The organism is Bradyrhizobium sp. Leo78, from assembly GCF_059512425.1.
This window is the reverse complement of record NZ_JCAMOT010000009.1, coordinates 110969-167412: the sequence shown is the minus strand read 5'-3', so window position 1 is coordinate 167412 and position 56444 is coordinate 110969. Positions and strand designations below refer to the sequence as shown.

The 56444-nt window shown below is 63.9% G+C and carries 55 protein-coding genes, 1 tRNA gene and 1 pseudogene (2 of these 57 running past the window's edge); 38 read left to right on the top strand and 19 right to left on the bottom strand.

All coding sequences use genetic code 11. The annotated features are described in order from the left end of the window. Positions 1–1126, bottom strand: the 5' portion of a protein-coding gene (locus AC5ZG1_RS14555) for an ATP-binding protein (RefSeq protein ID WP_496133261.1). Its footprint begins 611 nt before the window's first position; only the first 1126 of its 1737 coding nucleotides appear in the window; the start codon lies at positions 1124–1126; its stop codon lies off the left edge, out of view. Between the two features lie 290 nt (positions 1127–1416). On the opposite strand from AC5ZG1_RS14555, the gene AC5ZG1_RS14550 reads away from it, so the two are divergent. The 4 genes from AC5ZG1_RS14550 to AC5ZG1_RS14535 all read left to right on the top strand — a co-directional run bounded on the left by AC5ZG1_RS14550 (position 1417) and on the right by AC5ZG1_RS14535 (position 6108). Next, positions 1417–2625 carry a cytochrome P450 gene (locus AC5ZG1_RS14550; protein WP_456641831.1) on the top strand — a complete coding sequence of 403 codons (1209 nt, stop codon included), beginning with the start codon at positions 1417–1419 and terminating at the stop codon, positions 2623–2625. 73 nt (positions 2626–2698) lie between these two features. Then, the gene (locus AC5ZG1_RS14545) at positions 2699–4186 is read left to right on the top strand and encodes an amino acid permease (protein WP_496133260.1); all 1488 of its coding nucleotides are present in this window, start codon (positions 2699–2701) and stop codon (positions 4184–4186) included. Positions 4187–4316: 130 nt separating this feature from the next. Continuing rightward, the gene (gene soxC / locus AC5ZG1_RS14540; protein WP_496133259.1) at positions 4317–5582 is read left to right on the top strand and encodes a sulfite dehydrogenase; all 1266 of its coding nucleotides are present in this window, start codon (positions 4317–4319) and stop codon (positions 5580–5582) included. After that, positions 5569–6108 carry a c-type cytochrome gene (locus AC5ZG1_RS14535; protein ID WP_496133258.1) on the top strand — a complete coding sequence of 180 codons (540 nt, stop codon included), beginning with the start codon at positions 5569–5571 and terminating at the stop codon, positions 6106–6108. Before soxC ends, AC5ZG1_RS14535 begins: the two co-directional genes overlap by 14 nt. 2 nt (positions 6109–6110) lie before the next feature. Here the strand turns inward: AC5ZG1_RS14535 and AC5ZG1_RS14530 are convergent, their stop codons facing one another. Together AC5ZG1_RS14530 and AC5ZG1_RS14525 are read right to left on the bottom strand one after the other, a co-directional pair. Next, positions 6111–7361, bottom strand: a complete 1251-nt coding sequence (locus AC5ZG1_RS14530; protein ID WP_496133257.1) for an acyltransferase family protein — start codon at positions 7359–7361, stop codon at positions 6111–6113. Between the two features lie 360 nt (positions 7362–7721). Continuing rightward, complete coding sequence (locus tag AC5ZG1_RS14525; protein WP_496133256.1) at positions 7722–8678, bottom strand: LysR family transcriptional regulator; 957 nt, start codon at positions 8676–8678, stop codon at positions 7722–7724. A 103-nt stretch (positions 8679–8781) separates the two neighbouring features. Here AC5ZG1_RS14525 and AC5ZG1_RS14520 point away from each other — a divergent pair, with 103 nt between their 5' ends. Continuing rightward, complete coding sequence (locus AC5ZG1_RS14520; protein ID WP_496133255.1) at positions 8782–9963, top strand: MFS transporter; 1182 nt, start codon at positions 8782–8784, stop codon at positions 9961–9963. A gap of 134 nt (positions 9964–10097) precedes the next feature. Here the strand turns inward: AC5ZG1_RS14520 and AC5ZG1_RS14515 are convergent. Both AC5ZG1_RS14515 and AC5ZG1_RS14510 read right to left on the bottom strand, forming a co-directional pair. Continuing rightward, a pseudogene (locus AC5ZG1_RS14515) lies at positions 10098–10234 on the bottom strand (IS5/IS1182 family transposase); the annotation flags it as partial. Between the two features lie 228 nt (positions 10235–10462). Further along, on the bottom strand, positions 10463–11377 hold the full coding sequence (locus AC5ZG1_RS14510; protein ID WP_496133254.1) for a LysR family transcriptional regulator: 915 nt from the start codon (positions 11375–11377) through the stop codon (positions 10463–10465). A gap of 199 nt (positions 11378–11576) precedes the next feature. On the opposite strand from AC5ZG1_RS14510, the gene AC5ZG1_RS14505 reads away from it, so the two are divergent. From AC5ZG1_RS14505 to AC5ZG1_RS14495, 3 genes are all read left to right on the top strand, one after another. Then, the gene (locus tag AC5ZG1_RS14505) at positions 11577–12560 is read left to right on the top strand and encodes a polysaccharide deacetylase family protein (protein ID WP_456641823.1); all 984 of its coding nucleotides are present in this window, start codon (positions 11577–11579) and stop codon (positions 12558–12560) included. Between the two features lie 76 nt (positions 12561–12636). Next, the gene (locus tag AC5ZG1_RS14500; RefSeq protein ID WP_496133333.1) at positions 12637–13416 is read left to right on the top strand and encodes an MBL fold metallo-hydrolase; all 780 of its coding nucleotides are present in this window, start codon (positions 12637–12639) and stop codon (positions 13414–13416) included. A gap of 213 nt (positions 13417–13629) precedes the next feature. Beyond that, positions 13630–13848 carry a hypothetical protein gene (locus AC5ZG1_RS14495; protein WP_130226320.1) on the top strand — a complete coding sequence of 73 codons (219 nt, stop codon included), beginning with the start codon at positions 13630–13632 and terminating at the stop codon, positions 13846–13848. 154 nt (positions 13849–14002) lie between these two features. Here the strand turns inward: AC5ZG1_RS14495 and AC5ZG1_RS14490 are convergent, their stop codons facing one another. The 4 genes from AC5ZG1_RS14490 to AC5ZG1_RS14475 form a co-directional block, all read right to left on the bottom strand. After that, on the bottom strand, positions 14003–14287 hold the full coding sequence (locus AC5ZG1_RS14490) for a DUF2158 domain-containing protein (protein WP_496133253.1): 285 nt from the start codon (positions 14285–14287) through the stop codon (positions 14003–14005). A 112-nt stretch (positions 14288–14399) separates the two neighbouring features. Beyond that, on the bottom strand, positions 14400–15314 hold the full coding sequence (locus tag AC5ZG1_RS14485) for an RNA polymerase factor sigma-32 (protein WP_496133252.1): 915 nt from the start codon (positions 15312–15314) through the stop codon (positions 14400–14402). Between the two features lie 561 nt (positions 15315–15875). After that, the gene (locus AC5ZG1_RS14480; RefSeq protein ID WP_496133251.1) at positions 15876–17240 is read right to left on the bottom strand and encodes a PQQ-dependent sugar dehydrogenase; all 1365 of its coding nucleotides are present in this window, start codon (positions 17238–17240) and stop codon (positions 15876–15878) included. Further along, positions 17237–17707: a DUF2231 domain-containing protein gene (locus AC5ZG1_RS14475; RefSeq protein WP_496133250.1), complete on the bottom strand. Its 471-nt coding sequence runs from the start codon at positions 17705–17707 to the stop codon at positions 17237–17239. Before AC5ZG1_RS14475 ends, AC5ZG1_RS14480 begins: the two co-directional genes overlap by 4 nt. A gap of 498 nt (positions 17708–18205) precedes the next feature. Between AC5ZG1_RS14475 and AC5ZG1_RS14470 the strand changes: the two genes are divergently transcribed. Together AC5ZG1_RS14470 and AC5ZG1_RS14465 are read left to right on the top strand one after the other, a co-directional pair. Next, positions 18206–18919 (top strand): STN domain-containing protein, encoded by a 714-nt coding sequence (locus tag AC5ZG1_RS14470; protein ID WP_208827457.1) that lies wholly within the window; start codon positions 18206–18208, stop codon positions 18917–18919. A 273-nt stretch (positions 18920–19192) separates the two neighbouring features. Then, on the top strand, positions 19193–19747 hold the full coding sequence (locus AC5ZG1_RS14465; protein WP_456641817.1) for an RNA polymerase sigma factor: 555 nt from the start codon (positions 19193–19195) through the stop codon (positions 19745–19747). Between the two features lie 41 nt (positions 19748–19788). Here the strand turns inward: AC5ZG1_RS14465 and AC5ZG1_RS14460 are convergent, their stop codons facing one another. Then, complete coding sequence (locus AC5ZG1_RS14460) at positions 19789–19968, bottom strand: hypothetical protein (protein WP_464346192.1); 180 nt, start codon at positions 19966–19968, stop codon at positions 19789–19791. 172 nt (positions 19969–20140) lie between these two features. Between AC5ZG1_RS14460 and AC5ZG1_RS14455 the strand changes: the two genes are divergently transcribed. From AC5ZG1_RS14455 to AC5ZG1_RS14385, 15 genes are all read left to right on the top strand, one after another. Further along, positions 20141–21139, top strand: coding sequence for a FecR family protein (locus AC5ZG1_RS14455; RefSeq protein WP_496133249.1), 999 nt, complete (start codon positions 20141–20143; stop codon positions 21137–21139). A gap of 80 nt (positions 21140–21219) precedes the next feature. Beyond that, positions 21220–22023, top strand: coding sequence for a S1 family peptidase (locus AC5ZG1_RS14450; protein ID WP_496133248.1), 804 nt, complete (start codon positions 21220–21222; stop codon positions 22021–22023). Between the two features lie 19 nt (positions 22024–22042). Further along, complete coding sequence (locus tag AC5ZG1_RS14445; RefSeq protein ID WP_496133247.1) at positions 22043–22480, top strand: hypothetical protein; 438 nt, start codon at positions 22043–22045, stop codon at positions 22478–22480. 312 nt (positions 22481–22792) lie between these two features. After that, positions 22793–24451, top strand: a complete 1659-nt coding sequence (locus AC5ZG1_RS14440) for a ShlB/FhaC/HecB family hemolysin secretion/activation protein (protein ID WP_496133332.1) — start codon at positions 22793–22795, stop codon at positions 24449–24451. A 2-nt stretch (positions 24452–24453) separates the two neighbouring features. Continuing rightward, positions 24454–26472 carry a DUF2341 domain-containing protein gene (locus tag AC5ZG1_RS14435; RefSeq protein ID WP_496133331.1) on the top strand — a complete coding sequence of 673 codons (2019 nt, stop codon included), beginning with the start codon at positions 24454–24456 and terminating at the stop codon, positions 26470–26472. A gap of 6 nt (positions 26473–26478) precedes the next feature. After that, complete coding sequence (locus tag AC5ZG1_RS14430) at positions 26479–26883, top strand: ExbD/TolR family protein (protein ID WP_027584694.1); 405 nt, start codon at positions 26479–26481, stop codon at positions 26881–26883. Positions 26884–27050: 167 nt separating this feature from the next. Then, complete coding sequence (locus AC5ZG1_RS14425; RefSeq protein ID WP_245475176.1) at positions 27051–27383, top strand: hypothetical protein; 333 nt, start codon at positions 27051–27053, stop codon at positions 27381–27383. Then, the gene (locus AC5ZG1_RS14420; protein ID WP_496133246.1) at positions 27380–28117 is read left to right on the top strand and encodes a TonB C-terminal domain-containing protein; all 738 of its coding nucleotides are present in this window, start codon (positions 27380–27382) and stop codon (positions 28115–28117) included. Before AC5ZG1_RS14425 ends, AC5ZG1_RS14420 begins: the two co-directional genes overlap by 4 nt. A 47-nt stretch (positions 28118–28164) precedes the next feature. Next, a complete protein-coding gene (locus tag AC5ZG1_RS14415; protein ID WP_496133245.1) occupies positions 28165–30042 on the top strand; it encodes a putative porin in 1878 nt (625 codons plus the stop codon). 2 nt (positions 30043–30044) lie between these two features. Then, positions 30045–30644, top strand: a complete 600-nt coding sequence (locus AC5ZG1_RS14410) for a hypothetical protein (RefSeq protein WP_496133244.1) — start codon at positions 30045–30047, stop codon at positions 30642–30644. Beyond that, positions 30641–31696, top strand: coding sequence for a peptidylprolyl isomerase (locus tag AC5ZG1_RS14405; protein WP_496133243.1), 1056 nt, complete (start codon positions 30641–30643; stop codon positions 31694–31696). The genes AC5ZG1_RS14410 and AC5ZG1_RS14405 overlap by 4 nt, the downstream gene beginning before the upstream one ends. A gap of 8 nt (positions 31697–31704) precedes the next feature. Next, on the top strand, positions 31705–32457 hold the full coding sequence (locus AC5ZG1_RS14400) for a hypothetical protein (RefSeq protein ID WP_496133242.1): 753 nt from the start codon (positions 31705–31707) through the stop codon (positions 32455–32457). A gap of 113 nt (positions 32458–32570) precedes the next feature. Next, complete coding sequence (locus AC5ZG1_RS14395) at positions 32571–33107, top strand: YbjN domain-containing protein (protein WP_496133241.1); 537 nt, start codon at positions 32571–32573, stop codon at positions 33105–33107. A gap of 51 nt (positions 33108–33158) precedes the next feature. Then, the gene (locus tag AC5ZG1_RS14390) at positions 33159–33605 is read left to right on the top strand and encodes a hypothetical protein (protein WP_456641803.1); all 447 of its coding nucleotides are present in this window, start codon (positions 33159–33161) and stop codon (positions 33603–33605) included. 35 nt (positions 33606–33640) lie between these two features. Beyond that, entirely contained in the window at positions 33641–34396 is a 756-nt protein-coding gene (locus AC5ZG1_RS14385) for a lytic transglycosylase domain-containing protein (protein ID WP_456641855.1), read from the top strand. 105 nt (positions 34397–34501) lie between these two features. Here AC5ZG1_RS14385 and AC5ZG1_RS14380 read toward each other — a convergent pair. Further along, a tRNA-Gln gene (locus AC5ZG1_RS14380) sits at positions 34502–34575 on the bottom strand. A 544-nt stretch (positions 34576–35119) separates the two neighbouring features. Here AC5ZG1_RS14380 and AC5ZG1_RS14375 point away from each other — a divergent pair. From AC5ZG1_RS14375 to AC5ZG1_RS14355, 5 genes are all read left to right on the top strand, one after another. Next, on the top strand, positions 35120–36373 hold the full coding sequence (locus AC5ZG1_RS14375) for an ABC transporter substrate-binding protein (protein WP_496133240.1): 1254 nt from the start codon (positions 35120–35122) through the stop codon (positions 36371–36373). Between the two features lie 182 nt (positions 36374–36555). After that, positions 36556–37419: a branched-chain amino acid ABC transporter permease gene (locus tag AC5ZG1_RS14370; protein WP_496133239.1), complete on the top strand. Its 864-nt coding sequence runs from the start codon at positions 36556–36558 to the stop codon at positions 37417–37419. Next, positions 37419–38411 (top strand): branched-chain amino acid ABC transporter permease, encoded by a 993-nt coding sequence (locus AC5ZG1_RS14365; RefSeq protein WP_130227786.1) that lies wholly within the window; start codon positions 37419–37421, stop codon positions 38409–38411. Before AC5ZG1_RS14370 ends, AC5ZG1_RS14365 begins: the two co-directional genes overlap by 1 nt. After that, entirely contained in the window at positions 38401–39168 is a 768-nt protein-coding gene (locus AC5ZG1_RS14360; protein WP_496133238.1) for an ABC transporter ATP-binding protein, read from the top strand. The genes AC5ZG1_RS14365 and AC5ZG1_RS14360 overlap by 11 nt, the downstream gene beginning before the upstream one ends. Next, on the top strand, positions 39165–39881 hold the full coding sequence (locus tag AC5ZG1_RS14355) for an ABC transporter ATP-binding protein (RefSeq protein WP_496133237.1): 717 nt from the start codon (positions 39165–39167) through the stop codon (positions 39879–39881). The genes AC5ZG1_RS14360 and AC5ZG1_RS14355 overlap by 4 nt, the downstream gene beginning before the upstream one ends. 107 nt (positions 39882–39988) lie before the next feature. On the opposite strand, the gene AC5ZG1_RS14350 is transcribed toward AC5ZG1_RS14355, so the two are convergent. Beyond that, positions 39989–43141: an efflux RND transporter permease subunit gene (locus AC5ZG1_RS14350; RefSeq protein ID WP_496133236.1), complete on the bottom strand. Its 3153-nt coding sequence runs from the start codon at positions 43139–43141 to the stop codon at positions 39989–39991. Continuing rightward, positions 43138–44307, bottom strand: coding sequence for an efflux RND transporter periplasmic adaptor subunit (locus tag AC5ZG1_RS14345; protein ID WP_496133235.1), 1170 nt, complete (start codon positions 44305–44307; stop codon positions 43138–43140). Before AC5ZG1_RS14345 ends, AC5ZG1_RS14350 begins: the two co-directional genes overlap by 4 nt. A gap of 168 nt (positions 44308–44475) precedes the next feature. On the opposite strand from AC5ZG1_RS14345, the gene AC5ZG1_RS14340 reads away from it, so the two are divergent. The 7 genes from AC5ZG1_RS14340 to AC5ZG1_RS14310 all read left to right on the top strand — a co-directional run bounded on the left by AC5ZG1_RS14340 (position 44476) and on the right by AC5ZG1_RS14310 (position 51019). Next, positions 44476–44934, top strand: a complete 459-nt coding sequence (locus AC5ZG1_RS14340) for a MarR family winged helix-turn-helix transcriptional regulator (RefSeq protein ID WP_496133234.1) — start codon at positions 44476–44478, stop codon at positions 44932–44934. Between the two features lie 104 nt (positions 44935–45038). Next, positions 45039–45275, top strand: coding sequence for a hypothetical protein (locus tag AC5ZG1_RS14335; RefSeq protein ID WP_130227792.1), 237 nt, complete (start codon positions 45039–45041; stop codon positions 45273–45275). Between the two features lie 229 nt (positions 45276–45504). Continuing rightward, the gene (locus tag AC5ZG1_RS14330; RefSeq protein WP_496133233.1) at positions 45505–48057 is read left to right on the top strand and encodes a TonB-dependent receptor; all 2553 of its coding nucleotides are present in this window, start codon (positions 45505–45507) and stop codon (positions 48055–48057) included. Between the two features lie 11 nt (positions 48058–48068). Then, positions 48069–48758, top strand: coding sequence for a Fe2+-dependent dioxygenase (locus AC5ZG1_RS14325; RefSeq protein ID WP_496133232.1), 690 nt, complete (start codon positions 48069–48071; stop codon positions 48756–48758). Beyond that, a complete protein-coding gene (gene exbB, locus AC5ZG1_RS14320) occupies positions 48755–49744 on the top strand; it encodes a tonB-system energizer ExbB (protein WP_130227795.1) in 990 nt (329 codons plus the stop codon). Before AC5ZG1_RS14325 ends, exbB begins: the two co-directional genes overlap by 4 nt. 3 nt (positions 49745–49747) lie before the next feature. Continuing rightward, positions 49748–50218, top strand: coding sequence for a TonB system transport protein ExbD (gene exbD / locus AC5ZG1_RS14315; RefSeq protein WP_028164594.1), 471 nt, complete (start codon positions 49748–49750; stop codon positions 50216–50218). Between the two features lie 12 nt (positions 50219–50230). After that, positions 50231–51019, top strand: a complete 789-nt coding sequence (locus AC5ZG1_RS14310) for a cell envelope integrity TolA family protein (RefSeq protein WP_496133231.1) — start codon at positions 50231–50233, stop codon at positions 51017–51019. A gap of 130 nt (positions 51020–51149) precedes the next feature. Here the strand turns inward: AC5ZG1_RS14310 and AC5ZG1_RS14305 are convergent, their stop codons facing one another. From AC5ZG1_RS14305 to AC5ZG1_RS14295, 3 genes are all read right to left on the bottom strand, one after another. After that, positions 51150–51557 carry a hypothetical protein gene (locus AC5ZG1_RS14305; protein WP_496133330.1) on the bottom strand — a complete coding sequence of 136 codons (408 nt, stop codon included), beginning with the start codon at positions 51555–51557 and terminating at the stop codon, positions 51150–51152. A 42-nt stretch (positions 51558–51599) separates the two neighbouring features. Then, positions 51600–52280, bottom strand: a complete 681-nt coding sequence (locus tag AC5ZG1_RS14300) for a site-2 protease family protein (protein WP_028164597.1) — start codon at positions 52278–52280, stop codon at positions 51600–51602. Positions 52281–52391: 111 nt separating this feature from the next. Further along, a complete protein-coding gene (locus tag AC5ZG1_RS14295) occupies positions 52392–53309 on the bottom strand; it encodes a DMT family transporter (RefSeq protein ID WP_496133329.1) in 918 nt (305 codons plus the stop codon). 102 nt (positions 53310–53411) lie between these two features. On the opposite strand from AC5ZG1_RS14295, the gene AC5ZG1_RS14290 reads away from it, so the two are divergent. Beyond that, positions 53412–54254 carry a LysR substrate-binding domain-containing protein gene (locus AC5ZG1_RS14290; protein ID WP_456641794.1) on the top strand — a complete coding sequence of 281 codons (843 nt, stop codon included), beginning with the start codon at positions 53412–53414 and terminating at the stop codon, positions 54252–54254. On the opposite strand, the gene AC5ZG1_RS14285 is transcribed toward AC5ZG1_RS14290, so the two are convergent. From AC5ZG1_RS14285 to AC5ZG1_RS14275, 3 genes are all read right to left on the bottom strand, one after another. Then, complete coding sequence (locus AC5ZG1_RS14285; protein ID WP_130227799.1) at positions 54255–55001, bottom strand: SDR family NAD(P)-dependent oxidoreductase; 747 nt, start codon at positions 54999–55001, stop codon at positions 54255–54257. It abuts the gene before it with no gap. 17 nt (positions 55002–55018) lie between these two features. Continuing rightward, a complete protein-coding gene (locus AC5ZG1_RS14280) occupies positions 55019–55753 on the bottom strand; it encodes an SDR family oxidoreductase (protein WP_496133230.1) in 735 nt (244 codons plus the stop codon). Positions 55754–55906: 153 nt separating this feature from the next. Further along, positions 55907–56444, bottom strand: partial view of an IlvD/Edd family dehydratase gene (locus AC5ZG1_RS14275; RefSeq protein ID WP_496133229.1) — the end only. Its footprint extends 1271 nt past the window's final position; 538 of the gene's 1809 nt are visible here — the last part of the coding sequence; its start codon lies off the right edge, out of view; the stop codon is at positions 55907–55909.

The following is a 56444-nucleotide window of genomic DNA, read 5'->3' as shown; positions in this document are numbered from 1 at the left end:
AGACGCCGTCGCTCCACAGCCCGAAATCGAATGCCATCCGGCAGAGCACGCTCACGACGGAATCGATGACCTCGGCCGGGAAGCCGGCGAGCTGCATCACTGTCATCGGCTTGCCGTTGGCGGGCAGGCGGAACAGGTGGCTGATGACCTCCGCCATGGTGTCGCCGCCGACATTGGCGTTGTCGAACATGAAGGCGTAGCGCGGATCGTTGCGGACGGTTTCGATGCGCGAGATCAGCTTGTGATAGATGATGCGCGAGGAGCGGTTCTCGAGCTTGCCCATGCGCTCGTCGATCAGCGCGATCAGGTCGACAAGACGATACGGCACCGGCGTGTCGACGGTGTAGCCGATCTGCTTGGGATCGATGCGCTTCAGTCCGATACGGTCGGCATTCTGGTATTGGGTGTAGATGCCCTTCGCCATCGGGATGACTTCGGCAAGGATGTCGAGTTCTTCCGGCACGCCGGGGCGGCCGCCGAACAGCACGTCGACGATCTCTTCGAAGTTGAACAGCCAGAACGGCAGCTTCAGGTTGCGCGGGTTGAGCACCTGGGCGCGGTCGCCGAAGCAGCGCCCGTATTCGTTGTGCACGTCAAGGAGGAAGATGCGCAGGGTCGGCCGCGACTTCAGGATCTCGTTGAGGAGCAGCGACACGCCGGTGGACTTGCCGACGCCGGTCGAACCGAGCACGGCGAAGTGCTTGGACAGCATTTCCTCGATATCGACATAGGCGGTGACTGAACGGTCCTGCTGCAGAGTGCCGACATTGATCTGGTCGGAGCCGCTCGGCGCATAGATCGTACGCAGTTCCTCTGCGCTGATCAGGTCTACGGTGTCGCCGATGGTCGGGTAGTTGGTGACGCCGCGCTGGAATTTGGGACGGTCGCCGCCGAGGATTTCGCCGAGCAGGTCGACGGAGGCGGTTGCGATATAATTGTCTGATGTCGGCAGGTCTTCGCAGCTCACCTCCGTGATCATGGCCACGATCACGGAAGACGCACTCCGGATGCTGACGAAGCGGCCGACGGTCGCGCGCACTTCCGAAAACGGCATCTGGCTGGTTGCCAGGAGTCCGACGCGGGCTTGCGAGCCGCGCACCGAAATCACACGTCCAAAAGATGTCACAGTTCCGGACCCGGATGTTGGGAGATTGAGCTGGATTCCCACTATGGGAAGCGGGGCTGCACAAAGGGTTAAACCGACGCCGTTCCGAATTTGCTAAATCCACATCATCCGAGTGAGGATTTATCTCTGGGCGATAGCGAGGGAGCCAAGTTGTACGGAAAATCAGGGTTTTCTCGTTGGAACTCGGTTTGTGGCTCCGGTTAACGATCGATTTACCACTTCAGCAGAGCGCGATACCGTCAACCATGCGCGCCGCACCACTTTGATCGGGGCAGGGTGGAGGGGGGCCGATGGCACCGCGTATCGACTTTACCAGCGAAGAATTTTTCCGCGATCCGGCGACCGCCGTTGCGGCGCTGCGAGCCCGAGCGCCTGTGGTCGCCACGCGATTTCCGATCGTGGGCAAGGTCTGGGTCACCACGACCTATGAGACCACCGCACAGATGCTGAAGGATTCCTCCACCTTCACGCTGCGCAAGGAGGACGGGGCGCTCGCAGGACTGCAGTGGTGGATGCCGAAATCCATCGCGACGATCGCCAACAGCATGTTGACGAAGGACGAGCCGGATCACAGCCGGTTGCGCGGCATCGTCGATGAGGCGTTCCGCCGTCGCGCCGTGCTCGGGATGGAGCCGCACATCCGGGCGATCGCGGACGGCCTTGCGGACCAACTGTTCGCATGGGGCAGCCCCGCCGATCTGGTGCAGCGCTATGCGCGCATCCTGCCGCTCTCCGTCATCTGCGAGCTGCTCGGCCTACCGGCGGCCGATCGGCCGAAATTCATCGGCTGGGCGAATGCGATAGGGCAGATTACCAGCACCTTCGGCTTCCTGCGCATGCTGTTCACCTTGGGGAAGATCCGACGCTACCTGGAGGAGCGGCTGCAGGCTGCGCGCAAGGAGGGCGGTGAGGGGCTCATTGCTGAACTGGTGCAGGTCGAAAGGGAAGGCGGCCGCATCACGCCGGACGAAATGGTGTCGATGGTGATGCTGCTGCTCGGCGCGGGTTCCGAAACCACCACGCATCTGATCAGCGGATCCGTCTTCGAACTGTTGAAGAACCCCGAGACGCGTGACTGGCTGGAGGCCGACTGGAACCGCGCCGCCCTCGCGATCGAGGAATTCCTGCGCTTCGTCTCGCCGGTGCAATTCTCGAAGCCGCGCTATGTGCGACACGATGTCGAGCTCGGCGGTGTCGCCCTGAAGAAGAACGATCGCGTGATGGCCATGATCGTGGCGGCCAATTTCGATCCCGCATCGCACGTGCAACCCGAGCAAATGGATCTCGAGCGGCGTCCGAACCGCCACATCTCCTTCGGCACGGGCATCCATTTCTGCCTCGGTCACCAGCTCGCGCGGATCGAGGCGATCTGCGCACTCAAGGCGCTGTTCACCCGCTGGCCAAAGCTTCAGCTTGCGGTTCAGCCGTCGGAGATCCATTGGCGACGCCGTCCCGGGATACGGATGATCGAGAAGTTGCCCGTGGTGCCGAATGCGTGAGCGGCGTAGCCTATCGAGACCATGCTAGCCTGTACGACCGGCCGCCGGGGTCGAAGTTGCGAGGAGGCGGTTCTTGGCAGACATCTGGGCCAGGAAATCGACAGCCGACCTGCTGCAGGAGGCGGCAGGCGTAGAAGGAGACGCGCGGGCCTCGCCGCTGCGGCGCACGCTGTCGGCGCTCAATCTCGTCGCGCTCGGGATCGGCGCCGTCATCGGCGCGGGCATCTTCGTCCTGACCGGACACGCCGCGGCGGCAAATGCAGGACCTGCGGTGACGCTTTCCTTCGCGTTCGGCGCGGTCGCCTGCGCTTTCGCGGGCCTCTGCTATGCGGAGATGTCATCGACCGTCCCGGTCTGCGGCAGCGCCTACACCTTTGCCTATGCGACGCTCGGCGAATTTGTGGCCTGGATCATCGGCTGGGACCTGATTCTGGAATATGCCGTCGGTGCTATCGCGGTCTCGATCGGGTGGTCCGGCTATGCCGTCAGCTTCGCCAGGGATTTTGGCCTTACGATCCCGCCGGAGCTCGCGTCTGCGCCGCTGAGCTATGACGCGACCACGCACGCATGGTCGTCGACGGGCGCGATCTTCAACGTGCCGGCGATGGTCGTCATCGTCTTCATCACGGCGCTGCTGGTTGCAGGGATCAGGGAGTCGGCGCGGTTCAACAATTTCATCGTCGCGGTGAAGCTGATCGTCATTCTGCTCTTCATCGCCTGCACGATCTCCTCGTTCTCAACCGCCAATTGGGTCACCGCGAGCAATCCCGAAGGGGCCTTCATTCCGCCGAATGCGGGCGTCGGCATCTTCGGCTGGTCCGGCGTGTTCCGCGGCGCGGCCGTGGTGTTTTTTGCCTATATCGGTTTCGACGCGGTCTCGACCGCAGCGCAGGAGGCGAAGTCGCCGGAGCGCGACATGCCGATCGGCATTCTCGGCTCGCTCGTGATCTGCGCGGCGCTCTATGTCGCCGTCGGCTTCGTGCTGACCGGGATCGTCCCCTTTGACCGGCTGAACGTTCCCGACCCGATCGCGGTCGGGATCGATGCGGCCGGCGTCGGCTGGCTGTCGCCGGTCATCAAGCTCGGCATCCTGTTCGGCCTGACGTCGGTGATACTGGTGATGCTGCTGGCGCAGCCCCGGATCTTCCGCGCCATGGCCTATGATGGATTGCTGCCGCCGGCGATCGCAAACATCCATCCGCGTTTCAGGACGCCTCATGTCGCCACCATCGGTTCCGGCATCGTCGTTGCCCTTCTCGGCGGGTTGCTGCCGATCGGGCTAGTCGGCGAACTCGTCAGCATCGGCACGCTGTTCGCGTTTGCCGTGGTCTCGATCGGCACCATGGTGCTGCGCGTCGTCGATCCCGACCTGCCGCGTCCGTTCCGGGCGCCGGCGATCTGGCTGGTGGGCCCGGCCGCGGCCGCAACCTCGATCTTCCTGATGCTCAGCCTGCCGATGGACACCTGGATCCGGCTCGCGGTGTGGCTCGTGATCGGCCTTGTGATCTATGCCGCCTATGGCCGGACGCATAGTCGTCTGCAGGCGAACGATCGGCACTGACACGGCGGAACGATTCGGCCCGAAGCAAATTCCCCCATGACGCTCACGCGATTTTGCAGATGTGAAGGCGTGTTCCTGGCGTTCGGTGATAGCCTGAGATCGATCAACGAGAGCGGCAAGGGAGCGCGTCATGAGCGAGCAAACAATCGCCAACAGCGAACGACGACCATCCCGCCGGCATTTTCTGCAAACAGGTGCGGCGGTCGCGGGCGGGGCCGCCCTCGGCGCGACACCGGGCACCGCGGACACCAGCAACCTTCCGCCCAACATTCCCGAATGGATGAAGGCGCCGGGCGCACCGATGGGCGATCAGCCGTATGGCACGCCGTCGGTCTATGAGAAGGGCGTCGTCAAGAACATCTCCAAGACGCTGCCGCAATATATCTCGGCCTCCGGCCGTACGCCGCTGCAGGAGCTCGACGGCATCATCACGCCGAACGGGCTGTTCTACGAACGTCATCACGGCGGCGTGCCGACAATCGATCCGGCGCAGCACAGGCTGATGCTGCATGGCCTGGTCGACCGTCCGTTGATCTTCACGATGGACGACATCCGTCGTTTCCCGTCGCAGTCGCGAATCCATTTCATCGAGTGTTCCGGCAATCCCGTCTACACCAAGCCCTATGGCAAGACCGCGTCTGACCTCGTCGGCCTCGTGAGCTGCGCCGAGTGGACCGGCGTGATGCTGAAGGACGTCCTTGACGAAGCCGGCCTGCAGAAGGAAGCGAAGTGGATCGTGGCCGAGGGCGCGGATGCGGCGGCGATGACGCGCTCGATCCCGATCGAGAAATGCGTCGACGACGCCATGCTGGTCTACAGCCAGAACGGCGAGCGGCTGCGCCCTCAGCAGGGCTATCCGTTGCGCCTCTTGCTGCCGGGCTTCGAGGGAAACATGAACATCAAATGGCTGCGGCGGCTGAAGGCCGTCGCGGAGCCTGTCTATTCGCGCGAGGAGACCTCCAAATATACCGACCTGATGCCCGACGGAACGGCACGCGAGTTCACCTTCACCATGGAGGCGAAATCGATCATCCTGCGTCCCTCGGGTGGACAGAAACTGAACGACACCGGCTTCCATGAGATATCCGGCATCGCCTGGAGCGGGCACGGCAAGATCAAGCGCGTCGAGGTTTCGGTCGATGACGGCAAGAGCTGGCAGGTCGCCAGACTTCAGGAACCGGTCCTGACCCGCGCGCTCACCCGCTTCCGCCTGCCATGGCAGTGGGACGGCAATCCCGCCGTAATCCAGAGCCGCGCGATCGACGAGACTGATTATGTGCAGCCGACACTTGCCGAACTGCTCGCGGTTCGCGGCGTCAATCATTACTACCACAACAACGCGATCTGGCCGTGGCGCATCAGCGCGAATGGGGAGGTGAGCAATGCGCTGGCTTAGATCGCATGTCGCCCTGCTGGCCGCCGTGATCGCCGGGCTCGCTGCTGCCGCGCAGGCCGAGGAGTCTTTCCATATCGGACGCGCGGCGACGCCGGCGGAAATCAAGGGCTGGGACATCGACATCGGCCATGATGGATCGAACCTGCCGCCCGGCAGCGGCAACGTCGAGCGCGGCCGCGTGGTCTTCAGCGAACAATGCGCCGCCTGCCACGGCGCCGACGGGCAGGGCGGTGTCGGCGATCGCCTGGTCGGCGGGCAGGGCACGCTCGCGAGCGCAAAACCGGTGCGCACCATCGGCAGCTACTGGCCCTATGCGCCGACGCTGTTCGACTATATCCGCCGCGCCATGCCGCAGAACGCGCCGCAGTCGCTGAGCGATGAGGATGTCTACGCGGTCTCCGCCTACATCCTCAATCTCAACGGCCTCGTTCCGGCGGACGCTGTGCTCGACGCGAAGACGCTCGCCGCTATCAAGATGCCCAATCGCGACAACTTCGTTTCCGATCCGCGGCCAGACGTGCGCTAGCTCTACGGCAGCCGCAGCCGAACGGCGCGGAAGCCGGCCGCCGCGCGGATCACGCCGGCACTGAACAGCCGCCATATTGCCGCGCCGAAGCCGAGCGGCGGTTCCGCGCGCGCCGTCCCGGAGAGCGCGTGTCGGGCCATGTCCATCGCGGGCTTCTCGATCCAGCGATAGGTGAGCGCAGCGACGGGGACGACGAGGACCACGGAAAGAACCAGCGCGGCCACCAGCGCCTGCGCTGGCGTTCCCAGGACCACCAGCTTGTCGTCATTGTGCCAAGCCACCAGTTCGAGGTGGAGCTTGTGGCCGAGGAAGGAGGCGGCGCTGCGCATGATCTGGAAGATGAAGGTGTGGATCATGTAGATCGAATAGGACCACAGCCCGAGCTTCTGCAGCGCAGGCGAGCGCAGCACCGCCGAGATCTTGCCCTGGTCGAACGAGAACACGCAGATCACGACCGCGGCGAGCAGTGGAAACAGATATTGCGGTCCGCCGGATGGAGTAACCAACACGAATACGGCAACCAGCACCGCGCACGAGATCTCCAATACGTTCGGCATGTCGAGCCGGCCGTTGCAATAGAGGCGCAGGTCGTAGACCAGGCATCCCGCGAAGAAGGAGAACATCGCGCGCAGCATGCCCCAATCGCTGGAAACGAACAGCGTGCCTGGCGAACGTTCGTAGAGATGCATTCCGGCCGCAAGACAGAGGCCGAGGAAGATCTCGCGCCGCCGGCGCGGGAACAGCACGACGATGACCGCGAACAGCATCGAGACGTAGAACTCGACCGCCGCGCTCCAGGCGGGGCCGTTCCAGGTCAGGCCGCCATGCAGGTTGAAGGACTGCAGGAACAGGATATTGGTGACGGCTTCATAGAGCGTGTGCCCGGCGCCGAACGGTACCGAATCCAGCGAGAACGAACCGTCGGTGCGCATGAAGATGATCTTGCTCACTTCGATCATTACGAACAGCGCCAGCATCACCATATGCAGCGGCCAGAGCCGCGCGAACCGCATCGCCATGAAGCGGACGCCATCGCCGGCATGCTGAAGGCGCTGGCCATAGGCGTGACAGAGCACGAAGCCGGACAGGGCAAAGAACATGTCGACGCAGAATTGCAGGTTCACGAACGGCTGGGTGCCCTTCAGCCCATGGTAAATAGGGATGTGGAAGAGCACCACGAGCAGCGCGCAGATACCGCGCATTGCATCAAGTGCCTCAAACCGGCCCACCCCCGAAGATGTCTGTCCCGCCATGATACGCCTCTTTCGCCGGCAATGCGTTTGGCATGTCCTTGAGCAAGGCGGGGGCCAGCGCTGATGGCGGAGCGGCGGGGTGGTCGGGGTTCTCTGAGGTTGGTAAATCAGCGGATGATTCGCTTACGCTTGCAATGACGGAGCCGTCATTCCGGGGCATCGCGAAGCGATGAGCCCGGAAAATCCAATTCGCCGCTCGCGCCTGTGGCCAGATGGATTCTCTGATGTGCAATTGCACATCATAGCTCGCGCTGCGCGCGCCCCGGAATAACCACGGCGTATTCGTACGAGCGAACGGCAGGACTACGCTTCTCCCGCGCTCGTTGATTATCGCGCAGCGTGGGACGCTAACCCGCCCCCTTACGATTTCCTCACCAGCTTCCACTTGCCGTCGGCCGTTCGCTTGAGCGCGGGGTCGCTGAGCCGGATGTGGCGCGACAGGAAATCGATGAAGGCGCGCACGCGGGCGGGAAGGGGGCCGGCATGGCCCACATAGACCGCGTGAATATCTTCGCGGTCGTCAGGATTGAGAGTTTGAAGCACCGGCACCAATCGGCCGGCCTCGATGTCCGGACCGATGTGGAACAAAGCAAGGCGCGCCAGCCCGGCGCCGCCCAAAACGAGCCGGCGCACGGCTTCGCCGTCGCTGGCACGGACCATCGGCGGCGGCAGCACCTCTTCGATCCGCTCTCCCTTGCGGAATGGCCAGCCGCGGATCGTGCGCGGAAAGGTCCAGCCGATGCCGCGGTGGTTGGCGAGCTCAGTCGGCGTCTTGGGCGTGCCATGTTTGGCGAGGTAGTCCGGCGAGGCCACGACGACCATGCGGCTGGTCGCGAGCTTGCGCGCGATCAGCCGCGATACCTGCAGCGGGCCGGCCCGGATCGCGATATCAGCGCGCTCCTGCATCAGGTCGATCACGGTATCGGTAAGGACGATATCGAGCGTGATCCCGGGATGCTCGGCAAGGAAGCGCGGTACCAGCGGAAGGATATGCAATGAGCCGAACGGGATGTTGCTGTTGACGGTGAGATGGCCTCGCGGCGTCGCGCCGGCGGCGGCTTCATGTTCGGCTTCCTGGATCTCGGCGAGGATCCGCACCGCGCGTTGATAGAAGGCTTCGCCCTCCGGCGTGAGTTGCAGCTTGCGCGTGGAGCGGTTGATCAGTCTGGCGCCGAGGCGTGCCTCCATCCGCGACACCAGCTTGCTGACGCCCGAGGGCGTGAGCCGCAGGCTCTGCGCTGCGGCGGTAAAGCCGGCGCGATCGACGACGCGGACGAACACTTCCATTTCGCCGGAGCGGTTGGTGTCTGATCGCATGTTGAACTGGTGTCACAAATGATTGGACTTGTCGCCCTCTAATTCTCGCAACGTTACAACGCTATTTCCGGGCTTGCCGTCCTTCCAGTCCGGAGCCACGTCCTTGCCCATCGCTGTCCTTGCGCTCACTGCCGGTGCCTTTGGCATCGGTACCACTGAATTCGTCATCATGGGTCTTCTGCTGCAGGTCGCTGCCGACATGCAGGTGTCGGTATCGGCCGCGGGCCTGCTCATTTCGGGTTATGCGCTGGGCGTGTTCGTCGGCGCGCCGATCCTGACGCTGGCGACGCGGCGGATGCCGCGCAAGGCCGTGCTGCTGGCGCTGATGGCCATTTTCACACTCGGCAATGCCGCCTGTGCGCTGGCGCCGAGCTATGGATTGCTGATGGCCGCGCGGGTGCTGACCTCATTGGCACACGGCACGTTTTTCGGCGTCGGCTCGGTGGTCGCGACAAGCCTCGTCGCCGAGGACAAGCGCGCTTCCGCGATCGCGACGATGTTCGTCGGCCTCACGGTGGCGACCATTCTCGGCGTGCCGTTCGGCGCCTGGATCGGGCTATCGCTCGGATGGCGCGCGGCGTTCTGGGCGGTCACCGCGATCGGCGTCGGGGCCTTTGCCGTCGTGGCGTTGTTCGTGCCGGGCGGTGTGGGCGAGGACGGCAATGCGGTGAAGGTCCGAGATGAACTGGCGGTGATGCTTCGTCCGCAGGTCCAGCTCTGCCTCGCCATGACGGTGCTCGGCTATGCCGGGGTGTTCACGGTCTTCACCTACATCCAGCCGATCCTCACACGCGTCACCGGATTTTCCGATGCTGCCGTGTCGCCGATCCTCTTGGTGTTCGGGCTCGGGCTGTCGATCGGCAACGTCGCCGGCGGACGGCTGGCCGATCGAGGCCTGCCGCGCGCTCTCATCGGAACGCTGGCCGCGCTCGCGGTCGTCCTGGTCGCAATGACCGCTGTGCTTCCGCTGAAGGTGCTGACCATCGTGCTGGTCGGACTGCTTGGCGTCGCCGCTTTCGCGACCGTAGCGCCGCTGCAGCTCCGCGTGCTCGAGACCGCAGGCGAAGCCGGACGAACGCTCGCCTCGAGCCTCAACATCGCTGCCTTCAATCTCGGCAATGCTTTCGGCGCCTGGGCCGGCGGGATCACCATCGATCATGGACTCGGTCTCACCGCACTGCCGCTGGTCGCGGCGGCGATCACCTCGGCCGGTTTTGTCCTGGCGCTGTGGAGCCTGCGCCTGGATCGGCCGCAGGCCCGGGCGGCGACCTGTCCTGCGGAATAGGCGCCGGCCGATTTCCACAGTGAAGCTCGAAATAATCCGGCCGGTTTGGTCGAAAGCGAATGGCGGATTACGTTTCTCGCCTTCGTCCTCGAGATATAGCGGAGCGTGGGGCGCAAGGACGCGGACTCATTAAGGCGCAGCCATAGCCCGATTGACGCGAGTTGAACGAAGGCAAGGAGTTGGCAGCGAGCCTGTCGTAACGCGTCGCCACCCGACGACATTGTTTGATCCTGTTGAAGAACCGCCCGACCCGGTTGCGAGCGCGGTAGAGATAGGGGCTGAAGCAGATCGGATCGCTGCGATTGCTTTTCGGCGGGATGTTGGCCCACGCGCGCTTCTTCATGGCAAGCTCTCTGATCCAGTCGGCGTCATTAACCTGCCGACAACCCCAGTTGAATCCGTCGAGAATGACCCACAACGGACATGGTGGCCGCAGAAAAATCACGCAAAGGGGTCGAGGTTCCTCACGAGTGACCCGAGGTCACGGATACCGGCGATTTCAATTTCCTTCCCAGGGAAAGTCCCGCTCCATTTCATGAACTCGCTCCGCGATAAACTCGGCGAAGGCACGAGCTGACGCCTTGGCGGCGCGCCCAGCCGGCAAAATCACGTTGATGTCGGCCGAACCAACTTCCCAGTCTGGCAAGATCCTGACGAGTGCTCCCGACCGCAGCTCAGCCCGAACGCTTCCCTGGCTGGTCGAACAGATACCCAAGCCTGCAACTGCAGCGGCAGACGCTGTTTCCGTCGCGCTGATAACAAATCGTCCTTGGATGCGAACTGAAACAGCCTTTCTGGCTTTACGAAACGACCATGCCTCTGAAGACCCACCCGCAGGTCCCACAATGAGCGTGTGCTTGGTGATCTCAGCCGGCCCGGAAGGAGCACCAGCTCGCGCCAGGTACGACGGGGCGGCGACGAGAACCCGGTGAAGAGTGCCAATCTTGCGCGCCACAGCGGTGCTATCATCGAGGGAGCCTATCCTGACGGCCACGTCCACGGAATCTTCGATGAGGTTGTGCCGAGCATCGTCGAGTGAAAATTCCATGCGCAGCTTCGGATGCCGATCGCTAAACTTGGCGAGCTTTGGCATGATCGTACGAGAAGCGAAGGACGGAGACGCCGCCACTCTCAGGGTGCCGCGCAACTCACCGGTGCCCCGTGCAGCATGATCGGCTTCATCGAGCGCTGCGAGGATCGCCTCGCACCGAGCGAGATAATCCGCGCCGGCTTCCGTGAGCGTCACAGCCCGCGTGCTGCGCAGCAACAATGCGACGCCGATTTGCTTCTCCAGCGCCGCCACGATCCTGGACGCGGTCGGCTGCGTAATCCCGATCTCGCGCGCTGCCACGGAGAAACTGCCGCTCCGTGCGACCCGCACGAACAGCCGCATTGAGGTGAAGCGATCATTCATACAGATCTCGTATTTATGAAAGTCATTTTTTTAGACTACTCCGAATGTTTGCATGAGCCAAATTATTCACGGTAGCCACGGCTGATAGAGCCAGAAGCAGTTCGCCGACTCCATCAACGCCCTGGTGGGCCTCGACGATCCGTAGGCGTAATGACTTGCGACGCGTCAGCACTTCTGATCCGGGATTTGGAGGGCCATCATGAACCGCCGCGAATTTCTGACCTCCACCGGCGCCTCGGCTGCTGCAATGACGCTGAATGTAACGGTCGAAGGAAAGGAGGCGACAATGACAGACAATTCCTCGCTCTGGCCCAATGGCGCGCGTCTCGCGATCAGCATTTCCTTAATGTACGAAGGCGGCGGTCAGCCCCTCTCCGGCGCTCCTGGCGTGATCCCCGAACCGATCAAGGACGGTTTGCCGGACATGCCGACTAACGGCGTGTTCCAGTACGGCATCTACGAGGGCACGCCGCGTTTGCTCAACCTGTTCGACAAGCACGGCATCAAGGTCACCGCCTTCATGATCGGGCAAGCGGTCGACAAGGATCCCGCTTTGGCACAAGAGGTCGTGCGTCGCGGACACGAAGCGGCCGCCCACGGCCGCACCTGGTCGGCGAGCTATGATCTGAGCCCGGCTGATGAGCGGCAGTTCATCATCGACAACATGAACAGCATCGAGCGCGCGACCGGCCAAACGCCGAAGGGATGGAGCGCCTATTGGGTACGCAACAGCCCGCACACACTCGATATCCTAAAAGAGCTCGGTTTCACCTACTATTTGGACGAAGCCAGTATGGACGAGCCGTTCATTCTGCCAGTCAGGGGCGGCGATTTCGTCACAGTGCCTTACACTTTCCATTTGAACGACATCGTGTCTTACCCATTCGAGGGCTATAACCCGGCTGCCTATGAGCAGTCGCTCAAGGACGAATTCGATCAGCTTTATGAGGAAGGGGCCAGTCGCCGTCGGATGATGGTGATGGCGGTCCATGACCGCCTCTCCGGTCACGCCAATCGCGTGCGCGCCCTTGATCGCTTTTTCACATACGCAAAGAGCAAGCCGGCCGTCTGGTTTGCCCGTAAGGACGAGATCGCGAATTGGGCGCTGAAGACGCGCGACAAGACCCCGTACCTCGATCGTGGCCCTGTGCAGAAGACCGGTCTTTCGGGGCCGTCGGCCTGATGGAGTGCACGGCTTGGCCGAAGGTTACCGCCGCGTGTGACATTCGGCCGGACAGCGCGATCGACCAGGAGTGGCCATGACTGCCTCGAATATGACGCTGACCTTGATCGGCGGCCCGACTGTCCTCATTCAGATTGACGACATTCGCCTGCTGACGGATCCGACGTTTGACCCGCCCGGGCAGTATCAGGGACCACATAGCCCTGTGAAGCACCTTAAGACCGCAGGGCCTGCCCTTTCGATCGAGCAGATTGGCAGGCTCGACGCCGTGTTGCTGAGCCACGACCATCATTTCGACAATCTCGACAACTCTGGCCGCGCTCTTCTGCCCAGCATCGGTGTGACCTACACGACAAAGTCGGGGGCGCAGCGTCTCGGCGGAAGTGTCGTCGGCCTGAGGCCGTTCGAGACGCGCTCGCTCGAGGTGGGTCGCAGCACGAAGCTGTTCGTGACGGCGACACCGGCACGCCATGGACCGATCGGGGTCGACGCTGGCGACGTGATTGGATTTGCCCTCGGGGTTAATGAGCCGGGTGATCTCATCTACATCACCGGCGATACTCTCTGGTTCGATGGCACCGCGGACGTTGCGCGCCGCTTCTCTCCAAAGGTTGTCGTGCTGTACACCGGTGCCGCGGAGCCGCGAGGGCGTTTCCGCATGACAATGGGTAGCGAGGATGCTTTGGAAGCCGCGCACGCGTTTCCGAATTCGAGACTGGTCTCGGTTCACAACGAAGGTTGGGGCCACTTGCGGGAGAGCCAGGAACAACTCGCCGATGTCTTCCGCACGTTCGGTCTGGCAAATCGCCTGACTCGAATCGAAAAGGGCATGCCACTCGAATTCGCAGTAGCTTGACAGGAGGCCGAAATAGCCCGAGGCACGCTCTCCACTCGTCATTGCGAGGGGCGAAGCGACGAAACAGTCCAGAGCCTTTCCGCGGAACGATTCTGGTTGCTTCCGCGAAGCCTCTCATCGGGCTGCGCTTTGGAGCGCGGGCTCGCGCCTGCCTAGGCGAGGAAATAGCAAGGCGTTCGTCGCGATATTCTCCAGTTCGCCAGCGAACACGGTATGTTGTTCTATCCGAAGTTTGACAGTGCGCGGGAACGACTCGCAGCCCAATGTGCGAAGGAGCGGATTTCATCCAAACTCAGCCGGACTCGATGCGGTCGTGATGAGGATACTGCCGAACGTGGCGGAATTGATCCATCGCTCGGGCCGCTGAGCGGCCGCTTCACCAGCGGCGACAAGAATAATCCTTCATTGTCGCCGATGGGCGAGATGAAATAGGACCGAGCCATTTCGGGTTTTGGCCCATCGCGACATATTGCGCTGCCGCACGAACTCGGCCGCTATAGGGGCAAAGCGGACATTGCGTTCGTCGCATCGCGCCGCAGGGTTTGTGGGTACACGGCCTAATCCGCCCCACGATGTCTGTTTGGCATCAGAATTTTCGGAGGACCTGGACGGGGAAGGTCGCGTTGTTGGTCTGGCCGCTGCCGTCGGTCCAGAAGCAGTCGACCTGATCGTCCTTGACCGTGTCGACCGTCATCAATGACCCGCCTGAGCGCAGGCGGACAAGATCGCCGGGGCGAAATTCGGGCGTGGCGGGGCCGGCGGTCGAGATGCCCTGTGAAGCCGGAGCGGCAAATGCTTGAGCGAAGAAAGGTGCGTTGAGTGAGAGGATCAAACCGGCACCGATCGAGAAGCGCTTCATCATCGCGAGCATGTCGCAGCCTCCGTGTCTTGCAGGGGACAATGAGGTGAGATCCTCAGTCCGCCTCTAGGGCGTTGAGCATGGTCTTTTCGAAAAACCGGTATCGACTTTTCCGGATCATGCTCTAAATCTGCATTTCGTATTCCGCGCGTACCCGTTCATGACCCGACTCGTTCCTCTGCGGGCGGTCACGTTGCGTGGGCGGCGGCACGCTCGTCGCGCCATCAGGCGTCAATCGATCGGTCCTCAGATAGCCGACCGCTGCGCGCTTCACTTTTTCAAAGGCGTGGTTCTCGATCTGCCGCACGCGCTCGGGCGAAATGTCCATCCGGCTCGCGAGTTCTGCCAGCGTGGGCGGGTTGTCGGTGAGGCGCCGCGCCTCGAAGACCTGGCGCTCGCGCGGTGTCAGCACCTTGAGCGCGGCCGAGAGTGCGCTCGTCTGCTGGGTCGTCTCGTCCCGTTCCGCCAGTATTACTTCGGCGTCAGGGGAATTATCGACCAGCATCGTCTCCCATTCCGCCGTTTGTCCATCGTCGTCCATCGGCTTGTTCAGGGAAAAATCGCCGCGCAGCCGGCCGTCCATCTCGATCACGTCGGCAGCGGTGACGCCCAGGTGCTCGGCGACCACATTGGCAATTTCCGGCGTGAGCGAGGTCTGGTTGTTCGAGACTTTCCTGATTTCGCTCCTGAGGCGGAAGAACAGCTTCTTCTGAGCGGCGGTCGTTCCGATCTTGACCAGCGACCAGGAGCGCAGGATGTATTCGTGAATGCTCGCCTTGATCCACCATAATGCGTATGTCGAAAACCGCGAGCCACGGTCCGGCTCGAAGCGTTGTGCGGCAACGACCAGACCGACATTGGCTTCGGCGATGATATCGGCGAGCGGGAGACCATATCCGCGATAATGCCGCGCTACCTTGGCTGCAAGCCTGAGATGACTTTTGACGAGCGCATGCAGCGCGGCCTGATCGCCGAGTTCATGCCAACGGCGTGCAAATTGCTGTTCCTGGTCTGCGTCCAATAGAGAGTATTGTTCCATTGTAAAGCTTCCTATTTGCGCCCGACGCCTTGCGTCGAGTGCTGGTCGAGGCCCGCGCTATGTCGAGGCATTACGATCATTAGGAGCAGGCGTTGCATCGGTCTTTCGAGAGCGACGGTTTTTGCTGAAACGCACATTTCAGATCACTTCGGTCGAAGCCCGGAGTTTGTGTCGTGCCGAGGTCGAAGCCGCTCGGGGCCGGTAACGTGCACTGAGCTGTTCATGGCGATCACGCTCTCGCTTCGAGTTAGCTGCAAGCTGAACGTAGGCCATGCGTGGTCGGCGGGGCCACTAAACAGGCGTTTAATGAGTTCACGTCCGATTGAGAGGATGCTGCTTACAAATCGGTGAGCTTGCTGTGCTCGCAGGCAAGCGAGTTCACGCCGCGGTTATTTGTGAAGCGCAGGTTGGTCGAGGAGGGGAGGCGGCCGTGCGAATTCGCAAATGCGTGCGATCTCGCTCTTGCCATTGCTCGCGGGCCGCGCGCTATTCCGATGATGGCGGAGCCGGACGTCGCGAACGACGCCCGGCTCTGCCTTGCTCCTTGGGCTCCTCTAGCGCTTATGTGTCCGACTTGGTTTGGGCCGCTGGGCTCGTGGCGGACACCCGCCACACCGTGTTTCCGACATCGTCGGCGATCAGCAGTGCACCCGCCCGATCGATCGCGAGGCCAACCGGCCTGCCGCGCGCGTGGTCGTCCGCATTGAGGAATCCCGTGACGACGTCCTGCGCCGGACCGGATGGCTTGCCGCCGCTGAACGGTACGAACACCACCTTGTAGCCGTTGAGTGGGGTTCGATCCCAGCTACCATGCTCGGCGACAAACGCGCCTCCGTGATATTGCGCTGGAAGGTTGTTGCCTGTGTACATGGCGAGGCCGAGCGGTGCCACATGCGAACTCAGGGCATAGTCCGGCACGATCGCCTTGGCCACGAGATCGGGGCGTTGCGGCTCGACGCGCGGATCGAGATGCTGGCCGTAGTAGCTGTAAGGCCAGCCATAAAAGCCGCCATCCTGCACCGAGGTCAAATAGTCCGGCACGAGATCGGGACCGATCTCATCGCGTTCGTTGGCGATGGCCCAGAGCTTGCCGGTCTCGGGCTCCCACTGCAGCCCGGTGGGATTGCGCACGCCGCTGGCGAAGATGCGATGGGCGCCGCTCGCGCGGTCGATCTCCCAGATCGCGGCTCTCTCGTACTCGGCCTGGATGCCGTTCTCGGTGATGTTGCTGTTCGAGCCGACACCGACATAGAGCTTCGTGCCATCGGGGCTCGCGAGCAAGGTCTTGGTCCAGTGATGATCGATAGGCCCGCCGGGAAGATCGGTCAGCTTGGTGCCTGATGCGGTGATGCTGGTTTGTCCATCCTCGTACGGATATCGCACGATCGCATCGGTGTTCGCGACGTAGAGATCGTGGCCGACCAGCGCAACGCCGAATGGTGAGTTGAGGTGGTCGAGGAATACGGTGCGCACATCGGGAATGCCGTCGCCATTGGTGTCGCGCAACAGCGTGATGCGATTTGCATCCTCGGCCTTGGCGCCGGCGAACCATTGCACCCAGCCGGTGACGAGATCCTTGGGCCGGAAGACCGGGGCCTTCGGGCCATTGCTTTCGATCACCAACACGTCGCCGTTCGGCAGTACGTAAAGCGATCGCGGATGTTGGAACCCCGTGGCCAATGCACGGACCTGCAACCCTTCCGCCACCTTCGGCGTTTCGTTACCCCACGGAGCTGGCCGCGCAATCCTGATCGGCGGCAGCAGATATTGCTGCACCTCCGGCAAGTACGGATGGGCGCCGATCTGCCTTGCGGGATTCCCGCCGCTGTCGTCACAGCCCGCAAGACTCAAGGCAGCAGCGGCGACAGCCACGGTGGCAAAGCGCGGCAGGTTCGTCGCACGGGCAAGATTGAGCAAGCTGGTCATTCGACTGCTCCTGCGCGATCGCTGTAGGTCAAGCCCCAGCCTCCCACCGCCAGGGACAGCAGAAGGATCGTGACCAGCCCCGAGAGCGCGAGGCCGGTCGGCACCACCGCGGTATAGCCGTCACGGCTGTGAACGAGGACATTCACGATCGAGAGCACGATCGCGACGACATAGGTGAGTGCGCGAAACCAGGCCGGCCTCTGCCTGTCGATCAGGAGATCGATCACGGCGGCGATGGCCGCAAGCGCCGCGATCACCAATCCGGCCGCAATCAGCCAGACCGAAAATCTTTCCCACATCACCAGCGCAGTTCGCCAATAGGCGAGATCGGTGACGAAGGCGCCGATCAAGTAGGCGACCGAAAACGGCAGCAGCACTTGATGGATGGCGTGCCGGCGGGGCGCAACCACCGGCACCGCTTTAGTTTCGACTGTGGAGTTGGTGTAGGCCACCGCGATCTGTGTCATACTTCGATCCTCACCATCGTGTGCAAGTGCGCGGCGGCTTTGCGCCGACGCCTGCTTTGCGAGGCAACTTTCGATCTGTTCGATATGCCGGAGCGCTTCGCAGCTCCCATACATTGCAGATGGGAAAGTGGGTCGCGCTTTCAAAAGCACGCGTTCGAAACTGACGGTAAATCCTCTGTGACCTTACCCGCTGAGCTCGGCCGGCTCGCGAAGCCTATCCGAGCTGCTTCCCGCGTCATCGTCTCGAGGCGTGCGCTCGTTCGGCCGCGGTGGTATCGGCTGATGTGCCAAGGTCGGGCAGGTGACGCCGTCAGGCAATCTGTCATATGGTTGACATAGGAAGGTACGATGTGAGGACGGAGAGATGGCGCGACCTCCGGGATCTGCTTGCGCGAAATCGAAGGCCCTTGCGAGGAAGTAGCCAGCGAGACGGCTCAGTTGTCAGTGATGCTAAGTATTGGCCAAATCGCTTCGTCCCGGGCGCAAGTCCGGCAAAGGATGAACTTACCCCGCCTCGGCGCCTGGACCTTGGCGAAGGTCGCGGCGCTACTTGTCATTCTGGTCGGGGTTACCGTCGCATCCGGAAACGAGCGGACGCCGCCGGTCGGGCTCATGACGTTCAATATCCCGGCGCAGCCACTGATCGACGCGCTGCAGGCGTACAGCCAGCAGGCCGGCGTCCAGGTGATGTTCGAAACGACCTCGGCAGCCGGCTTCCGTTCGCCGTCGGTCAACGGCGAGTTCACGCCGCAGGCCGCGCTGCTGATGCTCCTGGCCGATACTGACCTGAGGGTTCGCTATAGCCGATCCAACGCCGTGACGCTCGCGCCGGCGTCCGTGCCGGATCCCGACGAGCCGCCCATCCATCCCCCAGTCTCCGCGGACATAACGCTTGGAACGTTACGTGTTCGCGGTACGACCGACGCTCCCGATCGCAATCTGGGAGAATATATCAGCCTCCTGCAATCGGACATTCAGAAGGCGCTCAAGAAGGGCGGGCGGACCAGGCGGGGCGAATATCGGGTCGCGGTCAAACTATGGGTGACGCCGTCCTCGCGAGTCATAGACAGGGCCGAGCTCGACGGTTCGACAGGCGACTTTGATCGGGATAGCTCGATCGCCGAGAGCTTGCGTGGCCTGGTGTTGAGCCAGCAGGCGCCGCCCAACATGCCGCTCCCGATCCGCTTCATGATCTCGATCCACGCGCTGTAGGCGACTAATATAAGGGGTTGCCTCAAGCTCCGGCGACATCTTACTCGATGCCGGGGCGATCAAACGATTCTCGGGGCGCAGCCGTTGCAAGCTTCCGGCTGAATGGCCGCGGTATCTTAATATTCCCGCACCTGTGGTTCGATTGCCGCGATCGCCGACCAGCTTGCGAGTGACTGATGTCCGTCACGCGAGTGTCATCCTCGGTGGATAGGGAAAATAGCGGGACTGACCGCGATCTGCGAAACGCAGGGCGTGGCGTTGCGGGGCTGGTAGGTGTCTGATTCGAATAGTAAATCTCTGCGAGAGACAGTCGCAGCTGATTACGAGGGCTTGGCCAAGCGTCTGACGCGTTGCCTTGGCTCCTCGGATTTCGCGCGCGAGGCGCTGCACGAAGCGTTTCTGCGGGTCGATCGAGTATCCGATGCGGTGCCGATTCATAGCCCCGTCGACTATCTGTTTCGTACCGCGCTGAATGTCGCCAAGGATCGGCGCAAAAGCGATCGGCACTTGTTGAACGCCTCGGAAATCGCGGCGATCATGGACGTCATCCCCGACGACCGTCCGGACCCGGCAATGGTGACGGAATCGCGCATCGAGCTGACGGAATTTCAGAAAGCTCTCGCAGAATTGCCCGCCCGGCGGCGCGATGTATTTATCGCGGCCCATCTTGATCATCAGCCCCACCGCGAGATTGCGGATCGGTTTGGCATCAATGTGCGCACGGTCGATTTCGACCTGCAGCATGCCATGGAGCATCTCAGCCGTCGGCTAGGCCGCACCGTTCTCCGGCGCCTCGGGCCGCGTCCAAAGGCGAAAGCCAGCGAGTAGCTTGCATCTTGGCAAGAGACGTGCTTGTCAGGCTGTCTAGATCATAATCCGATTGGACGGATCGGATCATGATCTCGTCTCTTTGTTTGAGCATGATCTTCCTGCGCAAACGCTTCGCGTTTGTCGCGAGGGAAAACCGGTTTCCACTTTTCCGGATCATGCTCCAGCGGCGTTTTTCCAACGCGCACGGTTGAATGCCGGCGCGGATCGCGAATCTTCAAGAAAAATTTTGAAAGATGCACTTTCTATAGCGACAAAGAGCTTGAAAGTGCGGATAGGCTGCATTTTCGATTCAGTCTTCCTTTGCGTCAATCGTCTATAGAGCATGAGGACGCGGTATTTCTGAGTACGCCGAAGTCATTCGGCGGGAGAATCAACAAAGAGCGATTGGCCTTGACCGCAGGCGACGATATTCCTTCCGAGCTTGACCCGCTGCTGCGGCAGGCGCTTGCGTGGGTTATTCGCCTGCACTCCGGGTCGGCGACGTCGGACGATGCTGCCGCTTTGGCGCTTTGGCGGCAGCGCAGCGATGAGCACGAGGCCGCCTTCCGCGATGCCGTGAGGCTGTGGCGCAGTTTCGGCGAGGCGACGCGCGTGCTCGCAAGCCAAGAGCTTGTGAATGTTGAACGCCGCAGTCAACGCGACGCGCGCGACAGGCTCAGCCGCCGGGCGCTGGTCGGGGGCGCGATGGCTGCCGCCGCATCGGTGGCCGCCGGATACGTGGTCGTTCGTCCGCCGATGGGGCTATGGCCATCTTTCGAAGAACTGTCGGCGGACTATCGGACCGGCAAGGGCGAACGGCGCAACATCGCATTGGCCGACAATGTCTCGCTGACGCTCAACACCCAGACCAGCATCGCCGTGCGATCCGAGCAGGGCGCTCCGCGCATCGAGCTGATTTCGGGCGAGGCCGCCGTCGAGGCGGAGCGCGACGCGCCCGCGCCGCTTGTCATTGATGCCGCCGGAGGCCGCGTCACGACGCGTCGCGCCAGTTTCAATGTGAGATGTCTCGATCGTGCCGTCTCGGTGTCGTGTCTTGAAGGCGCCGTCGAAGTCGAATGGAAAGGACAACGTGTCGCCATTTCGGGCGAGCAGCAGATATCCTATTCGGCGGAGATGGGGCTCGGACGCGCCTCGCAAGCGGATTTGGAGCAGGCGGACGCCTGGCGAAAGGGTCTTCTGATCGTTCGCGACTGGCCGGTCAATCGTCTGGTCCAAGAGATCAATCGCTACCGGCCGGGCAGGATTGTCGTTATGGACGAGCAACTTGGGCACCGCATGATTTCGGGCACGTTTCATCTCGATCACCTCGACGACTTCATCGCTCAGGCCCACGGCCTGTTCGGCGCCACGGCGCGGAGCTTGCCGGGGGGCATCGTGTTGCTGAGCTAGCGTCTTGAACGGACTCCGCGCCCCGCGACAAATTGTTCGAAAACGGGTCTGCCAGACAAATTGCAGGACAAGAGGATTCAATGATCAAGCCGCGACATGCGGATGGCGCGCACCGGTGTCGCGGATTGGCCACCGTCATCCGAGGCATCGCGGTCGGTTTCGGACTGCTGGGGTTGACAACGGCGGCCGCCTGGCGCGCCGAGGCTCATGACATCGGCTGGGCGGTTGGGCATTTCGCGCCACATCAGCAGCAGTCCGAGGTTTCGCCCCTGGCGCGCACGCAGGAGCCTACGGTGCCCAACCGCCAAAAGACCGGCACCGGCTTTTTCGTCGATGACAAGGGTCACATGCTGACCGCCCGTCACGCGGCAGACGATTGCGCGCGCCTCGTTGTCTTCAAGGAAGGACGGGCGCTGGCGGCGCAGCTCGTGGGTTTGTCGCCCAGCACGGATATCGCGCTGATCAAGGTGTCGAAGACCTTGGGGCTGGCGGCGGTTTTCCCGAGTACGGTGGGCGTGAGCGCCAACGACATGGTGTTTGCTTCCGCTTACGACAAGCTGGCGACAAACCGTGGCCTGTTTGCAAACGCGACCGTCGCAGGCAGCCCAGGCAACCAGTCGGGTGCGCTGCAGATAGATACGGATGTCACCTTCGGCGCCAGCGGTGCGCCGGTACTGGACAGTCGTGGCCTGGTACAAGGGATCATAAGCCGCAGGACCGGATCGAGCCGCGTGGTCGCGGTGGGGGCAGGGGACGCCAAGAGCTTCCTCGCCTCCAAGGGTGTTCGTGTTGTGGAAGATGACCGGTCCCAGATCGTCGCCGCGACCTCGCGCGCCAGCCGAGCGGCCTCGCTCTCGGCGCGGGTCACGTGTTTGCAGAATTGAGGCGAGACGGATGTGGCAGATGAGTTTGTCCAAGATAGCCGGTTGGGTTGCGGCGACAGCCATCGTGGCGACGTTTTCGCCGGCGCTGGTTTCCGCGCCAGCGCGGTCGCAGGAATATCGCGAGGCGAGCAAGGCGCCGCCGCACTGGACTCAATTCGCGAAGCTGGTCAGGTATCGTTTTGAAGACTGGATGGGAGCGGATGACGAGGTCGGCAATCGTTTCCGGGCCTATCTTCGCGAACACCGCGGAAAAGAGGACGGCCCGCCGCAGATGCTCGAGGTGCGCGCCTGGCTCAATCCTGACGGCTCGGTCGAAAAGGTGACCTTCCCTCCGCTCAACAATGCGCAGGCCGACGCCGATCTGCGGAAGATCCTCACGCGGGGCAATGTCGGGGAGGCGCCGCCACCGGAAATGCTGCAGCCCCTGCGCCTGCGCCTGTTGCTGAATCTGAAATAGCATCACGACCGGGACGACGCCGGGAAAGCCCGATGCCGCGTGGTTTGCGCAGTGCGCTTCGCTGGCGATCCGCACGGCGCACGCGCTGTCCGCGAGTCGTAAGGCGCGCAAAAATTTCTTAAGACTTTGATTCAGTCTCGTTCCGGCTCGATCGTCTGTTGAAGTGAGGCACCATGAACGCGGCATTCCGCCGTGTCGTCATGTGCGTGCCCAGGAGACGAGCGAGCACCCGTGCAATCTGAGATCGGTTACAAGCGTGGCGGACCTGCGTCCGCCCGAACGGTGTTGCTCGGCCTGAGGCCTGTCGTGTCGGTGATCGCCGGCGGTCTTTGCGCGCTGACGTGGGGTGAGGCAGGCGCCGCGCCGCAAAGGGCGCCGCAGCCGGCGAATGCACCCACGGCGCAGCAGCCCGCGAATGCGGACAATGCGGCGGCGCCGGCGCAACGCTTCGACATCGACGATTTCGCGGTGCAGGGCGCCGACAAGCTGCCGCAGATCGAGATCGAGGAGGCGATCTATCCGTTCCTCGGGCCGAACAAGAGCGCCGACGACGTCGAGAAGGCGCGCGCGGCGCTGGAGAAGGCCTATCGCGACAAGGGCTTTCAGACCGTGAGCGTGTCGGTGCCGACGCAGAATGCGCTGCGCGGGGTCGTCATTCTCAAGGTGGCGGAGATGAAGGTCGGGCGGCTGCGGGTCAAGAATTCGCGTTACTTCGACATCGAGCAGATCAAGGACCGGGCGGCCTCGCTGAAAGAGGGCACGCTGCCGAATTTCAACGATGTCACCAAGGACATCGTCGCGCTCAACCAATGGCCGGACCGGCGGGTCACGCCCGCGCTGCGCGCTGGCGTCGCGCCGGGCACGGTGGATGTCGACCTCAACATCGAGGACAAGGCGCCGCTCCACGGCACCGTCGAGGTCAACAACGCCAACTCGCCGAACACCACGCCGGCCCGCCTCATCGCCACCGTGCACTACGACAATCTGTGGCAGCTCGGGCATTCCGCCAGCTTCACCTATCAGGTGGCGCCGCAGCGGCCGGGCGATGCCGAGGTGTTCTCGGGGTCGTATCTGGCGCGGATTCCCGACGTCGAATGGCTGAGCTTTTTGCTCTACGGCGTGAAGTCGAGCAGCAACGTCGCCACCGTCGGCGGCACCAACATCGTCGGCCCCGGCGAGATCATCGGCGGCCGCGCGGTGATGACCTTGCCGGGCCGGGAGAACTTCTTCCAGACGCTGTCGGTCGGGGTCGACTACAAGCACTTCGACCAGACCGTGGGATTGGGCACCGACAGCTTCGCCTCGCCGGTGACCTATTATCCGGTGGTCGCCAGCTACGGCGCGACGTTCCAGAACGAGACCTTCACCACCCAGTTCAACGCCGGCATCACCTACAGCCTGCGGCCGTTCGGCAGCGACTGGACCGAGTTCGACGTCAAGCGCTATTACGCCTCGCCGAGCTTCACCCATTTCAACGTCGACGTCGCGCACACCCAGGAATTGCCGGAGAATTTCCAGCTCTGGGGCAAGGTGCAGGCCCAGGTCGCCGACGGCCCTCTGGTGTCGAGCGAGCAGCTCAGCGCCGGCGGCCTCAACACCGTGCGCGGCTATCTGGAATCCGAGGTGCTCGGCGATGACGGCGTGATCGGCAATCTCGAGCTCCGCAGCCCGGACCTCGGCGCGATGCTGCAGAAGGAGATGAAGGACGAGACCGGCCAGGGCGCGCCGCGTTTCACCACCTTCAACGAGTGGCGGCTGTTCGCCTTTGCCGACGCCGCGCATGTCAGCATCCAGAAGCCGCTGCCGGATCAGCAGTCGGCGTTCAACCTGTGGAGCTACGGCGTCGGCACCCGCTTCAAGGTGTTCAACGCCTTCAATGGCATGTTCGCGCTGTCCGTTCCGATGGTCAGCCAAACCTATACGCGCGCGGGCGACCCGCGCTTCAACGTTCGGCTCTGGGGTGAATTCTGATGATGGGATGGGACAAGATGCGGGCCATGGGGAGCGGTGCGAGGCGCGCGGCCGCGAACGCGGCGGCGATGCTGTTGCTGGCCGTGGTGGCGGTGCTGGCGCTGGCGGCGCCGGCGAACGCCTGGTGGAACGATGAGTGGCAGCTGCGCAAGAAGATCACGATCGATGCCAGCGCCGCCGGGGCCAACATCACGGACCCGATCGGATCGACGCCGGTGCTGGTGCGGCTGCACACCGGCAACTTCCGCTTCGCCTCCGCCAAGGACGACGGCTCCGACCTCAGGTTCGTCGCCGGCGATGACAAGACGCCGCTGAAGTATCACGTCGAGAAATATGACGGGCTGCTCAGCGAGGCGCTGCTCTGGGTCGCGGTGCCGAACCTGCAGCCGGGGGCCAAGGCCGAGATCTGGCTCTACTACGGCAACAAGAAGGCGCTGGCCGCGGCCGACGCCAAGGCGACCTACGACCCCGACACGCTGCTGGTCTATCACTTCAACGAGCGCGGCACGCCGTCGCTGGATTCCTCGGTGTGGGCCAACAACGCCCAGAGCGTCGGCCAGCCGGCGGAAGGCGCGCTCATCGGCAATGGCGTGCGGCTGACCGGGCAGAACCCGGTGACGCTGCCGGCCTCGCCGTCGCTGACGCAGGCCGCCGGTGGCGCGTTCACCTGGTCGGCGTGGATCAAGCCGGCGGCGGCGCAGCCGAACGCGGCGCTCTACAGCCGCCGCGACGCGGCGGCCGGCAATGCGCTGGTGATCGGTCTGGACAATGGCGCGCCGTTCGTCGAGGTGACGACGGCCGGCGCCGCGCAGCGCAGCGGCACCGGCGCGCCGGTCGCACCTAGCACCTGGCATCATCTGGCGGTGGTCGCGAACAACGGCCAGGTGACCTTGATGCTGGACGGCACTCCTTACGCGTCGGTCGCCGCCGCGTTGCCGGCGCTGAACACGGTGGCCCTGATCGGAGGTGACACGTCTGCAACCTCCAGTGCAGCTCCGATCGCCCAGGCCGCCCCGTCCGCAGCCGCGCAGTCCCCTGCTGCGACGGCTGCGGACGGCAGCGCGGCGCCGCCGGCGGACGATGCGGCCGCCGCGGCGCCGGTCGCGGTCCCGGCGATGGTGGGCTTTGCCGGGGACGTCGACGAACTGCAGATCGCGAAGATCGCGCGGCCGGCCGGCTTTCTCAAGTTCGCCGCGATCGGGCAGGGCCCGGACCAGGCCAAGCTGATCAGCTTCAGCGTCGACGAGGAGACCGGCAGCTGGCTGTCGGGCTACTTCGCGGTGATCCTGAAGTCGGTCACGCTCGACGGCTGGGTGGTGATCGGCCTCTTGGTGATCATGGCGGCCTTGAGCTGGGTGGTGATGGTCGACCGCTCCGGCTATCTGAACCGCCAGGCCAAGGCCAACGCGGTGTTCATGAAGCACTTCCGCGCGGTCGCCGACGACCTCACCATTCTCGACCGCGGCGCGGATGCCGACGTCGCCACCCTCGGCGGCCGGCTGTCGGCGGCCGATGCCAAGGCGATGAAGGCGTCCTCGCTCTACCGCATCTACCACATCGGCGCCGAGGAGATCCGCCACCGCTTCCGGAATGGCGCCGCCCCGGTGCTGTCCGGCGCCTCGATCGCGGCGATCCGCGCCGCGCTCGACAGCGGCGTGGTCAAGGAGATCCAGCGGCTGAACCGGCTGATGGTGATCCTGACCATCGCGATCTCCGGCGGTCCGTTCCTCGGCCTGCTCGGCACCGTGGTCGGCGTCATGATCACCTTCGCGGCGATCGCGGCCTCCGGCGACGTCAACGTCAACGCGATCGCGCCCGGCATCGCGGCGGCGCTGGTCGCCACCGTGGCCGGCCTCGGCGTCGCGATCCCGGCGCTGTTCGGCTACAACTACCTGATCTCCAAGATCAAGGACCTGACCAGCGACATCCAGGTCTTCGTCGACGAGTTCGTGACCAAGATGGCGGAGTTCTACTCCGCCGACCGGCCGGACCCGACCCTGCACCGCATGGCCGCGGAGTAAACGGCGATGCAGCTGCAGAGCGACTCCAAGCCGTATGACGACATCAACATCACCCCGATGTTGGACCTCGCCTACGTGCTGCTGGTGATCTTCATCATCATGACGACGGCGACCGTGCAGGGCCAGAAGGTCAACCTGCCGAAGGCCTCGGCCGCGCCGTCGCTGGCGACGCAGACCACCAAGGCGATCACGGTCGCCAACGACGGCAAGATCTTCCTCGACACCATTCCGGTGACCCTGCCCGAGCTCGAGCAGCGGCTGGTGCAGCAGAAGGCGCTGACGCCGGAGTTCCCCGTGGTGCTGCGCGGCGACGCGCAGGCCCAGTACCAAAGCGTGATGGACGTGCTCGACCTCTTGGGCCGCATCGGCCTTAACCAGGTTGGACTCGCCACCAAACCGCTCGTGAAGTGATGCGATCGTCGATCCCGGTGCCAACGCCTCTTCCTCACACGCCCATTCGGCGCAAACGCGCCTATGAGCGTGCGCTCGATGCGCTGCAGCGAGCGCTCGTCCGGCTGCGGCTGGTCGGGCCGGCTCTCGATAACCTTGCCTCCGATGCCGCGAAGGGAGGGGATTGCGTGAGTTCTGTCGTTCTGCCGTTTCCCATTCGGGGCGAAGCGCTTCTGGTCAAGCTGGCGAACGAGCTCCGCGGCCGCGTCACGGCCGGAGAGCTGGAGGATGATCCGTTCCTGGCGACGATCTCGCGCGGCCGCCGGCCGCGCCTGTCGATCGACCGCGACGCCTATGTCGAGTTCAACGCCGAAGACGAAACCTTTCATCTCAAGATAGATGCCTCGCCCGTACTAGCGCTGACGCTGGAGACGAAAGAGTTCACAAGGCTCGTTGAATTCGTCTTTCAGTATTTCGCTGAGCGCGATCGCGGTCTGCGGCAGGTCGAGGTCGTATCGTGAGCAAGCTTCGGGACGATTGGAATCTGCCGGACGAGCCGTCAGATCGTCAGCGCTCTATATTCCGCGGCCCCGGGATGCGCTACGGCGCGGCGCTTGTGGTGATCGCCTTGCTGTTCGGCGGGGCAGGCTACTGGCTGTTCGGCGGGGACGATCTGCCGCCGCCGCGACAGGTCCGCGAGATCACGATCGTCAACATCACGCCGCCACCTCCGCCGCCACCGCCACCTCCGCCGCCCGAGCAGAAGATGATCGAGCAGCCGAAGATGGCCGAGCCGGAGTTCAAGGAAGAAAAGCCGATCGAGAAGCCGCAGGACGAGCCGGTCAAGGACGCCAAGAACGACGAGCCGCCGGGGCCGCTGTCGCTTGACGCGCAGGCGACCGGACCAGGCGATCTCTTCAATCTTGGCGGCAAGCCGGGCGGCAATCCTTACGGCGGCGGGGGCGGTGGTGGCAGCCGTTGGGGCTGGTACGCCTCGATGGTGCAGGCGCAGATCGAATCCGCGCTGCGTTCCAACAACAGGACGCGCAGAGCGGTCATGGAGGTGCAAATCCGCCTGTGGGCCGACAGCACCGGCCGCATCAACCGGGTTCAACTCGTGCCATCGACCGGCGATGCCGAACTCGACGCGCTGATACGTAACGACATTCTCGGCAGTCTGACGCTGCGCGAACCGCCGCCGAAAGACATGCCGATGCCGATGGTGACGCGCGTGACCGCGCGTCGGCCGAGCTAACGCGACGTTTGTCAAACACAACGGACTACAAGAGGACTGGGGACAAAATGTTTGAGATTAATCCAGGTGCACGCCGGCGCACGCTGCTGCTCGCTGTCTCGCTGGCTGCGCTGTCCTGCGTGGCGCCAGCACTTGGCCAGCCCGCGGACGAGGCCGGTGCGCCTGAGAAGAAGGTGGAGTCCAAGCGGCCGAAAGTGTCGGATGCCAAGCCGACCTCGCCGAATACGACGGTCAATCTTCTCAACCTCATGGTGAAGCGCAAGCTGCTGAGCGAGGATGAGGCGCAGTCGCTGATCAAGCAGGCCGAGGACGAAGCCTATGTGTCGCGCCAGGCCTCCAAGGACGCCACCAGCAAGGCGGATGAAGCCGCGAAGGCAGCGACCGTGGCCGCGGCTGCCGCCAATCCGCCCGGCACCCGGCACGTCACCTATGTGCCGGAGATCGTGAAGCGGCAATTGCGCGAGGACATCAAGAAGGAAGTGATGGCAAAGGCCGAGAAGGAGAACTGGGCCTCGCCGGGCGCGTATCCGGAATGGGCGCAGCGCATCCGCTTCTACGGCGACGTGCGCGCTCGTTATATGGGCAGCTTCTTCCCGACCGGCAACGATCCGGGGCTGATCAACTTCAACGCGATCAACTCAGGCTCGCCTTACAATCTGGGACCAGACAACCTCAACCAAATCCCGACGTACAACACCTATCAGAACCGCAACCAGGTGCGGCTGCGCGCCCGCCTCGGCATGGACGCCGACCTCACCAACGGCTTCGCGGCGGGCCTGCGGATCGCGACCGGCGAGAGCAACTCGCCGGTCTCGACCAACCAGACGCTGGGCGGCAGCGGCTCGAATTTCTCCAAATATTCGATCTGGCTCGATCGGGGCTTCCTGAAGTATCAGCTCCCGAACCAGGACGTGGTGGCGCAGGTCGGGCGTTTCGACAATCCGTTCTGGTCGCCGACCGATCTGGTCTGGTACCGCGAACTCGGCTTCGACGGCTTCGCCGTGCAGGCCAAGCAGGAGGTAATTCCGACCATTACGGCGTTCGGCGTCCTGGGCGCGTTTCCGATCTTCAATACCGACTTCAACGCGGGTACCAACGCGTCTTACGAGAATGGTGGTGGAAAGCTTCCGAGCCACGACAAATGGTTGTTCGGCGCCCAAGGCGGCTTTGCCGCACGGTTCGACCCGGTCTCTGAGTTCCGCTTCGGCGTGGCCTATTACGATTTCGAGAACGTGCAGGGGCAGCTCTCCGAGACTTGCTTTGTCGGCTCGAGTTCGGATAGCTGCAGCTCGGATCTGTCGCGGCCGCTGTTTGCCCAGAAGGGCAACACCTACATGATGTTGCGCAACATCTACAGCGACGTCCACAATAATTTGGGCCAGAACCTTCAGTTTCAGTATTTCGGATTGGTCCAGAAATTCCGCCCGGTGGTCGCCAGCGCCTCGCTCGACCTCGGCGAATTCCATCCGTTCCACATCGTGCTCGACGGCGAATTTGTCTGGAACTCAGCGTTCAATCGCGCGCTGACGATCCCCGGCACCGGGCTTGCGCCTGTGTCCAACGTCCCCGGCATCGCCATCAACAACCGCGCTGGTACCGCGAGCGGGTCGGTGCTTGGCCCGTTCAACGGCGGCGACATGGGCTGGATGACGCGCGTCACCGTCGGCAACAAGGAGATCAAGCACTTGGCCGACTGGAACGTGCATGTCGGCTACAAATACCTGGAGTCGGACGCGACGCTCGATGCCTTCGCCGATTCCGATTTCGGGCTCGGCGGCACCAACCTCAAGGGTTACTTCCTCGGCGCCAATGTCGGCCTCAGCGAGAACGTGTGGGCGTCGATGCGCTGGCTGAGCGCCAACAGCATCGCCGGCTCGCCCTATGCCGTCGACGTCCTCTTGGTCGATCTCAACGCAAAGTTCTGATCATGAAGATACGCATCCTCACCTTCCTCACGGTCGCCGTCGCGGTGTGTTCGCATCTCGAACCCGCCCACGCCGATGCCGAGACCGATCGGCTGCGCGAAGCCCTGCGCAGCGCCACCCTGCAGACCCGGCAACTGGAGGACCAGCGGACGGCGCTGCAGGCCAAGCTGGCGGACGCCGAGCGCGACAAGGCCGCGGCCAAAGCCCAGGTCGACGCCGCCAAGGCGCAGGTCCGCCAGACCGAGAAGCAGCATCGCGAGGCCGTCGACGAGTTCAACAAGCGCCTCGCCGAGCGCGACGAGACGCTGGAGAAATGGAAGTCGGCCTATGAAGAGGCGGCCAATGTCGCGCGCGACAAGGACGCCGCGCGGGCCAAGTTCGAGGGCGAGGCCAACGCCTACAAGGCCGCGACCAAGGGCTGCGTCGCCAAGAACGACCAGATGCTGAAGGCCGGCCGCGAGCTGTTGAAGCAGTACAAGAGCGTCACGATCGGCGACACCGTCGTCGCGCATGAGCCGATGCTGGGGCTGCGTCGGGTGGAAATCCAGAACAACATCCAGGACAGCGGCGACAAGATCCTCGACCAGAAGGCAGAACAATGAACATCTCCTCCCTCCGCGGTGCACCCCTGATGCGATCCTTCCGTGTGTCGATGATGGCGACGGCGCTGGCCGCGCTCCCGCTGGCCGCCGCCGCCCAGACGGCCCCGCCGGCGCCGCAGCGTCCGGTGCAGGCCGTCGCCAAGCCGAAGCCCGTGGCCCCCGCCGCCGCGGCTCCGCAGCCGGCGGCGACGACGCAGGGCGCGGCCACCGCCAAATCCGGCGCCGGTGACGACGTGATCGCCCGGGTCGGCAGCACCAACATCTCGGCCGACCAGATCCGGGCTTATGTCGCCGCGCTCGGGCCGCGCGAGCGCGCCGCGTTCGGGCAGGATCCGAACCTGCTCAGCCAGGCGGTGCGCTTGATGCTCGCCAACCGCCTGGTGCTACAGGAGGTCGCGGCCAAGAAGTGGGACCAGCAGCCGGCCATCGCCGAGCAGCTCGACCGGGTGCGCGAGAGCGCGGTCGCCGAGCTCTATCTGCAGCAGGTCTCGACCCCGCCGGCGAGCTTTCCGAGCGAGGACGACCTGCAGAAGGTCTATGACGCCAACCGCGCCTCGTTCCTGATGCTGCGGCAGTTCGAGCTGGCGCAGATCTTCGTGCCGCTGGCCAAGGACGCCGACAAGGCGGCCGAGGACAAGGCGAAGAAGACTGTCGAGGACATCCAGCGCAAGCTGAAGGCCCCCGGCGCCGACTTCGCCGCGCTCGCCAACGAGACCGGCGAGGTCAAGAATGGCGGCGAGCTTGGCTGGCTGGCGGAGACCCAGATTCGGCCGGAAATCCGCACCCAGGTGATGGCGCTCGCCAAGAACGCGATCGCCGAGCCGATCAAGCTCGACGACGGCTGGCACATCATCAAACTCACCGACACCAAGGCGTCCTACACTAGGACCTTGCCGGAGGTGCGCGAGGTGCTGGTGCAGCAGATGCGCAGCGAGCGGGCGGCGATGCTGCGGCGGGCCTACCTCGCCGAGCTGCTGAAGCAGAATCCGCCCGTCATCAACGAGCTCGCGCTCTCCAGCCTGATCGGCGGCCCGACGCCGGCGGCGCGGTAGCCTGTGCGATGGCTGCCGTGCCGCCCATCGCCGAACCGGCGCCGGACTGGAGGCTGACCACCGGTCGGCTGCGGACGCTGCTTGCGATGTGCGGCTATCGCGGCGCCGTGCTCGCGACCTGGCGGCGGCATGTGCTGCCGGCCGGGTGCCGGGTCTGCCTGCAGTTCGGCGATCAGCTCGCGCGCGACGGCGACGGCCTGACCCGTGTGGTGATCCGCTGCAGCCTGGAGCTCAACGGCCATGACGCGCGCATCGGCGAGGTGACCTATTGGCAGATCCGCAAGGTGGTGCCGGCCACGGTCGAGGGGCAGCGCGTCCATTTCGAGCTCGAAACCGATCTGTTGCTCGGCAGCATGATCCGGTTTGACGATGTGCTGACGCAGGGCGCGGAGATGCTGCGCCATCTGCGGCTGCTGATCGCGGATGCGCGGCTGACGCTGGCGCATCTGCCGGTCAACGACCGGCTTGGCGAGGAGGCCCGTGCGCCGGTGCTGCGGATCGAGGCCCGCTTCGCCGCCGACCTCGCTGCCGGCCGCTCCGGTCTTGTGGTGCCCGATCCGCAAGACGCCGGCGGGCCGGCCACAGCATCGTTCCGCACCACGACGCGCCATGTCGGCCTCGGACTCGCCGCCTGCGACTGCCTGACCGACCAGGTGCTGCCCGACCTGGCGCAGGCGGCGCGCGCCCTGATCGCGCAGCAGCGCGCGCTGGGGACGGCGCAATGGCCATCCCAGGTGCTGCCCGCAAGCGCCGCCTTTTGATGCCGATGACGCAACGATTGTCGTCGGAACACTGCAACGTCTGCAACACACGCCGGCAGCATTCCGCTGCCATTTGACGATCCGCTCACCCACAACCTGTTACGGAGTTTTCCATGTCCGACGCCACGATCACCAAACTGACGCTCGACAGCCTGCGCGAACTGTTTCAGCTCGCCGGCTATCGCGTCGAGACCCTGACCGACCCGGTCGCCAACATCTCCTACCTGCGCTCCGGGACCAATGGGCTTGCGTTCGACGTCCGTCCCGGAAACCGGATCGCCGGCGACGAGCAGAGCTTCATCGACGTCGCCCTCATCGCCGTGTTGCAGGTGCAGGGCGAACTGCCGCTTGACCTGGTCAATCGCTGGAATGCGACCCGCCGGTTCGCGTGCCTGCAGCTCAGCCCGCCGTTCCTCGCTCTGTCGCTCGATTTCTCGGTGGCGGGCGGCGTGACGCAGAACAATCTGCGGGCGCAGATCGAAATCTGGGATCACCTGGTGCAGCAGCTCGTGGCCTATCTGCGCGAAGAACTGGCCAATCTGGCAAAGACCAAGGCGCCGAATACGCCGGCTGCGGGCGCGGCTGTGCAGGCGCCGGCGGCGGATCGCGACCGCGTCGCCGAGGCTGACGTGCCCCACACGGTTCAGTAACCGCGCCAGATGCGGATGAAGGCCGTTATTCATACCGGCGGAAGCCGCATCTTGTGGCGACGACGGGGCGCGCGCTGGCTCGGCGCGCTTGCCGTCTTGCTCGGGGCCAAGCTGATCTCGGTCAAGGCCGCAACCGACGTGGATGGCAGGCTGAACGCGGCCCCAGCGCCGGCGGCCTGGCGGGACTTCGCCAAGCGCCTGCAGCTTCGATTGCAGGAGCGCTTGGCGACGGAATCGACGCCGGCGCTCCGCTTCCATGACGCAGTCGCAAGGCGCGCCTCCGATGCCAGGGCGGCGTCCCCGTCGATTATCGTGCGCGTATGGGTGATGCCCGATGGCAAAGTCCAGCGCATTGAGTTGGAAGGCCTCGACGACGACGCCTCGCATGATCTGTCCACGCTTCTGATCGGCGATGGCGTCGGCAGCACGCCGCTCGATATGCCGCAGCCGCTGCGCATGCGGCTCTCGTTGCGTCCGAAGACACGCGTGGAGGATTGAACGTGCCGGCACCGGCATCGCAGCGATGGCGCGGCTTGGTGGCGGCGATGGCGGTACTATCCGCCGCGTTCATGACGGCTGCCGGCCGGGCGGAGCCAGCCGCGAACGATGCGAGTTTCGCCATCCGTTACGCCGCGATCGAGATGCCTGCGGACACGGCTCCCGCACCGGGCCCGCCGTCTGCCGGACCGCTGGCTGGTGCTTCAGCTCCGGCCAAGCCCCAATCGCCGATGAACCGCAGCGACGCGCTGGCCTACTACCGCGCGCTGATCGAGAAGGAGGCCGGGCGGCAGGGACTGGCGCCGGCCATTGCCGAGGCGGTGATGGCGGTGGAGAGCGGTTACAACCCCGGCGCAATCGGCGGTGTCGGCGAAATCGGGTTGATGCAGATCCTGCCGTCGACGGCGCGCATGTTGGGCTTCACGGGAAGCAATGCCGAGCTCGCGATGCCCGAAAACAACATCCGTTACGGGGTGACCTACCTTGCGCAGGCATGGCGTCTTGCCGGCGGCGACCTTTGCAGAGCGACGATGAAATATCGCGCGGGCCACGGGGAGACGCGCTTCTCCCATCTCTCGGTCAATTACTGCCTCGCGGTCCGCGCCAAGCTCTTCGCGCGCGGATTTCCCGTCACCGGCAGCGTCCCGGTGGCAACCTTCGGCAAGCCGGCGGGGGTAGGCGGCGGCTGCGGAAAGAAATGTCTTGGCACAGCCGGCATCGGCCGCGTCGATCTCGCAGGGCTCAATACGAGGCTCAGCACACTCGTGATGCAGGTGCGCGGCGGGAGGTGAGGGGTGCTGGGCATGGATGGCGTTGGAGCGACAGCGCTATGAGCCGTCCATAGACCGCGGTGAAAAGCCGGTTTCAGATCAAGCTGTTGGTGGGATTGCCTAGTCTGGCTGGGGAACCTGGATTCGAACCAAGACAAACAGAGTCAGAGTCTGTTGTGCTACCGTTACACCATTCCCCAAGAATTGCTCAACGGCATCAATAGCTTAAGTCTATAGCCGGGGCAACTGCCGGCGGGCGGGATCATGGCAAATCGTCGCCTCGCTGCGAGGTCCTTCTACTGTTCGGTCAGGGCCTTGGCAAGCAGGTATGGCGCGTGTTTCCGGGCAAAATGCGGCCGGCCGCAGGTAGGGATCGGCGCAGCGGTTGATTTCGATGCTTCCTTGATTCTTGAAGCGAGGCGGCCGTCGCCATCGGCGGCAACCCTGTAACGACAGCGCTCGGTCACGCCTAACGCGGCGTCACACCCGCAGTGACGTGCCCACCTCACGCTCGAATGCGCACGCCGCACGTGCAGCGCTGAATTGCCTGGCGTTGAAGCAGCGATAGCGCGATCGGCTCGCGTGATGCGCATGCGGACTCGCGCCTGGCTTGGCTTGCCGAGGTCGGGGTGCCATGCGATGCTGGTGTACCAAGAAAATTGGGGGCGGGGGCTGCAACGGCTCGTGCGCTTCCCATGCATAAAAAGTCCGGCATCGGGCAAGGGATAGTGGAGACGTTCGAAGATGAGATTTTCACATGTCATCGGGCTGTTTTCGGCTGCCGTCATGTCGGCCGCGCTGGTGGGCAATGCCGCGGCCCAAAGCAAGACCGTCAAGATCGGCGGCATCTTCCCGATGAGCGGCAATGCGGCGAGCATCGGCGTTCACGTCAAGCATGCGTTCGATGTCGCGCTCGACATCATCAACAACCCCCATCCCGAGCTCGGCAACTTCCCGCTCGCCAAGAATGGCGGCCTCGCAGGTCTCGGCGGGGCCAAGGTCGAGATCGTCTACGCCGATAACCAGGGCAGCCCCGCGACCGGGCAAAACCAGGCGCTGCGGCTGATCACGGAGGAAAAAGTGGTGGCGTTGACCGGCGCCTATCAGTCTGGCATCACGCTGACCGCGAGCGCGATTGCCGAGAAATACAACATCCCCTTCGTCAACGGCGAGTCGGTGGCGCCCAATCTCACCGAGCGCGGCTTCAAATGGTTCTTCCGCGTCACGCCGATCGCGACCGATTTCGCGCGGGTCTATTACGAATTCCTCAACGACATGAAGGCTGCCGGCGCCAAGACCGACAATATCGCGATCCTCCACGACAACACCGAATACGGCGCTTCCGTCGCCAACACCCTCACCACGGCGTTCAAGGAGAAGGGTATCGCGGTTGCGCTCGACGTCGCCTATGCCACCAACGCGACCGACGTGCAGGGCCAGGTGCTGCAGCTCAAGGAGAAGAAGCCCGACGTCGTCATCGCGATCTCCTATACGTCGGATGCGATCCTGTTCGCCAAAACGATGCAGGCGCTCGATTACAAGCCGCCGATGCTGCTCGCCGACGACTCCGGCTATTCCGACCCGTCCTTCATCAAGGCGGTCGGCAAGATCTCGCAAGGCGTCTTCAACCGCTCGTCCTGGAGCGTCGGTCCCGCGGGCTCGCCGACCGCGATCATCGCCAAGATGTACAAGGACAAGAGCGGCGATGACATGGACGATACCGTCGCGCGCCAGATGCAGGCACTGTTCGTGCTGTGCGAGGCGATCGACCGCGCCGGCTCGACGGAACCCGCTAAGATCCAGGCCGCGTTGAAGGCGACCGACCTCAAGCCCGATCAGATCATGATGGGCTACAAGGGCGTCAAGTTCGACGACAAGGGCCAGAACATCCTGGCGTCCGGCCTCATCATCCAGTTGCAGGACGGCGAGAACTACGTCTCGGTCTGGCCGAAGGCGAGCGCCGAGAAGACGCCGATGATGCCCTACAAGGGCTGGTGATGAATTTCTTCACCTCTCCCATCGGGAGAGGTCGATTTGCGCAAGCAAATCGGGTGAGGGGTTACGCTCTGTCGATAACCTGATGCCCTCACCCGGCGCTTCGCGCCGACCTCTCCCGACGGGAGAGGTGGTCAGGGGGGTGACGGCCAAATGATTCAACCAAGAACAATACGCGCACATCCATGACCTTCACGCTTGTTCAGGTGATCGTCGGCGGCCTCTTGCTGGGAGCTGTCTACGCGCTGTTTTCCTCCGGGCTGACGCTGGTCTGGGGCATGATGAACGTCGTCAATTTCGCCCATGGCGATTTTGTCATGCTCGGCATGTATGTCGCGTTCGTCGTCTACACGCTGCTCGGCGGCGGGCCGCTCATCGGCGCGCCGCTTGCGACGCTGTTGCTCGCCACCCTCGGCGTCATCGTCTATTTCGGCCTGATCCGCGGCATCATGAAGGGGCCGATGCTGGCGCAGATCCTCGGCACCTTCGGGCTGGCGCTATTGCTCCGCTATTCAGCGTTCTGGTGGTTTGGCGCAAACTTCCTGTCGCTGCCCGAAAACCTCGTCGGCGGCACCTTCGACATCTTCGGCATCCGCATCCAGGCCTCGCGCCTGCTGGCCGGCGTGGTCGCGCTGGTGGTGACACTCGCCCTGCATCTTCTGCTGACGCGCACCACGCTCGGCTCGCGGATGCTGGCGGTCGCGGAGGATGCGACGGCCGCGCAGCTCATGGGCATCCGGCCCGACAGCATGCAGGCGATCGCCTGGGCGATCGCGGCCGGCGCCACCGGCCTTGCCGGCGCGCTGATCGCAACCTTCTTCTACATCGTGCCGACGGTCGGCGAGACGCTCGGCATCGTCGCCTTCGTCACGGTCTCGCTCGGCGGCTTCGGCAGCGTGCCCGGCGCGCTGATCGCGGGGCTGCTGATCGGCGTGATCGAGTCGCTATCGGGCTATCTGATCGGCGCCGTTTACAAGGACATCGTGGTGTACTCGCTGTTCCTCGGCTTCCTCTGGTTCAGGCCACAGGGCCTGATGGGCAAGACGTGATGCGGCGCACGCTCTGGCTCCTGATCGCGCTTGCGCTGGTGGTCGCTTATCCGCTGGTGTTCACGACGCCGTTCCAGCAACGGCTCGGCGCGCTGGTCCTGCTCTATGCGATCGCAGCCTCGGCGTGGAACATCGTCGGCGGCTACGCCGGCCAGATTTCGGTCGGCCACGTCGTGTTCTTCGGCTGCGGGGCCTACGCCGCGATGGGCGCGTATACGCATTTCGCGCTGTCGCCGCTGGTCGGAATTCCCGCCGGCATCGTCTTTGCCGTGCTGATCGCGGCCGTGATCGGCCGGCCGACGCTGCGGCTGTCGGGCCACTATTTCAGCATGGCGACGATCGCGGTCGCCGAGCTCGCGCGGCTGATCGTTACCAACACCGAATATCTCGGCGCCGCCGTTGGCCTGAGCGGCCCGACCGTGCCGCGCAACGTGTTCGATCTCTCCTTCATCTCGGCGCTGCCATATTACTATCTGTTCCTGGCGGTTCTGATCATCACGCTCGGCATCACCTGGTGGATGACGCGCAGCAGGATGGGCTTCTACCTGCGTGCGATCAAGGATTCCGAGCGCGCGGCGCGTTCGCTGGGCGCGCCTGCGAGCCGCATCAAGCTTTACGCCTACATGCTGAGCGCAGGGCTCACCAGCGTCGCCGGCGCGCTCTATGCGATGATGTTCGGCTTCGTCGATCCGGAGTCCGGGCTCGGCATCCTGATCTCGGTGAAGATCCTGATCATGGCGGCGCTCGGCGGCGCCGGACTATTGTTCGGCCCATTCGTCGGCGCTGCAATCCTGGTGCCGCTCGAGGAAATCTCCAACAGCCTCTTGGGCGGCAAGGGCGCCGGCCTGACCTTCGTCGTCTATGGCGCCATCATCGTGCTGATCGCGCGCTTCCAGCCCGGCGGCATCCTGGCCCTGATCAACCGTCTGTGGGCGAAGCGTCGGGCCAAGCCGATGGAAGAAGGCATCGAAGAGGCCGGCCATGCTTCTTGAAGCGCGCGGGGTCACCAAGGCTTTTGGCAACTTCAAGGCGGTCGATGCGGCCAGCGTCACGCTGGGGCAGGGCGATATCCTCGGCCTGATCGGGCCGAATGGCGCCGGCAAATCCACCTTCTTCAATTGCCTGACCGGCGATCTCGCGCTGACATCGGGCCAAGTGCTGTTCGAGAACCACGACATCACACAGCTGTCGCCGGAGGCGCGCGCACGGCTCGGCTTGGCGCGCACCTTCCAGGTGCCGCAGACCTTCGAGGGCATGACGGTGCTGGAGAACGTGATGATCGGCGCCTTCCTGCGCACGCCGCATCGCGCCGAGGCCGAGACCAAAGCCCGCTCGGTGCTGGAGCAGGTCGGCATGATGCGGCTTGCGGATGCGCCGGCGCGCTCGCTCGGCACGCCCGGCCGCAAGCGGCTGGAGATCGCGCGGGCGCTTGCAACCGAACCCAAAGTGCTCCTGCTCGACGAGGCGATGGCAGGGCTGACGCAGCGCGAGGTGCAGCTTGCGATCGAGCTGGTACGCGACATCCACCGCTCCGGCATCACGCTCGTGATCGTCGAGCACATCATGGAAGTGATCATGTCGCTGGCGAGCCGGGTGATGGTGTTCCACCAGGGCAAGGAGATCGCGCGCGGCAGCCCGCGCGAGGTGACGTCCAACCCGGCCGTCATCGCGGCCTATCTCGGCACCCGCGCCGCCAAGGCTGCCGCCGGCCACACCCCGATCGAGTTGATGGGCGGGCCGGCGACATGACCGGGCCGATCTTGAGCCTCGAACATCTCGAAGTGCGCTACGGCGACCTGATCGGCGTCTCCGACGTCTCGCTGGAAGTGCCCGCGGGCAGCGTGGTCGCGCTGCTCGGCTCAAACGGCGGCGGCAAGACCACGACGCTGAACGCGATCGCTGGCCTGATCCCGGTGCATGCCGGCAGCATCCACTTCAACGGCGAGGCGATCGCAGGCCAGAGCGCGTTCGCGATCGTGCGCAAGGGCCTTGCTTTGTCGCCGGAAGGCTGGCGGCTGTTCGTGCAGCAGAGCGTCGAGAACAACCTTCTGCTTGGCGCCACGCCGCTGCAAGACAAGACGCGCACCAGGACATTGCTCGAGCGGGTCTACGAGATCTTCCCGCGATTGAAGGAACGCCGCAGCCAGCGCGCCGGCACCATGTCCGGCGGCGAGCGGCAGATGCTCGCCGTCGGCCGCGCGCTGATGAGCGATCCGAAACTTCTGATGCTGGATGAGCCGTCGCTCGGCTTGGCGCCGGCCGTGGTGGAGTCGATGTACGAGACGTTCGGCCGGCTGCACCGCGAGGGGCTGACGATCCTGCTTGCGGAGCAATCGATCGAGCTCGCGCTGGAAGTTTCCGACTTCGCCACCGTGCTGCAGGTGGGCAGGAGCGTGCTGTCAGGCACGGCCGCGTCGCTGGCGCAGGACCCGCAGGTGCAGAAGGCATATCTCGGCGGCTGATGCGACCTTGTAGGATGGGTAGAGCGAAGCGAAACCCATCATCTTCTTCGCGGGCGGCAATTGATGGGTTTCGCTTCGCTCTACCCATCCTACGGGCTACGAACAGCTCACTCCGCGGCTTCCTTGACGGAACGCTCTTCTTCGCGCCGATGCTCCTCCTCGTCCTCTTCATCGGTCGAGCTGCTCCAGCCCGCGAACATATTGGAGAGCTTGTCGAGATAGAGGTAGACCACCGGCGTCGTGAACAGTGTCAGCGCCTGGCTCACGATCAGGCCGCCGACCATGGCGTAGCCGAGCGGCTGGCGGATTTCCGATCCTGTGCCGGTGCCGAGCATCAAGGGCACGCCGCCGAGCAGCGCCGCCATCGTCGTCATCATGATCGGGCGGAAGCGCAGCAGCGCTGCCTGCCGGATCGCGGCCTCGGGCTCCAGGTGATCGTCGCGCTCGGCCGCGATCGCGAAGTCGACCATCATGATGCCGTTCTTCTTGACGATGCCGATCAAGAGGATGATGCCGATCAGCGCGATCAGGCTGAAGTCGAAGCCGGCCGCCATCAGGATCGCGAGTGCGCCGACGCCGGCCGAGGGCAGCGTCGACAGGATGGTGATCGGATGGATGTAGCTCTCGTAGAGGATGCCGAGGATCAGGTAGACGACCACGAGCGCGGCGAGGATCAATAGCGGCACAGTGCTCAGCGATTGCTGGAACGCCTGCGCGGTGCCCTGGAAGCTCGAATTCAGCGTCGGCGGCGCACCCATCTCGACCATCGCCTTCTGCACCGAATTGGTCGCTTGTCCCAGCGCCACGCCCTGCGCCAGATTGAAGCTGATGGTGATCGCCGGGAATTGGCCCTGGTGGCTGATCGACAGCGGCCGCACCGGCACGCTGGTCCAGGTCGCAAAGGTCGACAGCGGCACCTGCTCGGCGGTTAGCGGTGACTTCAGATAGATCTTGTTCAGCGTGTCGATACCGGCCTGCAGTTCGGGCAGCACTTCCAGGATCACGTGATAGCTGTTGAGCTGGGTGAAATATTGCGTCACCTGACGCTGGCCGAACGCGTCATACAGCGTGTCGTCGATGAGCTGCGGCTGGATGCCGTAGCGCGAGGCGGTGTCGCGGTTGATCTTCAGTTCGAGCGTGGTGCCGTTGGTCTGCTGGTCGGTCGCGACGTCGCGCAGTTCCGGCAATGTCTGCATCTTCGCGAGAATCTTCGGCGCCCATTCGTTCAGCTCGGCGAGATTGGCGTCCTGCAGCGTGAATTCGAACTGGGTGCGGGTCGGCCGGCCGCCGAGGCGGACGTCCTGCGCCGCCTGCATGAACAATCTGGCACCTTCGACCTGCTCGAGCTTCGGCCGCAGGCGTGCGATGATCTGCTGCGCGTTGGCGGAGCGCTGGTCGCGCGGCTTCAGCGTGATGTACATGGCGCCGTTGTTGCCCGCCCGGCCGCTGCCGCCGATGGCCATGGCCACCGTCGCGACGTCAGGGTCGGCGAGCACGATCTTGCCGAGCGCCTCCTGCTTGCGCTTCATGTCGACGAAGGAAATGTCCTGGTTGGCTTCCGAGGTCGCAGTGATCAGGCCGACGTCCTGCTGCGGGAAGAAGCCCTTCGGGATGACCACGAACAGGTAGACCGACAGGCCGAGCGTCGCGAAGAAGATCATCAGCGTCGTGAACTTCCAGCGCAATGCGAGGTCGAGCACGTTTTGATAACCCCGCAGCATGGCGTCGAAGCCACGCTCGCTCATCTGGTAGAACCGGCCGTGCTTGGTCTCGCCATGGGCCCGCAGGAAGCGCGAGGCCATCATCGGCGTCAGCGTCAGCGACACGAACATCGAGACGAAGATCGTCATCGCCAGCACGACCGCGAATTCGCGGAACAGGCGCCCGATGATGCCGCCCATCAGGAGCAGCGGGATCAGCACCGCGACCAGCGAGATGCTGATCGAGACGATCGTGAACCCGATCTCGCTCGCGCCCTTGAAGGCGGCCGCCATCGGCTTCTCGCCTTCCTCGATATAGCGCGTGATGTTCTCCAGCATCACGATGGCGTCGTCGACCACGAAACCCACGGCGATGGTCAGCGCCATCAGGGACAGGTTGTCCAGCGTGTAGCCGAACACCCACATCAGTGCACAGGCGCCGAGCAGGGCGAGCGGCACGGTCACAGTCGGGATGACCGTGGCCCAGAAGCTGCGCAGGAACACGAAGATCACCATCACGACCAGCCCGATCGTGAGCAGCAGCGTGAATTGCACATCCTCGACCGCGGCGCGGATCGTGGTGGTGCGGTCGCTGATGACGTCGATCTTGATCGCCGGCGGGATCGCGGCGACCAGCCGCGGCAAGGTTGCCTTGATCTTGTCGACGGTGTCGATGACGTTGGCGCCGGGCTGCTTGAAGATGACCAGGAACACGCCGCGCTGGCCGTTGGCCCAGGCCGCCTGCTTGGCGTCTTCCGGGCCGGCGACGGCCTGGCCGATATCGCGGACGCGCAACGGGCCGCCATTGCGGTAGGCGATGATGACGTCGTTCCAGGGGGCCGCCTTCAGGAGCTGGTCGTTGGCGTAGATCGTATAGGCGCGGGTGTCGCCGTCGATATTGCCCTTGGGACTGTCGACGGTGGCGCTGGTGATGGCGGCGCGCACGTCCTCCAGCGACAGGCCCTTTGCCACCAGCTTGGCCGGATCGATCTGGACCCGTACCGACGGCTTCTGTTGACCGCCGATGATGACCTGGGCCACGCCGGAGATCTGGCTGATCTGCTGCGCAAGCTGCGCGTCGACGGCATCGCTCACCTCGGTCAGCGGCAGCGTCTCCGAGGTCGCCGACAGCAGCATGATCGGGGAGTCCGCCGGGTTGACCTTTCGGTAGGTCGGCGGCGACGGCAGGTTCTTCGGCAATTGGCCGCTCGCCGCGTTGATGGCGGCCTGTACGTCGTTGGCCGCGCCATCGATACTGCGATTGAGATCGAACTGGATGGTGATCGATGCGGTGCCGAGATAGCTCGTCGAGGTCATCTGGGCGACGCCGGGGATCTGCGCGAATTGGCGTTCCAGCGGCTGCGCCACCGAGGTCGCCATGGTTTCCGGGCTGCCGCCGGGCAAATTCGCGGTGATCTGGATGGTCGGGAAGTCGACCTGCGGCAGCGGCGCGACCGGCAGCAGCGGATACGCCACGAGGCCGACAAAAAGAATGCCGGCCATCAGCAGCGAGGTGCCGATGGGGTAGCGGATAAAGGGAGCGGAAATGCCGTAGCTCATTCCGGCTTCACCTTGGATTGCGTCGCATCCGAGCTCGCGACCGCGGTGCTGACGAGCGCGCCGGGCGAGACTTTATATTGGCCTGAGGTAATCACCTGCTGGCCTGGCGATAACCCCTCATCGACCACGGATTTGCCGTCGATCGAGTAGCTGACCTTGATCCGGTGCAGCTCCGCCTTGTTCTCCTGGCTGACAGTATACGCGTAAAGCCCGTCCGTGCCATGCTGGACGGCATCGTCGGGAACTACGGTCGCATCCTTCAGCGTCCGCACCAGGAGCCGCGTCGATACCGATTGGCCCGGCCACAGCGCGTGGTCCTTGTTCTCGAACACCGCCTTCAGGCGGATGGTTCCGCTGGTCGTATCGACCTGGTTGTTGATCAGCGCGAGAACGCCGGTGGACAGGAGGCGCTTGCCGTCGGTGGAGTAGGCGATGGTCTTCGGCGGGGAGGCCGCCAGCGCCGCCTTGATGTCAGGCAGTTGGTCCTCGGGCGCGGTGAAAATCACCGCGATCGGCTCGATCTGGGCGATCGAGACGATGCCGGTCTGGGTCGCGGCATTGACGATGTTCCCGACATCGACCTGGCGCAGGCCGGCGATCCCCGTGATCGGCGCTTTGACGGTCGCGTAATCGAGCTGCGTCTGCGCATTCGTGATCGCCGCATCGTCTGCGGCGATCTGCGCCGTCAATTGCGCGACCATGGAGCGCTGGGTGTCAGTCTGCTGGCGCGTGGCGAACTCGCCGAGCCGGGTGAAACGCTGCAGATCGAGCTTGGCGTTGGCGAGATTCGCCTCGTCCTGCTGCTTCTTGGCCGTGGCCTGGTCGAGCGCCGCCTGATACGGGCGCGGATCGATCTCCACCAGGACGTCGCCCTTGTTGACCAGCTGGCCTTCCTGGAAGGCAATCTTCATGATCTGTCCGTCGACGCGGGTGCGGACCTGGACAGTGTTGAAGCCCTGCACGGTGCCGAGGCCGGTCAAATAGACCGGGAAATCGGCGGTTTCGACGCGTGCAATCCGAACCGGGACGGGCGGACGGGCAGCGGCGGCAGTCTTTTGCCCGTCAGCTTTGGTGTGCCCCCCGCCATAGCGCTGCCAGCCAAAATAGCCCGCGGCGCCGACGGCGGCGACCAGCAAGAGCCAGCCTATCGTTCGTGACTTGGACATGCGCGCTCATGGGTTCGGAGACAATTATAGGTGTTTAAAACCGTTCCGGGGAAACCATATAATGCGTCAGCACTTAATGCGTACACACACTAACACTTGAGAATCCTAAACATTTGGAAAGGTTTAGGAGCGCGTTCCTGAAGCCTCGATCCGTCCGTTGAAACCGACATGTCGCTCGATCTGAAACGCCAGCTTGTTTCGCAGCTTGTCGAGAGTTCACGCCTGTTGCGTAACTATATCGACCATCGTGCGAAGACGCGTGGCACCACGCGCGCGCAATGGATCGTGCTGTTCCGGCTGCGGGAGCAGGAGGGGCTGTCGCAGGTCGATCTCGCCGATGTGCTCGAACTGCAGCCAATCTCGCTGGTGCGACTGCTTGACCGACTGGTCGAGCACGGGCTGCTCGAGCGCCGGCCTGATCCGAAGGACCGCCGCACCAACCGCCTGTTCCTCACCGATCGCGGCCGGCAGCTGGTCGACGATCTCGACAGCCTGCGCGATGCGATCGCAACCGACGTGCTGCGCGACATTCCCGATCAGCGGATCGAGGCCAGCCTTCAGACGCTGCGGGACCTCAAGGATCGCATCAAGTCGCTCGGCGAAGGCCCGGACGTTGCGGTGAAATAAAGCACTTCACCTCGCCCGCAAGCGGGAGAGGGAGTTTCTCTCCCGGTTGAATCCGGACTCGATGTCGGTCATATCGCAGCCCGCGAGCGAAATCGGGGTGAGCGATGGACGAGCTGAACGGACGCATGATGGCCTGCCAGATCCTGATCACGGGATTGATCGCGCGCGTTGCCAACGAGCAGAAGGATCCGCTGCGTTTCATCACCGATTTCCGCGACGAGATCAAAGCGGTGGTGAATGGAGTCAATATTGCAGGCGAGAACACCGATCGCGTGCGTCAGGTCGCACAGCGGACGGTGGACGAATTGTTCTCGCTGATGAAGCCGCCGAGCGCCGATTAAGCTTCGTTTACCGCCGAACTGTGCGGTGATTGATTTCGCAGCGGTTTTCCTGCTCTTTAGAATCCTTATTAGAATAGTTTGAAATAATCAGATTAGAAGCGTTCTGATCTGGATCGATTCAAACGAGCGATCGACGCATTCGCGTTGACCCGAAATTTCGTCGCCGATACCACCCGCCCATCGTCGCGTATCAAAGCGCATAGATCAGAATTCATCGCGGGGGCGAGTGATGAGCAACATAAAGACGCCGAGGTCGCTGCGTTTCGAGGTGGCGATCAACTCGGCCGGCGAACGGCTTGAGGGCTACTCGGGCAAGAAAGTGTCGACGGTTGCGGGCCTGATCGCGGTCGCATCGTTTTCCGGCGCCGAAGCGCAACAGCCCAATTTGCCGCCGGTGAATGTGGAAGCGCCCGTGGCGCGGCCGCGGCCGGCCAACACCAAGCCGACACCGGATCAGGTCCGCGCCCGCACCGCACTCAGGCGCGCGTCACGTCGCACGCAGCAGACACGGGTTGCGGCCGTGCCTTATCCCAACGCCGGTGGGCTCAATGCCGATCGCGATCCCTATGCGGATCCTGCCGCGCCTTACAAGGTCGATCGCGTGCAGGCGTCAGGAAAGTTTCCCGAGCCGATCCTGAATACGCCGAAGACGATCACTGTGCTCTCCAGGCAAGTGCTGGACGACAAGAACGCCACCACGTTGCGGCAGGCCGTGCTGAGCACCGCCGGTGTCACGCTCGGCACGGGCGAGGGCGGCAACGCCTTCGGCGACCGCTTCTTCATCCGCGGCTTTGATGCCCGCAACGACATATTCATCGATAGCGTGCGCGACGCCGGCGTCAGCGTCCGCGAGAACTTCTTCACCGAGCAGGTCGAAATCCTGCGCGGCCCCGGCTCTTCATTTGCCGGCCGAGGCACCACCGGCGGCGCCATCAACATCGTCACCAAGCAGGTGACGACGGAGGGCAGCTTCTACAACATGGATACGACGTTCGGCACCGACCGCACCAAGCGCGTCACGCTCGACGTCAACCAGGTGATCAGCCCGACGCTTGCCGTGCGCGCGGGCGGCCTGTTCCAGGACGCGGGCGTTGCCGGCCGTGACTACGTGTCCGATGACCGCGGTGGCGGGTTCGTTGCGGCGAAGTGGACGCCGATCGATGCGGTGAAGGTGACTGCAGGCTACATTCACACCGATATTCACGGCCTGCCGGATTTCGGCGTGCCCTATTTCCGGCCGAGCACCGCGAGCAAGGCAGGCGGCCCGTTCCCGGATTTCGGCGTCAACCGCAACAATTGGTACGGCTTCACCGATCGCGACTTCTCGCAGGTGAAGCAGGATATCGGCACCATCAACGCCGAGGTGCAGGTCACGCCGGATCTTACGCTCAGCAACAAGACCAGGGCCTCGCGCTCGCTGTTGAATTACATCGGCACGCTGCCTGAGGCGCCGGTCCTCAGGAATCCGCTCATTTTCTCGACGTTGTCGGCCAATCCGCAGAGCCGCTATCAGACCACCGATACGCTGGCCAACCAGACCGAGGCCACCTACAAATTCGACACTGGCGGCTGGCGCCATACGGCGCTCGCCGGTGTTGAAGTGTCGCAGGAGCGCTCCAGCATCGACAGGTATACCGGCTTGAGTTCGGAAGCCATTGGCGCGCCGTTCTCGGGCACTGGCTCGGTCACGGGTGTCAGCGTGTTCAACCCGCAATACACATTCCTGCCGTTCGGCACGACCCCGACGCTTGCAGGTCTCCCAACCAAGATCGGAATCGACACTACCAGCGGCTACCTGCTCGACACCGTCAACTACCACGATCTCGTCATCCTCAACGGCGGCATCCGCTACGATGATTACAAGATCAACACGAGCGGCTTCGGCACGGTGAACGGCGTGCCCAACGTGTTCGGGACGCAGTCGGCCGAGTTCGGTCTGCCGAACTTCAATTTGGGCATCGTGCTCAAGCCGCTTCCGATCGCGAGTGTCTACGCGGCCTATGCCACCTCTTCCAATCCCGTCGGTGCTGAGTTCGACGGCACCAGCACGGCGTATGGCGGCCTCTCGCCGGTGCTGAACGGTAACACCAATCAGATCTTCGGTCCCGAGAAGAACACGGCGATCGAACTCGGCACCAAATGGGAGTTGTTCGATCGGCACCTGTTGGTGACGGCGGCGCTATTCCAGACCGAAAAGGATAACGCCCGTGAATCGGTCAATATCACGCCGGCGACCGCCACCGCATCCTGTCCCTATCCCGCGAACACAAGTGGCACCGTGCCCTGCATCAGTGCCGGCGCTGCCTACCGCATCCGCGGCATCGACCTCGGCGTTGGCGGCAAGATCACGGACAAATGGAGCGTGTTCGGCGGACTGGTGCTGATGCAGTCCGAGGTGACGAAATCGCTCGTTCCGCCCGCGAACACGATTCTCTACACCACCAATGTCGGCCTGCCGCTCGCCAACGTCGCGCATCAATCGTTCAGCCTGCTGACGAAGTACCAGCTCACGGACATGTGGGAGATCGGTGGGCAGGCGGTCTACCGTTCCAAAATCTATGGCGGCACGTTCCTCGCGGCGAACCAGGGCACGCAATTGCCGAGCTACTGGCGCTTCGATGCGTTCGCGGAGGCGAAGCTCAACAAGAACTGGAGAGTCAAACTGTTCGTGAACAACATCTTCAACAAGCTTTATTACGACGCGTTGTATCAGAGCCCGGCTCCGTTCGTGCTCGAGGCGCCAGGTCGCGCCGCCTATCTCGTCGTATCGGCACGGTTCTGAAACGACAGGGCATGCTGATTTGCGTTCCGAATGTGCTGAGCAAGACCGATGTGGCTGACTTCCGTCGCATCATGGATGCCAGCGCCTGGGAGGATGGACGTTCGACGGCAGGCGCCGCATCGGCGCTGGTGAAGCGCAACGAGCAGTTGCCGCCGGATAGCGAGGTTGCACGCCAGCTCGGCAACCGCGTGCTGTCGGCGCTTTCGGCCAGTGCGCGCTTCATCTCGGCGGCGATCCCACTTAGAATCTTTCCACCTTTGTTCAACCGTTACGTCGCCACCGACGGTCATCATTTCGGTCTGCATGTCGACAACGCGGTGAGGGGAGACCATCTCACCGGCTTGCGGATACGCACCGACCTCTCGGTCACGCTGTTTTTATCGGAGCCGGATGAATATGATGGCGGCGAGCTCGTCATCGAAGATCTCTACGGCTCGCATGAAGTGAAGCTGCCGGCCGGCGACCTCGTTCTTTATCCTGCTTCTAGTTTGCATCTGGTCACGCCGGTGACGCGAGGCGCGCGGGTTGCGTCTTTCTTCTGGCTGCAGAGCGTGGTACGGGAGGCGCACGCTCGCAGTCTGATCTTCGATCTGGACACCGCTATCCAGGCCTTGGTGGAGCGGCTTGGGCGAGACGATCCCGAGACGGTCAAATTGACCGGCATCTATCACAACTTGATACGCCACTGGGCCGAAGTATGAACATTCTAACTACCCGCGCGACACTTCTTGCACTCTCCGTGCTGACGCTGGTCTCGTTTGCAGCACCGTCGTCGGCGCAGCAGCAGATGGCGCCCGCCGCTCCCGCTCCATCTGCGCCTGTCGCGCAACAGACTGCTCCCGCCGCGCCGCAACCACCGGCAGAGGCGGCGACGCCGGCGCAGTCACCCTCCGCCGCCGCGTCGGTTGCCTCGCAGGGAACTCAAGACGTCAGTGCAGCGCCCGCCGAGGGCGACGGCAAGAAATCGGCGACCATCGCCGGACTGAAGGAACTGTCGCCCTGGGTGATGTTCTGGAATGCCGACATCGTCGTGAAGGCGGTGATGATCGGTCTTGCCTTTGCATCGCTGGTGACCTGGACGGTGTTCATCGCCAAGATGATCGAGCTTACCGTCGTGCAGCGCAAGTTGCGCGCCGCGCTCGCCAAGATCAGCGATGTGCGCTCGCTTGCTGAAGCGCAGTTCGCGCTCGGCGCCAAGGGCAGCGTGCTGTCGACCCTGATCGCCGCGGCGATGCGGGAAGGGCGGCTGTCGGCCGGCATCTCCAGCGACGCCGGCATCAAGGAACGCGCGGCATCGAGCTTTGCCGAGATCGTGCGTGCCGAAGGCCGCCGCATTCGCGTCGGCATGGGCCTGCTTGCGACCATCGGCGCGACCTCGCCCTTCGTCGGTCTGTTCGGCACCGTCTGGGGCATCATGAACAGCTTCATCGGCATCTCGAAATCGCAGACCACCAACCTCGCGGTGGTCGCGCCCGGCATCGCCGAGGCGCTGCTCGCAACCGCGATCGGCCTCGTCGCGGCGATCCCGGCCGTGATCATCTACAATCACTTCTCGCGGGTGACGAAGGGTTATCTGGAACTGGTCGGCCGTGCCTCGGGCGCGGCTGCGCGGCTGCTGTCGCGCGACCTCGACCGCACCAATGTCAGCGTGTCCAGCGGCGCACATTCGCGCACGGCGGCGGAGTAGGCGATGGCTGTCTCGATCGCGGACAATGACGGCGACGACGACGATTTCGCGGAATCGCACGAGATCAACGTCACGCCATTCATCGACGTCATGCTGGTGCTGCTGATCATCTTCATGGTGGCCGCGCCGCTCTCCACCGTGGACCTGCCGATCGATCTGCCGACGTCGAGTGCGACGCCGCAGAAGAAGCCGGATAAGCCGACCTATGTCAGCATCAAGTCGGACCTGACGCTTGCGATCGGCGAAAATGCGGTCAAGCGCACTGAGCTGGTGCATTCGCTCGATACCTTGGCCGACATGAGCAAGGATAAGTATGTATTCCTGCGAGCGGATCGCGCGGTGCCTTACGGCGAGCTGATGGGGGTGATGGAAATCCTGCGCTCGGGCGGCTACAACAGGGTCAAGCTGGTGACGCTCGAAGGTGTTCCCGGCGCGCCTGCCGCACCGCAGGCCGCCGAACCGGCAAAACCTTGACGACGGACAGCGATGTCTGACCTCGATCTCGAGCAGAAGCCTTCCCGACGGCTATGGATTTGCGCCGCAGCGACGGCGCTTGCGCTGCATGTTGGCGGCGCGGCGCTGGCGCTGGCGAATTTGCGCGGCGATGACGTCGGCGACGGCTTGGGCGCAAATGCCGCCGAGTTCGCGGTGGAGATGGCCTCGCCCAAGGTCGAGGACGAGAATCTGCCGCCGGGGCCCGACGCCGATGCCTCGCAGGCCGCTCCGCAGCTCTCCGAGCAGAAGGCCGAGGACAAGGAGACCGACCTTCCGAAGGACGTGCCGCAGGAGTCCGAAGACCCCGACCGCATCGTCACGCAGAACGACTCGAAGAAACCCCAGGAAGACGATCCCAAGGTCCAGGCCGTCCAGACCCAGGCCTCCGAGGAGGCGCCGGCCCAGGAAGCAACCGCGCGGCAGACGCTGGAAGAGAACGCGCCGGAGGCCGAGCAGGCCAAGGCCCCCAATCGCGGCATCGGCAAGGACAGGCAGAAGCTCACCGCCGACTGGGGCCGCAAGATCAGCGCCTATTTCGAGCTCCACAAGCGCTATCCGCACAACAAGAGCAAGGCGACCACCGTGAAGGTCAGCATCGTGCTGAACCGCCGCGGTAACATCGTCAACGTCGCTGTCGCGGAGTCCTCAGGCGACCCGGCCTTCGATGACGCGGCCATCTCGATGGTCCGTCGCTCCGACCCCGTCCCCGCGCCGCCAGCCGAACTCACCGAAGACCAATTCGCCTTCAGCCTCGACGTGAACTTCAAGAAGCCGAAGTAACGGATTGAGGCACAGGGCGGATTAGCTCGTAGGATGGGTAGAGCGGAAGCGAAACCCATCGGTCTCAAAGCACGCTGCGCGAATGATGGGTTTCGCTTCGCTCTACCCATCCTACGGCTGCAACGCGGCTCTAGCGCCAGAAATAGCGGATGCCGACGTAGACCACGACGAGGCAGGCGAAGATCAGCGCCACAGGCAGCGGCCGTTTGCCTGTCGGGCCCGATACCCCCGGCTTCTTGGCGGGGAGGCGGCGGAAGGCGGTGACATTGCCGCGGTCGGCGACCGGCTCGCGGGAGGGCGCGGGGACGTCGGGCGGCGTGCCGGCACCGCCCATCTCGGCATAATAGCTCTTGTACATCAGCTTGATGGTGGCCTCGCTCGCCTCAAGCTCCGGCATCTGCTCCAGGAGCTTGTTGTAGGTGCCGAGGAAGGCCTGCGCGTCGGCCGACAGGGACGACGTGCCGTTCAGCTTGGCGAGCATTTTCCAGGTCGCGAAGTCCGCTCTGGCACGGGTGTCCGCACGTCGAGCGATCAGCATATCGGCAGCTTTGATCAAGAGGCCCTCGCGATTTTTCTCAACCTAGGCGTTGCCGGTGATGAGGAGAAGCGCACCTATCACATAGCCGGTCAGTGTCCGCAGTATCGCGGAAATAATATCAAGATTGAGACCAAGCTGCGAACCGAGGAGGGGCAGCAAGATCAAAAGCCCGATCAGGATCAGCAACCCGTAGGGCTCGAGGCGCGCGAGCGGTTCGGCGAGCGGCCGGGGCAAGAGCCCGACCGCCACCCGGCCGCCATCCAGCGGCGGGATCGGCATCATGTTGAAGATCGCGAGCACGATATTGATGAGGAAGGCGTTTTTGAGATTGTCCGCGACCCAGCGCGCGCTGTCCGGCGGGACGAATGGGAGTAAGTGGAATGCCAGTGCGGCAACCAAAGCGAGAATGATGTTGGTGGCGGGGCCGGCCAGCGCCACCCAGACCATGTCGAGCCGGGGATGCTTGAGATTGCGGAAATTGACCGGCACCGGCTTGGCATAGCCGAACAGGAAGGGCGACTGCGACAGCAACAGCACGGCGGGCAGGACCACTGTGCCGAAGGGATCGATATGCTTCAGCGGATTGAAGCTGACGCGGCCGAGCTGCCAGGCGGTGTTGTCACCCAGCCGGTGGGCGACGAAGCCGTGCGCCGCCTCATGGAAGGTGATGGCGATCAGGAGCGGCAGCACCCAGACGGAGATGGTGTAGAGGGAGATGTTCAAGGGGGATATCCGGTCGCGGCGGCGCCGCTCTCAACCACACATGATGGTTGCGGCCGGGTTCCGGCGCAAGGCGGAAATGCGCTGCGACGCATTAGCGCGGAATATCGGCCGTCAGCGTAGCTTCTGCACTGCCGGATCGGCCTCGACGACCGCCTTGGGGCCGGATTGCGTCGTCGCGATCCAGATGCCCGCGAACACGGTCACGATGCCAATCACCAGATTCCAGCGCAGCGGCTCGCCCAGCAGCGTGGCGCCGACGAGCGATGCCGCGATCGGATTGACGGTCACCGAGATCGCGACGCGGGTCGGCGTCGTGCGCTCCAGCGCGAATGCCCAGAGATAGAACGTCAGCGCCGCGCCGAAGGCCCCGAGATAGACCGCGCCGAACCATTGTGGGACACCGAAAGCGGCGACCGGGGCAAAACTGCCACGCGCGAGCGAGGCGAAGATAAGGCAGGCGGCACCGGCGGCCATGGCCATCGTCGTGAACGGGATGGGGCCGGAGCGGCGGATGAAGGGCCTCGACCAGATGCTGTAGAGCGCCATGCAGAGCGCGGCCGCGACCATCAGGAGATCGCCGCGCCATGCCCCATCAGGCGCGGTGCTGAGGCTGGAGAGCAGGGCCATGGCGACACCTGTTATCGTCACCAGTACGCCCGTGGTCTTTCGCACCGTCAATTGCTCGCTGCCAAGCGCCGCGCCGACCGCCATCGTCAATAGCGGCAATGTCGAGAGCGCGAGCGCACCGCGCGCCGCCGTCGTGAAGATCAGCGATGCGTTGAACAGGATCGGGAACAGGGCGAAGAACAACAGGCCGAGGCCAATCACCGCCGGCCAGTCGCGTCGCGCCGGCCAGCCTCGTCCCTGTATCAGGACGAGCGGAAGCAGCAGCAGGAAGCCGATGCCGAAGCGGAACGCGCCGATGGCGAGCGGGTCGATGGCGCCCACGAGGTAGCGCGTTGCCCCGATCGACGTGCCGCCAAGCGCGCTCGAAAGCACCGCGGCCAGGACACCCCAAGTTTCGCCCATCCGGCTTGACCCCATTTTTCGGTTCTTGCCGAACGGTAGGGGACACGCGATAATCAAGAAATCAAATTTACCTTATGGATAAAATCACGGTTCGTTATGAGCATGGATCCGGACCTCCTGAAGGCATTCGTTGCGGTGGCGGACCATCGTTCCTTCACCCGCGCGGCCGTGGCGCTGAACCGGACGCAATCGGCAGTCAGCATGCAGGTGAAGCGGCTGGAAGAGCGGCTGCAGGCGGAGCTGTTTCATCGCACCAAAGCCAATGTTGACCTCAGCGCGGCCGGCGAAGGCCTGCTCGGCTATGCGCGCCGCATCCTCAGCCTGAACGAGGAGGCGATGGGTCGCGTCCGGGAGCACAAGGTAGAGGGGCGCGTCCGCCTCGGCGTGATGGACGACTACGGCACGCTACTGGTCCCGCCGCTGCTCGCCAGCTTCGTCGCCAATTATCCGCTGATCCATATCGAGATGGAGACGGGGCTGACTTCGTCCATGACCGACCGGCTCGGAGAGGCCTACGACCTCGTCATCGCCATGCACCCGGAAGGACGCGGCGAAGGCGAACTCCTGCGGTGCGAGCAGGCGGTGTGGGCGGCGAGCCCGGAGCATCGCGTCGAGGAGCTTGATCCGCTTCCGGTGGCGCTTTACCCGCAGGGCTGCCTGTTCCGGAGTTGGGCGATGCAGGCGCTTGACGCTGCGAAGCGGCCGTGGCGGCTCGCCTTCGTCAGCCACAGCCTCGCGGCGGTCGAGGCGATCGCGGTGCAGGGATTGGCCGTGACCGTGGTCAAGGCCGGGACCTTTCCGCCGCGGCTCCGGCGCCTGTCGGATCGCGACGGCATGCCGCCGCTGCCGCGCGCCGAGATCAGGCTGCATCGCGCCGCGAACCTGTCGCGCGCGGCGTTACTGTTGGCCGACCATCTGGTCGCGGAGCTCCGCCAACCGATTTAATTAGTAGGTCGCGCGGCCGCCCGAGATGTCGAACACAGCGCCGGTGGAGAAGGCGCAATCCTCCGACGCCAGCCAGGCGACCAGCGCGGCGAGTTCTTCCACCAGCACGAAGCGGCCCTTCGGAATCTTCGACAGCATGAAATCGATATGCTGCTGCGTCATCTGGTCGAAGATCGCGGTACGCGCCGCCGCCGGCGTTACCGCGTTGACGAGGATATCGTGTTGCGCGAGTTCCTTGCCGAGCGATTTCGTCAGCGCGATCAGGCCGGCCTTCGACGACGAATAATGCGCCGCGTTCGGATTGCCTTCCTTGCCGGCAATGGAGGCGATGTTGACGATCCGGCCGTAGCCCTGCTTGAGCATCGCCGGCACGATCGCCTTGCAGCAGATGAAGGGGCCATCGAGGTTGATGCGCAATACCTTGCGCCATTCCTCGAGGTCAGTCTCCCACACGGTCTTGTTGATGCCGGCGATACCGGCATTGTTGACGAGGATGTCGATCTTGCCGAACGCTTTCAGCACTTCGTCGCGCGCTTTCTCGACGCCGGCGGGATCGGTAACGTCGACCTTGAAGGCGGCCACCTCCGGGCCGATCTCCTTCGCGGTCTTCTCCGCCAGCGCGATGTCATGATCCCAGATTGCGACTTTGGCGCCGGAGGCGACAAAGCGATCGGTGATTGCGCGCCCAAATCCCTGCGCGCCGCCGGTGACAACCGCAACGCGGCCGGTGAGATCGTATTCGTTCATGGTGTGCTTCCTTGAAATTAGAGTGTCCAGCCGCCGTCGATGGCATGCGCGACGCCGGTGGTGAACGCGCTCTCGTCGCTGGCGAGATAGACGGCGAGTGCGGCGATCTCCTCGGCGGTGCCGAGCCGGCCCATCGGCTGTCGGGCGATGAACATGTCGCGCCCTTGCGGGCCTGCGGCGGCGGCGCGCTGTAGCATCGAGGGCGTCTCCACCGTGCCGGGGCAGATGCAGTTGCAGCGGATGCCTTTGGAGATGAAGTCGGCCGCGACCGAGCGGGTGAGGGCGGCCACCGCCGCTTTGGTCGCTCCGTAGACGTAACGGTTCGGCGCGGCCTTGAACACGCCGGCGGCGGAGGCGATGTTCACGATCGCGCCACCGCCCGCGTCCAGCATGCCCGGCAGGAAGGCACGGATCGTGCGGTGCATCGACTTCACATTGAGATCGAAGGAGAAATCCCAGTCCTCATCAGAGCAATCGAGCACCGTGCCGTGATGGACGAAGCCGGCGGCATTGAGCAGGATGTCAGTCTTGCCGACGCGCTTGGCCATCGCCGCGACCGCAGCGGTGTCGCGCACGTCCAGCCGCGCCACCTCGGTGACGCCCTCCCGCTTGAGCAGCGCAAGCTTCTCCTCGTCGATATCGGTGGCGAACACGGTGGCGCCCTCGCGCGCAAAGGCCACCGCGCAAGCGCGGCCGATGCCCACGGCCGCTGCGGTGACGAATGCGCGCTTGCCCTTCAGGCGGTCTGACATGTTGTCTCCCTTCATTCTGCTCGTCATTCCGGGGCACGCGAAGCGTGAGCTATGATGTGCAATTGCACATCAGAGAATCCATTTGTCCGCTTGCGTATGTGGCGCAATGGATTCCGGGTTCGCCGCTTCGCGACGCCCCGGAATGACGCCGACCTAGTGATTATCCCTGGCCACGCCGACCTTGCCGGCGATGTCGTGATAGCGGGTGGCGAGTTCGAGGCAGGCGCCGGTGGCCTGCTGGCCGACGGTGGCGCGATAGAGTTCCTGCCACGGCGTCTGGTTCGCCGGATAGCGGAAGCCGCCATTCGCCTTCAATTCGGCATGCCGCTTCTTCACCTCGTCATCCGAGATCAGGATGTTGGCGGTGCCTTTGTTCAGGTCGATGCGCACCCGGTCGCCGGTCTTCAGGATCGCCAGCCCGCCATCGGCGGCCGCTTCCGGCGAGGCGTTGAGGATCGACGGCGAGCCCGAGGTGCCGGACTGGCGTCCGTCGCCGATGCACGGCAGGGACAGGATGCCGCGTTTGATCAGCGCTGCCGGCGGCTGCATGTTCACGACTTCGGCACCGCCGGGATAGCCGATCGGGCCGGCGCCGCGGATGAACAGCATGCAGTGCTCGTCGATCTCGAGCGAGGGATCCTCGATCCGCTTGTGGTAATCCTCCGGCCCCTCGAACACGATGGCGCGACCC

Bases quoted from the DNA above. Each gene is read 5' to 3' on its own strand.
- AC5ZG1_RS14550 (WP_456641831.1), top strand. From the start codon at position 1,417: ATGGCACCGCGTATCGACTTTACCAGCGAAGAATTTTTCCGCGATCCG.
- soxC (WP_496133259.1), top strand. From the start codon at position 4,317: ATGAGCGAGCAAACAATCGCCAACAGCGAACGACGACCATCCCGCCGG.
- AC5ZG1_RS14535 (WP_496133258.1), top strand. From the start codon at position 5,569: ATGCGCTGGCTTAGATCGCATGTCGCCCTGCTGGCCGCCGTGATCGCC.
- AC5ZG1_RS14530 (WP_496133257.1), bottom strand. From the start codon at position 7,361: ATGGCGGGACAGACATCTTCGGGGGTGGGCCGGTTTGAGGCACTTGAT.
- AC5ZG1_RS14525 (WP_496133256.1), bottom strand. From the start codon at position 8,678: ATGCGATCAGACACCAACCGCTCCGGCGAAATGGAAGTGTTCGTCCGC.
- AC5ZG1_RS14510 (WP_496133254.1), bottom strand. From the start codon at position 11,377: ATGAATGATCGCTTCACCTCAATGCGGCTGTTCGTGCGGGTCGCACGG.
- AC5ZG1_RS14505 (WP_456641823.1), top strand. From the start codon at position 11,577: ATGAACCGCCGCGAATTTCTGACCTCCACCGGCGCCTCGGCTGCTGCA.
- AC5ZG1_RS14500 (WP_496133333.1), top strand. From the start codon at position 12,637: ATGACTGCCTCGAATATGACGCTGACCTTGATCGGCGGCCCGACTGTC.
- AC5ZG1_RS14495 (WP_130226320.1), top strand. From the start codon at position 13,630: ATGTTGTTCTATCCGAAGTTTGACAGTGCGCGGGAACGACTCGCAGCC.
- AC5ZG1_RS14490 (WP_496133253.1), bottom strand. From the start codon at position 14,287: ATGCTCGCGATGATGAAGCGCTTCTCGATCGGTGCCGGTTTGATCCTC.
- AC5ZG1_RS14485 (WP_496133252.1), bottom strand. From the start codon at position 15,314: ATGGAACAATACTCTCTATTGGACGCAGACCAGGAACAGCAATTTGCA.
- AC5ZG1_RS14480 (WP_496133251.1), bottom strand. From the start codon at position 17,240: ATGACCAGCTTGCTCAATCTTGCCCGTGCGACGAACCTGCCGCGCTTT.
- AC5ZG1_RS14475 (WP_496133250.1), bottom strand. From the start codon at position 17,707: ATGACACAGATCGCGGTGGCCTACACCAACTCCACAGTCGAAACTAAA.
- AC5ZG1_RS14470 (WP_208827457.1), top strand. From the start codon at position 18,206: ATGAACTTACCCCGCCTCGGCGCCTGGACCTTGGCGAAGGTCGCGGCG.
- AC5ZG1_RS14450 (WP_496133248.1), top strand. From the start codon at position 21,220: ATGATCAAGCCGCGACATGCGGATGGCGCGCACCGGTGTCGCGGATTG.
- AC5ZG1_RS14445 (WP_496133247.1), top strand. From the start codon at position 22,043: ATGAGTTTGTCCAAGATAGCCGGTTGGGTTGCGGCGACAGCCATCGTG.
- AC5ZG1_RS14435 (WP_496133331.1), top strand. From the start codon at position 24,454: ATGGGATGGGACAAGATGCGGGCCATGGGGAGCGGTGCGAGGCGCGCG.
- AC5ZG1_RS14430 (WP_027584694.1), top strand. From the start codon at position 26,479: ATGCAGCTGCAGAGCGACTCCAAGCCGTATGACGACATCAACATCACC.
- AC5ZG1_RS14415 (WP_496133245.1), top strand. From the start codon at position 28,165: ATGTTTGAGATTAATCCAGGTGCACGCCGGCGCACGCTGCTGCTCGCT.
- AC5ZG1_RS14410 (WP_496133244.1), top strand. From the start codon at position 30,045: ATGAAGATACGCATCCTCACCTTCCTCACGGTCGCCGTCGCGGTGTGT.
- AC5ZG1_RS14405 (WP_496133243.1), top strand. From the start codon at position 30,641: ATGAACATCTCCTCCCTCCGCGGTGCACCCCTGATGCGATCCTTCCGT.
- AC5ZG1_RS14400 (WP_496133242.1), top strand. From the start codon at position 31,705: ATGGCTGCCGTGCCGCCCATCGCCGAACCGGCGCCGGACTGGAGGCTG.
- AC5ZG1_RS14395 (WP_496133241.1), top strand. From the start codon at position 32,571: ATGTCCGACGCCACGATCACCAAACTGACGCTCGACAGCCTGCGCGAA.
- AC5ZG1_RS14375 (WP_496133240.1), top strand. From the start codon at position 35,120: ATGAGATTTTCACATGTCATCGGGCTGTTTTCGGCTGCCGTCATGTCG.
- AC5ZG1_RS14370 (WP_496133239.1), top strand. From the start codon at position 36,556: ATGACCTTCACGCTTGTTCAGGTGATCGTCGGCGGCCTCTTGCTGGGA.
- AC5ZG1_RS14365 (WP_130227786.1), top strand. From the start codon at position 37,419: ATGCGGCGCACGCTCTGGCTCCTGATCGCGCTTGCGCTGGTGGTCGCT.
- AC5ZG1_RS14360 (WP_496133238.1), top strand. From the start codon at position 38,401: ATGCTTCTTGAAGCGCGCGGGGTCACCAAGGCTTTTGGCAACTTCAAG.
- AC5ZG1_RS14355 (WP_496133237.1), top strand. From the start codon at position 39,165: ATGACCGGGCCGATCTTGAGCCTCGAACATCTCGAAGTGCGCTACGGC.
- AC5ZG1_RS14350 (WP_496133236.1), bottom strand. From the start codon at position 43,141: ATGAGCTACGGCATTTCCGCTCCCTTTATCCGCTACCCCATCGGCACC.
- AC5ZG1_RS14345 (WP_496133235.1), bottom strand. From the start codon at position 44,307: ATGTCCAAGTCACGAACGATAGGCTGGCTCTTGCTGGTCGCCGCCGTC.
- AC5ZG1_RS14340 (WP_496133234.1), top strand. From the start codon at position 44,476: ATGTCGCTCGATCTGAAACGCCAGCTTGTTTCGCAGCTTGTCGAGAGT.
- AC5ZG1_RS14335 (WP_130227792.1), top strand. From the start codon at position 45,039: ATGGACGAGCTGAACGGACGCATGATGGCCTGCCAGATCCTGATCACG.
- AC5ZG1_RS14330 (WP_496133233.1), top strand. From the start codon at position 45,505: ATGAGCAACATAAAGACGCCGAGGTCGCTGCGTTTCGAGGTGGCGATC.
- AC5ZG1_RS14325 (WP_496133232.1), top strand. From the start codon at position 48,069: ATGCTGATTTGCGTTCCGAATGTGCTGAGCAAGACCGATGTGGCTGAC.
- exbB (WP_130227795.1), top strand. From the start codon at position 48,755: ATGAACATTCTAACTACCCGCGCGACACTTCTTGCACTCTCCGTGCTG.
- exbD (WP_028164594.1), top strand. From the start codon at position 49,748: ATGGCTGTCTCGATCGCGGACAATGACGGCGACGACGACGATTTCGCG.
- AC5ZG1_RS14310 (WP_496133231.1), top strand. From the start codon at position 50,231: ATGTCTGACCTCGATCTCGAGCAGAAGCCTTCCCGACGGCTATGGATT.
- AC5ZG1_RS14305 (WP_496133330.1), bottom strand. From the start codon at position 51,557: ATGCTGATCGCTCGACGTGCGGACACCCGTGCCAGAGCGGACTTCGCG.
- AC5ZG1_RS14295 (WP_496133329.1), bottom strand. From the start codon at position 53,309: ATGGGCGAAACTTGGGGTGTCCTGGCCGCGGTGCTTTCGAGCGCGCTT.
- AC5ZG1_RS14290 (WP_456641794.1), top strand. From the start codon at position 53,412: ATGGATCCGGACCTCCTGAAGGCATTCGTTGCGGTGGCGGACCATCGT.
- AC5ZG1_RS14285 (WP_130227799.1), bottom strand. From the start codon at position 55,001: ATGAACGAATACGATCTCACCGGCCGCGTTGCGGTTGTCACCGGCGGC.
- AC5ZG1_RS14280 (WP_496133230.1), bottom strand. From the start codon at position 55,753: ATGTCAGACCGCCTGAAGGGCAAGCGCGCATTCGTCACCGCAGCGGCC.